This window comes from Streptomyces malachitofuscus, assembly GCF_055571035.1.
Window position 1 is genome coordinate 1 of record NZ_JBVIGA010000027.1, and the last position, 57,671, is coordinate 57,671.

The 57,671-nt window shown below is 70.9% G+C and carries 45 protein-coding genes (1 of these 45 running past the window's edge); 16 read left to right on the forward strand and 29 right to left on the reverse strand.

Annotation, left to right across the window (positions count from 1 at the left end):
- Positions 1–215: 215 nt before the first annotated feature.
- Positions 216–3,389, reverse strand: a complete 3,174-nt coding sequence (locus ACZ44S_RS31635; RefSeq protein WP_466935103.1) for a DNRLRE domain-containing protein — start codon at positions 3,387–3,389, stop codon at positions 216–218.
- A 593-nt stretch (positions 3,390–3,982) separates the two neighbouring features.
- On the opposite strand from ACZ44S_RS31635, the gene ACZ44S_RS31640 reads away from it, so the two are divergent.
- Both ACZ44S_RS31640 and ACZ44S_RS31645 read left to right on the forward strand, forming a co-directional pair.
- Positions 3,983–11,782 (forward strand): ricin-type beta-trefoil lectin domain protein, encoded by a 7,800-nt coding sequence (locus ACZ44S_RS31640; RefSeq protein WP_466935430.1) that lies wholly within the window; start codon positions 3,983–3,985, stop codon positions 11,780–11,782.
- Positions 11,783–11,861: 79 nt separating this feature from the next.
- Positions 11,862–12,500 (forward strand): DUF7919 family protein, encoded by a 639-nt coding sequence (locus ACZ44S_RS31645; protein WP_466935106.1) that lies wholly within the window; start codon positions 11,862–11,864, stop codon positions 12,498–12,500.
- A 323-nt stretch (positions 12,501–12,823) separates the two neighbouring features.
- Here the strand turns inward: ACZ44S_RS31645 and argS are convergent, their stop codons facing one another.
- Positions 12,824–14,581: an arginine--tRNA ligase gene (gene argS, locus ACZ44S_RS31650; RefSeq protein ID WP_466935108.1), complete on the reverse strand. Its 1,758-nt coding sequence runs from the start codon at positions 14,579–14,581 to the stop codon at positions 12,824–12,826.
- A 150-nt stretch (positions 14,582–14,731) separates the two neighbouring features.
- On the opposite strand from argS, the gene lysS reads away from it, so the two are divergent.
- Entirely contained in the window at positions 14,732–16,474 is a 1,743-nt protein-coding gene (lysS, locus tag ACZ44S_RS31655; protein WP_466935111.1) for a lysine--tRNA ligase, read from the forward strand.
- A gap of 70 nt (positions 16,475–16,544) precedes the next feature.
- On the opposite strand, the gene ACZ44S_RS31660 is transcribed toward lysS, so the two are convergent.
- From ACZ44S_RS31660 to ACZ44S_RS31670, 3 genes are all read right to left on the reverse strand, one after another.
- The gene (locus ACZ44S_RS31660) at positions 16,545–17,849 is read right to left on the reverse strand and encodes a DUF2637 domain-containing protein (protein ID WP_466935114.1); all 1,305 of its coding nucleotides are present in this window, start codon (positions 17,847–17,849) and stop codon (positions 16,545–16,547) included.
- Positions 17,850–17,937: 88 nt separating this feature from the next.
- Complete coding sequence (locus ACZ44S_RS31665; RefSeq protein WP_466935117.1) at positions 17,938–18,786, reverse strand: DUF3558 family protein; 849 nt, start codon at positions 18,784–18,786, stop codon at positions 17,938–17,940.
- 118 nt (positions 18,787–18,904) lie between these two features.
- The gene (locus tag ACZ44S_RS31670) at positions 18,905–19,708 is read right to left on the reverse strand and encodes a DUF3558 domain-containing protein (protein WP_466935119.1); all 804 of its coding nucleotides are present in this window, start codon (positions 19,706–19,708) and stop codon (positions 18,905–18,907) included.
- Between the two features lie 216 nt (positions 19,709–19,924).
- Here ACZ44S_RS31670 and ACZ44S_RS31675 point away from each other — a divergent pair, with 216 nt between their 5' ends.
- Complete coding sequence (locus ACZ44S_RS31675) at positions 19,925–21,118, forward strand: RtcB family protein (RefSeq protein WP_466935121.1); 1,194 nt, start codon at positions 19,925–19,927, stop codon at positions 21,116–21,118.
- Positions 21,119–21,164: 46 nt separating this feature from the next.
- Here ACZ44S_RS31675 and ACZ44S_RS31680 read toward each other — a convergent pair whose 3' ends face one another.
- The 3 genes from ACZ44S_RS31680 to ACZ44S_RS31690 form a co-directional block, all read right to left on the reverse strand.
- Entirely contained in the window at positions 21,165–21,308 is a 144-nt protein-coding gene (locus tag ACZ44S_RS31680; protein WP_466935124.1) for a hypothetical protein, read from the reverse strand.
- A complete protein-coding gene (locus ACZ44S_RS31685) occupies positions 21,308–22,084 on the reverse strand; it encodes an SDR family NAD(P)-dependent oxidoreductase (RefSeq protein WP_466935127.1) in 777 nt (258 codons plus the stop codon). The genes ACZ44S_RS31680 and ACZ44S_RS31685 overlap by 1 nt, the downstream gene beginning before the upstream one ends.
- 112 nt (positions 22,085–22,196) lie before the next feature.
- Positions 22,197–22,532: a YnfA family protein gene (locus tag ACZ44S_RS31690; RefSeq protein ID WP_466935130.1), complete on the reverse strand. Its 336-nt coding sequence runs from the start codon at positions 22,530–22,532 to the stop codon at positions 22,197–22,199.
- A gap of 113 nt (positions 22,533–22,645) precedes the next feature.
- Between ACZ44S_RS31690 and ACZ44S_RS31695 the strand changes: the two genes are divergently transcribed.
- The gene (locus tag ACZ44S_RS31695) at positions 22,646–23,119 is read left to right on the forward strand and encodes a MarR family winged helix-turn-helix transcriptional regulator (protein ID WP_466935133.1); all 474 of its coding nucleotides are present in this window, start codon (positions 22,646–22,648) and stop codon (positions 23,117–23,119) included.
- Here the strand turns inward: ACZ44S_RS31695 and ACZ44S_RS31700 are convergent.
- Positions 23,116–23,526: a winged helix-turn-helix transcriptional regulator gene (locus ACZ44S_RS31700; protein WP_466935136.1), complete on the reverse strand. Its 411-nt coding sequence runs from the start codon at positions 23,524–23,526 to the stop codon at positions 23,116–23,118. The two genes, ACZ44S_RS31695 and ACZ44S_RS31700, sit on opposite strands and share 4 nt — an antisense overlap.
- A gap of 125 nt (positions 23,527–23,651) precedes the next feature.
- On the opposite strand from ACZ44S_RS31700, the gene ACZ44S_RS31705 reads away from it, so the two are divergent.
- The 6 genes from ACZ44S_RS31705 to glgA all read left to right on the forward strand — a co-directional run bounded on the left by ACZ44S_RS31705 (position 23,652) and on the right by glgA (position 30,032).
- The gene (locus ACZ44S_RS31705) at positions 23,652–24,542 is read left to right on the forward strand and encodes an NADP-dependent oxidoreductase (RefSeq protein ID WP_466935139.1); all 891 of its coding nucleotides are present in this window, start codon (positions 23,652–23,654) and stop codon (positions 24,540–24,542) included.
- 99 nt (positions 24,543–24,641) lie between these two features.
- On the forward strand, positions 24,642–25,736 hold the full coding sequence (locus tag ACZ44S_RS31710; protein ID WP_466935142.1) for an LLM class flavin-dependent oxidoreductase: 1,095 nt from the start codon (positions 24,642–24,644) through the stop codon (positions 25,734–25,736).
- The gene (locus tag ACZ44S_RS31715) at positions 25,733–26,359 is read left to right on the forward strand and encodes an FMN reductase (protein ID WP_466935145.1); all 627 of its coding nucleotides are present in this window, start codon (positions 25,733–25,735) and stop codon (positions 26,357–26,359) included. The genes ACZ44S_RS31710 and ACZ44S_RS31715 overlap by 4 nt, the downstream gene beginning before the upstream one ends.
- A gap of 73 nt (positions 26,360–26,432) precedes the next feature.
- Positions 26,433–27,158 (forward strand): response regulator transcription factor, encoded by a 726-nt coding sequence (locus tag ACZ44S_RS31720; RefSeq protein ID WP_466935148.1) that lies wholly within the window; start codon positions 26,433–26,435, stop codon positions 27,156–27,158.
- Positions 27,159–28,586, forward strand: a complete 1,428-nt coding sequence (locus ACZ44S_RS31725; RefSeq protein ID WP_466935151.1) for a sensor histidine kinase — start codon at positions 27,159–27,161, stop codon at positions 28,584–28,586.
- Between the two features lie 252 nt (positions 28,587–28,838).
- Entirely contained in the window at positions 28,839–30,032 is a 1,194-nt protein-coding gene (glgA, locus tag ACZ44S_RS31730; protein ID WP_466935154.1) for a glycogen synthase, read from the forward strand.
- Between the two features lie 42 nt (positions 30,033–30,074).
- Here the strand turns inward: glgA and ACZ44S_RS31735 are convergent, their stop codons facing one another.
- On the reverse strand, positions 30,075–31,067 hold the full coding sequence (locus tag ACZ44S_RS31735; RefSeq protein WP_466935157.1) for an SMP-30/gluconolactonase/LRE family protein: 993 nt from the start codon (positions 31,065–31,067) through the stop codon (positions 30,075–30,077).
- Positions 31,068–31,425: 358 nt separating this feature from the next.
- On the opposite strand from ACZ44S_RS31735, the gene ACZ44S_RS31740 reads away from it, so the two are divergent.
- The 5 genes from ACZ44S_RS31740 (at position 31,426) to ACZ44S_RS31760 (ending at position 35,810) form a co-directional block, all read left to right on the forward strand.
- Positions 31,426–32,325: an alpha/beta hydrolase gene (locus tag ACZ44S_RS31740; protein WP_466935160.1), complete on the forward strand. Its 900-nt coding sequence runs from the start codon at positions 31,426–31,428 to the stop codon at positions 32,323–32,325.
- A gap of 174 nt (positions 32,326–32,499) precedes the next feature.
- Positions 32,500–33,618, forward strand: coding sequence for a low temperature requirement protein A (locus tag ACZ44S_RS31745; RefSeq protein WP_466935163.1), 1,119 nt, complete (start codon positions 32,500–32,502; stop codon positions 33,616–33,618).
- A 104-nt stretch (positions 33,619–33,722) separates the two neighbouring features.
- Positions 33,723–34,031 carry a muconolactone Delta-isomerase gene (locus ACZ44S_RS31750; RefSeq protein WP_466935166.1) on the forward strand — a complete coding sequence of 103 codons (309 nt, stop codon included), beginning with the start codon at positions 33,723–33,725 and terminating at the stop codon, positions 34,029–34,031.
- Positions 34,032–34,080: 49 nt separating this feature from the next.
- Positions 34,081–34,560 carry a nuclear transport factor 2 family protein gene (locus tag ACZ44S_RS31755; RefSeq protein WP_466935169.1) on the forward strand — a complete coding sequence of 160 codons (480 nt, stop codon included), beginning with the start codon at positions 34,081–34,083 and terminating at the stop codon, positions 34,558–34,560.
- Entirely contained in the window at positions 34,560–35,810 is a 1,251-nt protein-coding gene (locus tag ACZ44S_RS31760; protein ID WP_466935172.1) for an MFS transporter, read from the forward strand. Before ACZ44S_RS31755 ends, ACZ44S_RS31760 begins: the two co-directional genes overlap by 1 nt.
- A gap of 233 nt (positions 35,811–36,043) precedes the next feature.
- On the opposite strand, the gene ACZ44S_RS31765 is transcribed toward ACZ44S_RS31760, so the two are convergent.
- From ACZ44S_RS31765 to ACZ44S_RS31855, 19 genes are all read right to left on the reverse strand, one after another.
- Entirely contained in the window at positions 36,044–37,459 is a 1,416-nt protein-coding gene (locus ACZ44S_RS31765) for an MFS transporter (protein WP_466935175.1), read from the reverse strand.
- A 110-nt stretch (positions 37,460–37,569) separates the two neighbouring features.
- Positions 37,570–38,361, reverse strand: a complete 792-nt coding sequence (locus tag ACZ44S_RS31770; RefSeq protein ID WP_466935177.1) for an SDR family oxidoreductase — start codon at positions 38,359–38,361, stop codon at positions 37,570–37,572.
- A 101-nt stretch (positions 38,362–38,462) separates the two neighbouring features.
- Positions 38,463–39,917 carry an ankyrin repeat domain-containing protein gene (locus ACZ44S_RS31775; protein WP_466935180.1) on the reverse strand — a complete coding sequence of 485 codons (1,455 nt, stop codon included), beginning with the start codon at positions 39,915–39,917 and terminating at the stop codon, positions 38,463–38,465.
- 47 nt (positions 39,918–39,964) lie between these two features.
- On the reverse strand, positions 39,965–40,438 hold the full coding sequence (locus ACZ44S_RS31780) for a nuclear transport factor 2 family protein (RefSeq protein WP_466935183.1): 474 nt from the start codon (positions 40,436–40,438) through the stop codon (positions 39,965–39,967).
- The gene (locus tag ACZ44S_RS31785; RefSeq protein ID WP_466935186.1) at positions 40,435–41,658 is read right to left on the reverse strand and encodes a cation:proton antiporter; all 1,224 of its coding nucleotides are present in this window, start codon (positions 41,656–41,658) and stop codon (positions 40,435–40,437) included. Before ACZ44S_RS31785 ends, ACZ44S_RS31780 begins: the two co-directional genes overlap by 4 nt.
- Before the next feature lie 4 nt (positions 41,659–41,662).
- Complete coding sequence (locus ACZ44S_RS31790; RefSeq protein WP_466935189.1) at positions 41,663–42,148, reverse strand: cation:proton antiporter regulatory subunit; 486 nt, start codon at positions 42,146–42,148, stop codon at positions 41,663–41,665.
- A 43-nt stretch (positions 42,149–42,191) separates the two neighbouring features.
- Complete coding sequence (glgB, locus tag ACZ44S_RS31795) at positions 42,192–44,483, reverse strand: 1,4-alpha-glucan branching protein GlgB (RefSeq protein ID WP_466935192.1); 2,292 nt, start codon at positions 44,481–44,483, stop codon at positions 42,192–42,194.
- The gene (locus ACZ44S_RS31800) at positions 44,372–46,408 is read right to left on the reverse strand and encodes an alpha-1,4-glucan--maltose-1-phosphate maltosyltransferase (protein ID WP_466935195.1); all 2,037 of its coding nucleotides are present in this window, start codon (positions 46,406–46,408) and stop codon (positions 44,372–44,374) included. Before ACZ44S_RS31800 ends, glgB begins: the two co-directional genes overlap by 112 nt.
- Before the next feature lie 49 nt (positions 46,409–46,457).
- Entirely contained in the window at positions 46,458–47,225 is a 768-nt protein-coding gene (locus tag ACZ44S_RS31805; protein ID WP_466935198.1) for a MinD/ParA family ATP-binding protein, read from the reverse strand.
- Positions 47,226–47,273: 48 nt separating this feature from the next.
- Entirely contained in the window at positions 47,274–48,521 is a 1,248-nt protein-coding gene (locus ACZ44S_RS31810; RefSeq protein WP_466935201.1) for a PP2C family protein-serine/threonine phosphatase, read from the reverse strand.
- Positions 48,522–48,532: 11 nt separating this feature from the next.
- Positions 48,533–49,078, reverse strand: a complete 546-nt coding sequence (locus ACZ44S_RS31815) for an ATP-binding protein (RefSeq protein WP_466935204.1) — start codon at positions 49,076–49,078, stop codon at positions 48,533–48,535.
- Positions 49,079–49,093: 15 nt separating this feature from the next.
- The gene (locus ACZ44S_RS31820) at positions 49,094–49,405 is read right to left on the reverse strand and encodes an anti-sigma factor antagonist (RefSeq protein ID WP_466935207.1); all 312 of its coding nucleotides are present in this window, start codon (positions 49,403–49,405) and stop codon (positions 49,094–49,096) included.
- A gap of 32 nt (positions 49,406–49,437) precedes the next feature.
- Complete coding sequence (gene glgX / locus ACZ44S_RS31825) at positions 49,438–51,582, reverse strand: glycogen debranching protein GlgX (RefSeq protein ID WP_466935210.1); 2,145 nt, start codon at positions 51,580–51,582, stop codon at positions 49,438–49,440.
- A complete protein-coding gene (locus ACZ44S_RS31830) occupies positions 51,579–51,920 on the reverse strand; it encodes an STAS domain-containing protein (RefSeq protein ID WP_466935213.1) in 342 nt (113 codons plus the stop codon). Before ACZ44S_RS31830 ends, glgX begins: the two co-directional genes overlap by 4 nt.
- A complete protein-coding gene (locus ACZ44S_RS31835) occupies positions 51,917–53,764 on the reverse strand; it encodes an AGE family epimerase/isomerase (RefSeq protein ID WP_466935216.1) in 1,848 nt (615 codons plus the stop codon). Before ACZ44S_RS31835 ends, ACZ44S_RS31830 begins: the two co-directional genes overlap by 4 nt.
- Before the next feature lie 3 nt (positions 53,765–53,767).
- Complete coding sequence (locus tag ACZ44S_RS31840) at positions 53,768–54,367, reverse strand: DJ-1/PfpI family protein (protein WP_466935219.1); 600 nt, start codon at positions 54,365–54,367, stop codon at positions 53,768–53,770.
- Positions 54,368–54,370: 3 nt separating this feature from the next.
- Entirely contained in the window at positions 54,371–56,008 is a 1,638-nt protein-coding gene (locus tag ACZ44S_RS31845; RefSeq protein WP_466935221.1) for a thiamine pyrophosphate-binding protein, read from the reverse strand.
- 43 nt (positions 56,009–56,051) lie between these two features.
- Entirely contained in the window at positions 56,052–56,888 is an 837-nt protein-coding gene (locus ACZ44S_RS31850) for a type 1 glutamine amidotransferase domain-containing protein (protein ID WP_466935224.1), read from the reverse strand.
- An 86-nt stretch (positions 56,889–56,974) separates the two neighbouring features.
- Positions 56,975–57,671: the 3' portion of an EthD domain-containing protein gene (locus ACZ44S_RS31855; protein ID WP_466935227.1), read on the reverse strand. 8 nt of this gene lie beyond the right edge of the window; only the last 697 of its 705 coding nucleotides appear in the window; the start codon falls outside the window, past its right edge; the stop codon is at positions 56,975–56,977.

Below are 57,671 nucleotides of genomic sequence, written 5' to 3' on the forward strand. Positions count from 1 at the left end.
ACCAAGTCGGGCATCGAGTGCCATGTCGCCACCTCGCACTCGGAGAACACCCCGCAGAAGGGCAAAACCCCCCCCCCCCCCACCCCCCCCCCTCCCCCCTCCCCCCCCCCCCCCCCCCCCCCCCTCCCCCCCCCCCCCCCCCCCCCCCCCCCCGAGCCCCGGCCTCCCACGTGGGGTTGCCGGGGCTCGGTGCAGGGGGCGTCTGGGTGGACGCGTCAGCCGAGGGCCTTCAGGGTGCTCCAGTCCGTCGACAGCACGATCTTGACGGGTGAGCCCGTGTTGGTCCGGGACGGGTGGTAGATACGGGTCTGGCCGTCGCCGCCGAACCGGGCCCAGATGTCGGGGATGTCGTCACCGTTGACGTCCGGGATGCCGAGCGCCGTCGAGACGTTCGACTCCGTCCAGCTGGTGCCGTAGGAGACGTCCCCGTTCAGGGAGTTGGCGGCCAGCTTGATCGATACGAGGTCGACGCCGCCCTCGGTGCCGGGCTTGCCGTGGCGGACGTACATGTTGCCGTTGTCCAGGTTGCGCCACAGCAGGTCGGGTGTGCTGTCACCGTTGATGTCGGCGACGTTGACGATGTCGCGGCGCGCCCAGGCGTCGTCGTTCATCAGCGTGGCGGTCTCGAAGCTCGCGCCGGTGTAGCCGGACAGCGTCCAGAACGCGGCGCCGGCCCGCAGCACGAGGTCGGGGTGCTTGTCACCGGTGATGTCGCCGACGGCCTTGATCTGGGTCCAGGTCGAGGGGGCCGGGGCGTTCGAGGGCAGCCGGATGCTCAGCCGCTTGTCCACGTTGAAGCTGCCGTAGCCGTCACCGGGGTAGAGCCAGAACCCGCCGTCGGGGGAGACCGCGAACAGGTCGGTGGAGCCGTCGCCCGGGTAGGCGTCGTCGTAGTGCGTGATCAGGGCCGCCTTGTCCGTGGCGGGGTCGTACCAGTGGCCGGCCGGGTTCAGCCGCGTCTCGCCGGAGTCGTCCACCGTGTAGGAGGACTGCATGCACGAGAACAGCTCGCCGTCGGGGGCGCCGGGGCAGGTGTACAGGTAGCCGCTGGAGTTGACGATGAGGATGTCGGGGATGTCGTCGCCGCCGGTGTCGCCGGGCCCGTCGGCCTTGTCCCGCGGCGGGACGTACATGTTGTAGTCGGTGCGGACGCTCGGGTTGCCGTACTGGTCGAAGGCGTAGACGTTCAGGCGGGTGGGTCCGGCGTGCTCGGGCCTCAGGTCCGGGACGGTCGCGACGCCGTTGGAGTCGGCGGGGAGGTCCTTGTAGCCCAGGCCCTCGAAGGCGTACCGGAACTTCTTCGCGCCCGGGGAGGTGAAGGTGACCGAGCCGGTCGAGCCGAACTTGACCTTGGTCCAGGTCATGCCGTCGGAGGTCGCCTCGGGGAAGTCCGTGCTGTCGACCTGGGGCTGGGGTGGGCCGCTGCCGTCGACGGTGAGGATGCAGGGTGACGTGCCCGGCGGGAAGAAGGTGGAGACCAGACCGCCGGAGTCCTCGGCGCGCACGTCCCAGGCGTAGGCCGTCTTGTCGGTCAGGGGGAAGTCGACCGGGATGGGCTGGCTGGCGGTGCCGTTGCTGTTCGGGGTGACCAGGTACTCCTTGCGGGTGCTGGTGTCACCGTTCTTCCAGAAACGGAAGCGCAGCTTGCTGAGGTTGTCGTCGGCGTCGGTGGCGTTCGCCGACAGGGTGATGACGGTCTTGCCGACCGTCACGCCCGTGCCGCCGACGACGCAGTTGCCGCCCGGGGAGGACTTGCCGGCCGTGGGCTCGTTCGGCGGACGGTTGTAGTTGACCTCCAGCGTCGCCGAGGTGGCGCGGAACTTGCGCCAGGTCTGGGTGTCGGACTCGCTGCTGGCGCGCATGCCGAAGGTGATGCTCGACCAGCCGCCGTCCGCGCCCTTCTGCGCGGCGCTCGTCACCGTGAACGACTCGTAGGCGTCCGGGCAGGAGCTGGACCAGCCGTGCGCGAAAGACTTGCGCTGGATCTCGCTGGACCAGCTCGGCTGCTTGTTCCACGTCGTGCCGGTCGAGATGCCCCCGGTCAGCCAGAGTTGGAACTGGCGGTCGGTGCAGGACCAGGAGTGGTTGTTGAGCACCTTGAAGTAGGCGGAGGTGACCTTCGCACCCTTGATGGAGCTCTTGAACTGCATCCGCCAGAAGGAGCGGCCGGTGCCGCCCGTGTCGTCCTCGTGGCCGACGCGGGCGTCGGAGGTTCCGGAGCTGAAGTTGGTGCCGTTCCAGAAGCTGGTGTTCGGATACGGCTTGTAGGCCGTCGTCCACGCCGCCCAGCCGGTGGTGGCGGTCGGGTCCACGAACAGCGGGAACGTCACGTCCGCGTCGGTGAGCAGACCGGTCTCGGCGACGTCCAGTTCGAGCCGTGCGCTGCCGGTCTCGTCACCGGTCAGGCGCAGCGGCAGGGGGGCGCTGCGGGCGCCCGGTTCGATGCCGCTCAGGCCGGACAGCTTCAGCACGTCGGCGGAGGTGGCGACCGAGGTCCGCGGTTCGGCCCCCGGCTGGGGGAGTTCGGGGTCGCGGCCGGCGGAGTCCCATGCGAACGGGGTGGGGATCGAGCCGATCTCCTTGCCGTCCTTGCCGAGTACCAGGACCTGGCCGGCGCTCTTGTCGTGCCGGAAGACGGCCGTGTCGGAACGCAGCCCGTAGGAGACGGTGGCGAGGGCCTTGTTCCGCGCGGCCTCCTTGGTCTTCACGATGAGGAGCTGCGCGAAACCGCCCTCCTCGCGGGCGACCAGCAGCAGGTCGACGCCGGGCAGCACCTCGGGGTAGAGGGCGCGGGGGCCGTCGAGAACCGGCTCGGGCAGGGTGCCGGGCCAGGTGTAGGTGAGGGTGTGGCCGGCCACGTCCATCTCGGCCAGGACGCTTCCCTCCGCCCGGGCGTCCGTCAGCGGGGCGCGGGCGAAGGAGCGTTCGGCGCGGGACCCGCCGCGCGTGCCGTCGGCGAAGCGCACCGGGGCCGCCGGGTTGGCGGGGCGGATGCCGAGGCCGTCGGCGGCGTCGGTGCGGCGCAGCCGGGTGTCGATGTCGGCCCACTCGCCCTCGGCGTTCTTCGCCCGCCGGGGGGTCGCCGACATCTGCGTACGCATCTGGCCGTCGGGCCGGGCCCAGGTCAGCGAGGTGGGCGTGGTGGCGGTGTCGACGAGGACCTGCTTGCCGGTGCGCCGGGCCTCCGCCTGGGCGGCGGCCTCGTCGCGGGGGCCGGTGTCGGCCTCCCGTGCGCCGGTCGCCCGGTTCGCGCGGGACGCCGAGGGGTCGTCGGGCAGCCACCAGGGGAGCAGGGCTGCGGTCAGGGTGGCCACGAGGAGGCCGAGGCTGAGTGTCAGCCGGGTGCGCGTGCGCACGAACGGGCTGAGAAAACGAGGCGGCGCGGACACGGCTGCGGTTACTCCCGTGTGGACCAGGCGAATGCGGACAGCACAGACAGCCCCGGTCGGCTGGCCGCGGGGCATGAGCGCCGACACGATCACACGATCGGCGCGGGTCGTCCATATGTGAAGAATTTATAAGGCTGTGATGAAGGCCTGGCCGGCCCTTGGCCTCCGATCGGACATGTCTCGGTTGTTCGATTTGATTGCTGGCCATCAGTGCATAGACAGGGATTTTCGCGCCGTTTCGCATTGATGCGCACATCGGCTCCCTGACCCCCTATGACGGGTGACGCAGATCACAGGAGCCCGGATTCCGGCCCGTGCAGCGATCTTGAATTGCGCCCCGTGCATGACAGAGGGTTCGGGCACGCATGCGCCTGATCAGGCACGTGCCTCTGGATTCGCTTGCCTGGTGGGAGTCGACGACGCGTATGCGTGCTCAACGTCCGCTGTCATGGCTGGGGCGGGGACGCCTGGCCGTGACGGAGTCACAACGACGGCGCCGACGGCACAGCCGCCTGGCGACCGTCCTTCTGTTGTCCTCGACGCTGACGGTGACCAGCCTCGGCGCGGACGCGTGGGCGATCCCCGGTCCGGGCATGGACCGTGCGGGGGTCGACCTTCCCGACCTGCCCGAGGACGTCCCGATCGGCGGGGACGAGGAGGCCGAGAAGAACCTCACCACCGCGCCCGAGGTCCCCGTCACCCCCTACGAACCGGTCGCGGTCACGCCGTGGACGGACGGTACGGGCACGGCGACCCTCGACGCGACCACCGCGCCGGGCAGCACGGTGCCGCTGTCCAACGGCCTGCCGGTCGCCATCGGGGTCCCCGAGGGCACCGACCCGGCCGCCCTCGACGGTGAGTGGCAGGTCGACCTGGCGGCGCCCACGGCGTCCCAGGACGCGGGCGTCTCCGGCATGATCATGCAGGTCACCCCGCCGGCCGACGCCGATCCGGCGGCACAGGTCGCGCTCGCCGTCGACACCACCGGCTTCGCGGACCTCTACGGCCCCCAGGCCGCGGAGCGCTTCGGCCTGGTGCTGCTGCCGGACTGCGTGCTGACCTCCCCCGACAGCGGCGACTGCGCCGCCGAGGGCGGCACGACGACCATGTCGGTGAAGGCCGCCGCCGAGGACAAGGCGGAACGGCTGCCCAGCTCGGTCGAGGTGGTGCCCGCGAAGAAGGCACCCACCAAGACCAAGGCCGCGGCCAAGGCGCCGGCCCGCAAGATCCTCACCGGGTCGGTCCCGGTCGCGAACCTGCTGGGCGACACCGCCGCGGACTCGTCGACATCGGGTGCCTCGGTGCGGACCGCCTCGTTCGCGCGCGGCGACGCGCTCCAGGCCGTGGACGCCTCCGGCCCGCAGGTGATCGGCGCCATGGACACCGGCGCCTCGGCCGCCGGCGACTTCAGCGCCACCCCGCTGCTGTCCTCCGGCTCCTGGTCGGCCGGCGCCTCCTCGGGCGCCTTCACCTACAGCTACGCCGTCCAGGTGCCGGAGGCCGCCGGCGGGCTGATGCCGAAGGTGGCCCTCGGCTACTCCTCGCAGTCCGTGGACGGCCGCACCTCGGCGACGAACAACCAGGCCTCCTGGATCGGCGACGGCTGGGACTACAACCCCGGCTCGATCACCCGCACCTACGCCAACTGCCGCGAGGACTCCAAGAAGTCCGGGTCGAACAACGCCACGCACCGCACCGCCGACCTGTGCTGGGGCTCGAACAACGCCACCCTTTCCCTCGGCGGGACGACCACGGAACTGGTCTGGGACGACACCCAGAACGAGTGGTTCACCGCCAACGGCGACGGCTCCACGATCGAGCGGATCCGCGACAACACCTCGGGCAACGGGGCCAAGGACGGCGAGTACTGGGTGGTCACCACCCGGGACGGCACCCGCTACCACTTCGGCCGGCACAAGCTGCCCGGCTGGTCGACGGACGACCCCGTCACCGACTCCGTGCTGACCGTCCCCGTCTACGGCAACCACGCCGGAGAGGACTGCTACAAGGCCGGCGACTGGCCGGGCTCGTGGTGCACCCAGGCCTGGCGGTGGAACCTCGACTACGTCGAGGACGTCCACGGCAACGCCATGTCGCTGTGGTGGAAGAAGGAGAAGAACCACTACGCGCGGAACTTCAACTTCAAGGCGCCCGTGGTCTACGACCGCGGCGGCTACCTCTCCCACATCTACTACGGCCAGCGCAAGGACAGCCTCTTCACGGCGACCGCCCCGGCCCGCGTCGGCTTCACCGTCGCCGAGCGCTGCTTCACCGAATCCTCGCTGACCTGCACGGACGCGAACTTCACGGACAAGGACCCGGGCAAGTACCGCATCTGGTACGACACTCCGGCCGACCTCAACTGCGAGCCCGTCACCTCGACCCAGACCAGAAAGTGCTGGAACGCCGGGCCGACGTTCTGGACCCGCAAGCGCCTGACGGAGATCCAGACCTCCGCGCAGCGCCGCACGGACACCGACGCCCGCCAGGTGGTCGACCGGTACCAGCTCACCCAGAGCTTCCCGGTCCTGCGGACCGGCCCGAACACCGCCCTGTGGCTGGAGTCCGTCCAGCGCACCGGCTACGCCCGCAACGGCTCCACGGACGACAGCGTCACCCTGAACGCGGTCCGCTTCGAGCCCAACGCCGAGGACATGCCGAACCGGGTGATGCGCGGCTCCACCGACCCGCGTCCCGGCTTCTCCCGGCTGCGCATCGCGCGCGTCATCAACGAGTACGGCGGCGAGACCGTCGTCACCTACAAACCCGCCGCGGGTGACTGCGCCACCGGCACCGGCCTGCCCGGCAAGTCCGACACCGGCGCGCTGAAGTCCAACACGCGGCTGTGCTACCCGTCGTACTGGCACCCGGACCCCGAGGTCCAGGACATCGACTGGTTCCACAAGTACGTGGTGCAGTCGATCGAGGAACTGCCCAACGTCGACGGGGCGTTCGCGACGAAGACGTCCTACGCCTACAAGAACGCCGGCTGGCGGCTGGCCGAGGCCGAGTTCACCAAGAAGGCCACCCGCACCTACTCGACCTTCGCCGGCTTCGAGCAGACCACGGTGATCACGGGGCCCGACCAGGACGAACCGTCCGTCGGCGCCAAGCGGTCGAAGGCGGTCACCCGCTTCTTCCGCGGCATGGGCGACACCGTCCCGGTCACCGACATCACCGGCACCGAGATAGCCAAGGACCGCGAGGCGTTCGCCGGCCGCATCGCCGAGGAACTGACCTACACGAGCGCCGACGCCGCCGACACGGACTGGCTGTCCCGCAGCGTCACCGTCCCCGCCGTGACCGAACTCGCCAGACGCAACCGCGACGACGGGCTGTCCCCGCTGCGGGCCTGGCGGGTCACCGAGCCCGAGGAGATCGCGTACACCAAGTCCTCCGGCACCGGTGACGACACCCGCACCGAGCGGGTCGTCAGGACGAAGACGACGTACGAGGAGACCCACGGCCTGCCCGTCCAGGTCGAGTCGCTCGGCGACACCGGCAAGTCGGGCGACGAGTCCTGCACCAAGCTCGAGTACGTCCACCACACCGGCAAGAACCTCATCGGCCTGAGCAAGCAGGCCCTCGTCTCGCCGACGACGTGCGCCGCCGCCGACTTCACCGACCTGTCCACGCTGAGCGGCGCCACGCGCACCGCGTACGACGGACAGGCCTACGGCACCGCGCTCGGCTCCGGCACGCGCGGTCTGGCCACGGCGTCCTGGACGCTCAACGGCTCCGGCACCGGCTTCCAGAGCGACGGCACCACCGCGTTCGACGCCGTCGGCCGCGTCGTGAAGCAGACCGACCCCGACGGCAACTCCGGGTCGATCACCTACTCTCCGGCCACGGGCCAGGTCTTCGAGATCACCACGGCCAACGCGGTCGGGCACACCGAGAAGCAGGAGTTGGAGCCGGGCCGCGCCACCACGCTGCGGACCACCGACGCCAACGGCCACGTCAGCGAGGCCAAATACGACCCGCTGGGCCGCCTGTTGGAGGCCTGGGCACCGGGCCGCACCCCGTCGTCCTCCGCCGTGCCGGACTTCCGGGCCGTCTACACGGTCCCCGAGTACGACCCGGACGACCCGGCGAAGTCGGACCACAAGCCGCCGTACGTCACCACGTACACGCGGGGCTTCAAGGACCGCGTCGAGAAGTCCGTCACCCTCTACGACGGACTCGGCCGCGAGCGCCAGACGCAGGAGGAGGCCGACGGCGGACGCGGACACCTGATCACCGACACCCTCTACAACAGTGCCGGTGAGGTCTGGCAGACCAACAACGCCTACTACACCGACGAGGCGACCCCGGGCGTGCTGTTCCAGCCGCTCGCGGACACGGCCGTCCCCAACATCACCCGCTACACCTACGACGGCCTGGGCCGCGTGGTGCAGGAGACGCCGGTCCTGAAGGTCAAGGACCCGCTGACGGGCGAGTCGTCCTCCGAGCCGGTCCCGGAGCGGGCCACCCGGTACGAGTACGGCGAGGACTGGTCCAAGGTCATCCACCCGACCGGCGCCTCCTCGTACCGCGTCTACACCGACGCCCTCGGCCGGACCGTCCGCACCGACACCTTCAACCCCGAGGCGCCGGGCGGCTTCACCTCGACGCGGTACGCCTACGACGGCCGCGGGCACCTGGTGACGGCCACCAGCTCCGCCGACACGGACCACCCGTGGAAGTGGACCTACGACCACCGCGGCCGTCAGATCACCGCCACCGACCCGGACTCGGGCACGACGCGCACGTCGTACGACGACCGCGACCGCCCGCTGACCACCACCAACGCCCGCGGTGTCACGGTGTGGAACGGCTACGACGTCCTGTCGCGGCCGACCGAGCAGCGCCTGGACACCTCCACCGGGACACTGCTGTCGAAGTTCTTCTACGACAGCGCCCCCGGCGGAAAGGGCCTGCCGGCCACCGCCGTCCGCTACACCGACGGTGAGGCCTTCACCCAGCAGATCAACGGCTACACCAAGGACTACGACCCGACCTCCACCACCCTGACCCTGCCGCAGTCGCTGTCGACCGGCTGGGGCCTGCCGAAGTCGTACACGTACGGCTACGAGTACAACGACCAGGGCATGCTGAAGGCGGCCACCCTGCCGGCGGTCGGCAAGTTCGACGCCGAGAAGCTGGTCGTCCGCTACAACGAGGACGGCAAGCCGCTCTCCGTCTCCGGCAAGGACTGGTACGGCGCGGAAACCGTCTACGACGTCTACGGCCAGGTCCTGCGGTCCACCCTCGGCGCCCAGCCGTACCGGGTGTGGACCCAGGCCCTGTACGACGAGTCCAGCGGTGAGCTGAAGCAGCAGTCGGTCTACCGCGAGCAGGCCGGCGACACCTCCGTGGTCGGCGGCAACCTCGTCTCCAACCGCAGCTACACCTACGACCCGGCCGGCAACGTCACCTCGATCCGGGAGCACTCCACCGGGATCGCGGAACGCCAGTGCTTCACCTACGACCCGCTGGGTCAGCTGAAGAAGGCCTGGACCGCCGAGGACCAGACCTCCTGCACGGGACCGGTCAAGTCCGACGGCACCCTCAACGTGGCCGCCGGCACCGACAAGTCCGGCTACTGGCAGGAGTACGAGTACGACCTGCTGGGCAACCGCACCAAGCTGACCGAGAAGGACCTCACCGGCGCCTCCACCAAGGACGCCGTGAGCACCTACTCCTACGGCAAGGCCGACGGCAGCCAGCCGCACACGCTGACCAAGGTGTCCAAGACCTACGCCACCCCGGCCGGGGCGCAGGTCACCGCGGAGGCCGAGCGGCTGTACGAGCTGACCGGCGAGACCAAGTCGGTCACCTCGCTGGACAACGGCGACAAGCAGGAGCTGACCTGGACCTACGACGGCAAGATCGACCGGATCAAGGGTGCCGGCGCCGGCGGCAAGACCCCGTACGTGGGTCTGGCCGACAAGTGCCTGGACCTCTCGGGCGGTCTGGCGACCGCGGGCCGCAAGATCCAGCTGTACTCCTGCAACACCTCCCCCGCACAGAGCTGGCGGTTCTCCCCGTCACCGGGCGCGACGCAGACCGACCCCGACCGGGGCACGCTCAACGTCTACGACACCTGGTGCGTGCAGCCGGCCGCGAACACGGCGGGAGCGGCCGTCCAGCTCCAGAAGTGCGACGGTTCGGCCGGGCAGGAGCTGAAGCGCACTGCCTCCGGCCAGCTCACGCACGTGGCGTCGGGCCTGTGCCTGACGGTGCAGGGCGCCGACTCGGCGAACTCGACGCCGATCGTGCTGGCCACCTGTGACGCCGCCAAGGCCGAGCAGCAGTGGGCGGCACAGAACGACACCCGTCACATCTACGGGCCCGACGGCTCCCGCCTGCTGACGATCAAGGGCAAGCAGGCCACGCTGCACCTGAGCGAGTCCGAGGTCACCATCGGGCAGGGCGGTGTGCTGATCAACACGCAGCGCACCTACTCCGCCCCCGGCGGCGCGGTCATGCGGTACGCCTACGGCGAAGGGGCCGACCAACTGGTCGCCCTCGCCGGCGACCACCAGGGCAGCACCTTCGTGGAGGTCGGGCTCAGGGCCGACAACCCGGTCCGCATCCGCAAGCAGGACCCGTTCGGCAACCAGCGCGGCGCCGACACCGTCGGCGTCAACCTCCAGACCCACACCGGGTTCCTCGGAGCGCCCCGGGACGACGCCTCGGGCTTCGTACCGCTGGGAGCACGTCTGTACGACCCGGTGGTCGGACGCTTCCTGTCCGTCGACCCGGTGCTGGACCTGAACGACCCGCTCCAGTCGAACGGCTACGCCTACGCCCACAACAACCCGGTGACGATGTCGGACCCGTCGGGTCTGGCCATCTCGCTGACGGCTTCCGAGCGGGCGGCGGCTCTGGCGGGCGCGGGCCTGTCGGCGGCGCAGGTCGCCCAGGCGCACGCCACCATGAACAAGTCCCTGACCTCGGTGATCCTCGCCGTGGCCTGGGAGACGCTGAAGGACTTCATCGGCATCAACGACGCCATGGCCTGCTTCGGCGGTGACATGTGGTCGTGCGTGAGCATCGTCGTCGACGCGATTCCGTGGACCAAGCTCGCCAAGATCCCGAAGGTGATCAAGGCGGTCGAGCGGACGATCAGCGCGGTCAAGGCCTTCCAGAAGGCGAAGAAGCTCGCACAGGCCGTCCTGAAGAAGGCGAAGGCCGCGGAGGCGGCCGCGTTGGCGGCCAAGAAGGCGGCGATCGAGAAGGCCAAGAAGGCGGCCGCACAGAGAGCCAAGAAGAAGGCCGCCGAACGGGCGAAGAGAATCGCCGACCAAGCGGCCCAGAGAACCAAGAAAACCGGTAACCCCGTCCAGAAGCAGGCGCAGGCCAAGGCCGCCCCGAAGGTGTCCTCCACCGGCAAGGGCTCGGGCGGCGCCGGAAAGGGCGGCGGCTCCAAGCCGGGCGGCAGCTCCGGAGGCTCCTCCAAGAGCAGCGGCGGCTCGAGCGGCAGCGGCGGGTCCGGCAAGGCCGACGGCGGTGGTTCCTGCCCGATCAACAACAGCTTCGTACCCGGTACCAAGGTCCTGATGGCCGACGGCACCACGAAGCCGATCGAGCAGGTCAAGGCCGGCGACAAGGTCGTCGCGACCGATCCGAAGACGGGGAAGACCCGGATCGAGACGGTCACCGCCGAGATCAAGGGTGAGGGCCTGAAGCGCCTCGTCAAGGTCACGATCGACACGGACGGCGACAAGGGCACCAAGACCGCCCAGGTCACCGCGACCGACGGCCACCCCTTCTGGGTCCCCGAGCTCCGCGAGTGGATCGACGCGACGGCCCTCGAGCCCGGCCAGTGGCTGCAGACCAGCGCGGGCACGTATGTCCAGGTCTCCGCAGTGGAGCGCTGGACGACCACCGACGCCACGGTCCACAACCTCACCGTCGGCGACACGCACACGTACCATGTGTTGGCGGGGGCTGCCCCAGTCCTTGTGCACAACTGCGGAACCGGTGACTCCGACAGTTTGTCGGACAGTGGCGGGGGCACATCCGGTGGTGCAACACGCACGGACATGCCTTTCCGTGGCGACGGTGAAACTGTCTTCCATGGTCACGGGTCCTGGAGTCCTGAGAACGGAACCGTCATCGTCCCTGAAGGCACATCGGTTGCCTTCTACGGTGACCATGGGTTCACGATTTCCAGGCAGGAGGGGATGAGGATCTCTGGGCCTGGCGGCCCGCGGATGGCCCCGACGCAAGTTGCGGGTCCGGGTGATGAGATCCCCAATTACACCCTGGCACCCCTGGGCCCGGGATTCACATTCCGGAACGGATCTACCGTCGTTGAGGAGAGGACGCTCCTGAGTGACTTGCTTCAGCCGAACATGGGAACCTGCCATTGGGCGGCCTGCCGAGGGGGTAGGAACCCCCGATAGTATGAGCTGGGACTGAATCGACCGACATCCCACGGGGAGGCCTGATGCCTCCCCGTGGGATTCCCATTTTGGAAGTGCCATGGAATTTCTCGACCTTTCGCCTTACGAGTACAGGAAATTTCCGATCCCGATGCGTTCGGTTGGGTGGCTGGGCCGCAAATATGGCGTGCAAGGTGGCGGTGTGCAGAATGTGACGCTCTCGGACATCCGGCGAATCAGAGATGCTTCACGGCGTTTGGGAAGCGTTACGCTGGGCACGCACGAGTGTGATTTCTGCCCCCCTGATAAGTCATTTGAGGGCAATGGGGAGTATCGCTACTATGGTCGAAATGGGAATACCTACGCCGCACCTGCGATGATCGTGCACTATGTGGAAAATCACGGGTATCGCCCACCCGGGGAATTCATGGAAACCTTGAAAGAGGTGAACCGGTTGGACTGGGATTGGCGCGCAGAACGGCTACTGACTGTTCTGGTCGACGACTCGGAGGATTTCGACTCCCGGTGTGAGGCAATTATTGATCTCGTGAATTGGAGAGATCCCCGGGTGCTGGAGGCACTGTTGCATTCGATCCGGGACGAAGAGTTGGTCGATGGTGCGGGTGATGAAATTGGCCGGTCTCTTGGGTTTCTTGAGTTGTCCGGGTTCGCACGTGATATTCGCGTCGAATCCCTTCCCGATATTGTCAAGCTTGGTTTCGATCAAGTTGTTCGGTGAACTTCGGTATGTAATTCTTGCGTTCGAGGTGTCAAGCATGAAGATGCTGCCGCTCAGGCAGTTACTGGCAGGAATTGGGAATTGGACAACGTCCCTGGTCGGCCGGTCGTACCACCCTGTGAGAAGTGCCGTCCAGAGGGACCCGGGGGCAAGGAGCGGCGACTTGGGAGAGCCGTGGGGTGTGAGTTCACGTGCGGGGGCCGAAGTGGGTGTCTCGGTGGCCGTGCCCGGTGTCGTTACGGTTGAGCAGGCCGGAACAGCCGAACGGCCCCGGCCGGTCCTGTTCGGGGCCGGTGGGGCCGTTCCTGTGGGTGTGGGTGGGGTTAGAGCTTTTCGGGGGTGCGGATGCCCAGGAGGGACATGCCCTTGGTCAGGGTGCGGGCTGTCATGTCGCAGAGGAAGAGGCGGTTGGCTACCTGCTGCGGGGTGTCGGCCTTGAGGACCGGGCACTTGTCGTAGAAGGACGTGTACAGGGAGGCCAGCTGGTACAGGTACGCGGCCAGCTTGTGGGGGGCGTACTCCGACGCCGCCTCGGAGACCGTGTCGCCGAACGCGTCCAGGTGCAGGCCCAGCGCCCGCTCCGCCTCGTGCAGCTCCAGCTCCGGGTGGGCCGCGGGGCGGACCTCGCCGGCCTTGCGGAGGATGGACTGGATGCGGGCGTACGCGTACTGCAGGTACACCGACGTGTCGCCGTTGAGCGAGACCATCTGGTCCAGGTCGAACTTGTAGTCCCGGCTCGGCGACGTCGACAGGTCCGCGTACTTCACGGCCCCGATGCCGACCTGCGCGGCCCGCTCCCGGATCTCGTCCTCCGTGAGGTCCTTCGCCTTCTCCCGCACGACCTCCGCGGCCCGCTGGACGGCCTCGTCCAGCAGGTCCTCGAGGCGTACCGTCTCGCCCTCACGCGTCTTGAACGGCTTGCCGTCCGCGCCGAGCACCGTGCCGTAGCCCATGTTGTGCGCGGTGACGTCGTCGTTCAGCCAGCCGGCCCGGCGGGCCGTCTCGAAGACCATCTTGAAGTGGAGGGACTGGCGGACGTCCACGACGTACAGGAGCGTCGTCGCGTTCAGCTCACCGACCCGGTTGCGGATCGCCGTCAGGTCGGACGCCGCGTAGCCGAAGCCGCCGTCGGCCTTCTGCACGATCAGCGGGACCGGCTGGTCGTCCTTGCCCCGGATCTCGTCGAAGAACACCACCAGCGCGCCCTCGGAGCGCACCGCGACGCCCATCTCCTCCAGGAGGCGGGCCGTCTCCGGCATGCCCTCGTTGTAGGCGGACTCGCCGACGATCTCCTCGTCGCGGATCTCCATGTCGAGCTTCTCGAAGACGGAGTAGAAGTAGACCTTCGACTCGTCCACGAACTGCTGCCACAGGTCCAGCGTCTCCTTGTCACCGGACTGGAGGGCGACGACCCGCTTGCGGGCCCGCTCCTTGAAGTCGTCGTCGGAGTCGAAGTGCGCACGCGAGGCCTTGTACACCCGGTTCAGGTTCGACATGGCCTGCTCGCCGTCGACCTCCTCGGCCGGGGCCAGCTCGCCCGGGTGCTCGAACAGGTACTGGATGAGCATGCCGAACTGGGTGCCCCAGTCGCCGATGTGGTGCCGGCCGATCGTCTTCTCGCCCGTGAAGTCGAGCATGCCCCGCAAGGCGTCGCCGATGACCGCCGACCGCAGGTGACCGACGTGCATCTCCTTCGCCACGTTCGGCTGCGCGTAGTCGATGACCGTGACGCCCGCGTTCTCGTTCAGCGGCACACCGAGACGCTCGCCGTCCGCGTACCGCGCGGCGAGGTTCCGGGTGATCGCCCCGTCGGCGACCGTGATGTTGAGGAAGCCGGGGCCGGAGACCTCGACGTCCTTGATCAGATCGCCCGTGGTGATGCGGGCGACGACCTCGGCCGCCAGATCCCGCGGGTTCGCCTTCGCCTTCTTCGCCAGCGCGAGGATGCCGTTGGCCTGGAAGTCCGCCCGGTCGCTTCGGCGCAGCAGCGGATCGGCGCCGGCTGCCTCCGGCCGGGTGGCCGAGAGGGCGGACGCGAGCTGCTGCTGGACGGAGTCGGTGAGGGACGTGACCGAGGCCATGGAGGCTGCCGTTCTGCTCGGGTTCGTGGACTGCTACGACAGCCGAGTATCCCACGCGGTGAAAAGCGGTTTTCGCGGATGCGGGCCGGACTGGGAGAATGAAGCGGTCAGCCGTGCGACCGTACCGGCTGCCCGAGCAGAGAGAAGGACGTGCCGATCGTGGCTCAGAGCACCGAGACCACCGACTGGGTCTCCCGTTTCGCGGACGACGTCATCGAGGAGTCGGAGCGTCGGGCCCCGGGCAAACCTGTGGTCGTCGCGTCCGGTCTCTCCCCCTCGGGCCCGATCCACCTCGGAAACCTGCGCGAGGTCATGACCCCGCACCTCGTCGCCGACGAGATCCGCCGCCGCGGCCACCAGGTCCGGCACCTGATCTCCTGGGACGACTACGACCGGTACCGCAAGGTCCCGGCCGGCATCGCCGGCGTCGACGAGTCGTGGGCCGAGCACATCGGCAAGCCGCTCACCTCCGTCCCCGCCCCCAAGGGTTCGCCCCACCCCAACTGGGCCGAGCACTTCAAGGCCGCGATGACCGCGTCGCTGGCCGAGCTGGGCGTGGAGTTCGACGGGATCAGCCAGACCGAGCAGTACACCTCCGGCGTCTACCGCGAGCAGATCCTGCACGCCATGCGGCACCGCGCGGACATCGACGCCATCCTCGCCCAGTACCGCACCAAGAAGGCCCCGGCGAAGAAGCAGCAGCAGAAGCCGGTCGACGAGGCCGAGCTCGAGGCCGCCGAGGGGTCCGGCGCCGCCGCCGAGGACGACGGCAGCTCGGGCACGGCCGGGTACTTCCCGTACAAGCCCTACTGCGGCAACTGCGAGAAGGACCTGACGACGGTCACCGCCTACGACGACGACTCCACCGAGCTCACCTACGCCTGCACCGCGTGCGGCTTCTCGGAGACCGTCCGGCTGAGCGAGTTCAACCGCGGCAAGCTGGTCTGGAAGGTCGACTGGCCCATGCGCTGGGCGTACGAGGGGGTCGTCTTCGAGCCGAGCGGGGTCGACCACTCCTCGCCCGGGTCGTCGTTCCAGGTCGGCGGGCAGATCGTCGGGATCTTCGGCGGCAAGCAGCCCATCGGGCCGATGTACGCCTTCGTCGGCATCAGCGGCATGGCGAAGATGTCGTCCTCCCGGGGCGGCGTACCCACGCCCGCCGACGCGCTGAAGATCATGGAGCCGCAGCTGCTGCGCTGGCTGTACGCCCGCCGCCGGCCCAACCAGTCCTTCAAGATCGCCTTCGACCAGGAGATCCAGCGCCTCTACGACGAGTGGGACCGCCTCGACACCAAGGTCGCCGACGGCTCCGCCCTCCCCGCCGACGCCGCCGCACACTCCCGCGCGGTCCGCACGGCGAGCGGTGAACTGCCCAGGACCTCCCGTCCGCTGCCCTACCGCACGCTCGCCTCGGTGGCCGACATCACCGCCGGGCACGAGGACCAGGCGCTGCGCATCCTCAGCGACCTCGACCCGGCCAACCCGCTGGGCTCACTGGACGAGGCCCGGCCCCGGTACGACAAGGCCGAGGCGTGGATCAACACCCACGTCCCCGCCGACCAGCGCACCATCGTCCGCGCCGAACCCGACGCGGAGCTGCTGAAGTCGCTCGACGAGCAGGGACAGCAGTCCCTGCGCCTGCTCCTCGACGGGCTCGCCGACAACTGGTCCCTGGACGGGCTCACCCACCTCGTCTACGGCGTACCGAAGGTCCAGGCGGGCTTCTCGGCCGACGCCACGCCCAAGGAACTGCCGCCGGAGATCAAGACCGCCCAGCGGTCGTTCTTCGCCCTGCTCTACCACCTGCTGGTGGGACGGGACACAGGGCCGCGCCTGCCCACGCTGCTGCTCGCGGTGGGACAGGAGCGGGTGCGGGCCCTGCTCGGGGAGTAAGCGGCAGCACGGCAAGAGAGGGGGCGCCCGGCGATCACCGGGCGCCCCCTCTCTCGTCGTGCGCATAGCGCTACGCGATGTGGTCCTCTTCCATCTCCGCCATGTGGCGCGCCTGGAAGCGTTCGGCCAAGGCCTTCAACGCGCTCGGGCTCAGTGTCGAGCCGTAGGTCGCCTCGATGTTGTCGCCCAGGACGCGGGGCGTGGGGTAACTGCCGTCTATCGACTGACGGAACACCTGGTAGTACGCCTCCTCGTCCGGATCGGACGCGGGAGTGCCGCCGCCCTCGCCCAGCTCACGGGTGCGGCCGCCGGGAACCACCGGGATCGGGAAGCTGCCGGTCTCCTCCGGAGAGGGCTCCTGGAGGGGCGGCTCCTCCTGATACTGGTCCTGGTACTGCTCGGCGTGCTGCTGCTCCGCGTACCAGCGGGCGTACTCCTCGTCGGGGTCGTACGTGGGGTCGTAGCCCCCGTGGTACTCGACGGACTGCGGGTCACGGGCGTGGAGCCAGGGGTTGCTGGAGGTGTCGTCCTGGGGACCCGGGCTCTGATGGCCCTCGAGCTCCAGGCGCTGCTCGCCGGGAGGTGCTGCCGCGCCCACCCGTGCCGCCCCGGCGGCACGACCGCCCGCAGCCAGGTCGGCACGACTGCCCGCAGCCACCTCGGGGGCCGGCGGGATCAGGGCGGGCTCTATGCCTGCCGCCGCCAGGCCCGCCGGGGCCGTCTCCGCGAGGGGGACGCCGTACTTGGCGAGGCGGAGGGGCATCAGGGACTCGACCGGGGCCTTGCGGCGCCAGGCACGTCCGTAACGGGAGCGGAGCCGGGCCTGGTAGACGAGACGTTCCTGCTCCAGCTTGATCACCTGCTCGTAGGAGCGCAGCTCCCACAGCTTCATCCGCCGCCACAGCAGAAACGTCGGCCCCGGCGAGAGCAGCCAGCGGGTGAGGCGGACACCCTCCATGTGCTTGTCCGCGGTGATGTCGGCGATCCGCCCGATTGCATGCCGGGCCGCCTCCACGGAGACCACGAACAGCACCGGGATCACACCGTGCATGCCCACACCCAGCGGGTCGGGCCACGCGGCCGCACCGTTGAAGGCGATCGTCGCCGCCGTCAGCAGCCACGCGGTCTGCCGCAGCAGCGGGAACGGGATGCGGATCCAGGTCAGCAGCAGGTCCAGGGCGAGCAGGACACAGATGCCGGCGTCGATGCCGATCGGGAAGACATAGCTGAAGTTGCCGAAGCCCTTTTGCAGGGCGAGTTCACGGACAGCCGCGTACGAACCCGCGAAGCCGATACCGGCGATGATCACGGCCCCGAACACGACCACACCGATGAGAACCCGGTGCGTCCGTGTCAGCTGAAGTGGCGCGGCCACCCGTACTCCCCTCCCAGTGCGTGTTGTTGCGCGCAACAGAGTGGCACATGTGTACGGGGGACGGGTGGCCGGTTCTGATTCAGAGGGCTCAGCCCTTGTCGGAGGACTGCTTCGAGGCCGACGCCGACGGCTCGTCCGACGCCTTCCCCGACGCGGAGCCGGACGGCGAACTGCCCGCCGTTCCCGTGCCGTTGGCCTTCGTCACCGAGGCCACCGCCTCCTTGGCCGCCTTCGTCGCGTCCTTCAGCAGGTCGTCGGCGTCCGGCGTCTTGTCACCGGCCAGCCCCGCACCGTTGTAGTCGAGAGTGACGACCACGTTCTCGACGCGGGCCACGACCGTCTGCTGCTTGAAGGTGCCTTCCTTCTTCTTCAGGTCGTAACGCACCGCCGTCGCCTCGTCCCCGGTCCCGGTGACCGGCTCGGCCTTGGTGCCCTTGGCGCCCTCGGCCGCCTGCGCGTCCCGCACCTGCTTGTCGTAGTACTCCTGGGCCAGCTTGTCGCCCGAACCCCGGGTGGTGTCGGAGTCGAAGCGCAGCAGTGACACATTCAGCCAGCGGAACTGCGAGCCCTTCACACCGTTGTTGTCCAGACTGCTCCAGGAGCAGCTGGCACGCGTCGAGACGTCGTCCGAACTGCCCTCCTTGCCCGACTTCGCCTTCGGCGCCAAATCGTCCAGGGTCTTCTTCGACAGCACCGCGCACGCCTCGGGCAACTTCTTGTACGCCGCCGCCTGCACCGTCGGGGACGGGCTCGCGGACTTCGACGCGGAGGCGCCCGCACCCTTGTCCTTGCCGTCGTCGGAGCCGGAGTCCGAGGAGCAGCCGGCGGCGATCAGCATCACCGGGACGACGGCCGCGCCAACAAGAACGCGGGTAAGGCGCTTCGCTCGCTCGGGCTGCTCTCGCTGTGCTCGTCGCTGCATGGTTCCTTCACTCATGACGCTCGTGTTCCCTGCGGTCGGATCGGGTCCGAGGGGTCACGGTACGCGGTGAGCCACCCGCGCGGCCCTGCTTCCCGTGCTTCGGGCCACGGGGTGAAGGGGCCGCGAAACGGGCTCAGCCGTTCAGCGAATCGGCCAACTCGGAGGCCAGTTCCCGTGCCCTGTCCTGCATTTCCTTGCTGTCCGGCACGGCGCCGACGGTCATCGGCTGCTCCGCGTACTCGATGGTCACCATCACGTTGGACGTGCGGAACGCCACAGTCACCGTGCGCTGCTGAGCGGTCGAACCGGAGCTGTTCACCTCGTCGTCGAGGAACGCCTCGTCACCCAGATCCTCCAGAAGCCGGGGCTGAAGGTCGGAGGGGGCGGCGGACGGCGAGCCGGTGGGCGACCCGGACGAAGGAGACGAACTCGGCTTCCCGGAGGGGCCGCTCGAGGGGGTGCCGGACTCGTTGGTCGTCACCGTCGGCTCCGGCAGCTTCGCCGCGTCCCGCAGGGTCGCGAAGAGCTCCTGCGCCTTGGCGTCGTCGCTGACGGCGTTGTCGTAGGAGACGACCCGTTCGAAGTCGATCAGCAGGTGGTCGGTCGCCAGCGCCGACTCCACCTTCCAGCGGCAGCCCACCTTGCGGTCGGTGTCGTAGGTGAGGGTCGCCTCGCCCGCGTACGCCTTCTCGCGCCGCTCCTCGTCGGTCATCTCCTCGATGCCGGGCAGGAGTTCGTCGAGTGTCGCATCGTCGACCGCCCCGCAGGGCTCGGGGAGCGTGGCGTACTTGCCGGGCTGCGCGGCCTGGGTCGCCGTACTGGCGCTTCCGGGGTTGGAGTTGTCCGACTGGCCGCCGCTGTCCGAGCTGCCGGTGCAGCCGGCCAGGACGGCCGCCAGGAGCGCGGCGACGCCGGGTACGTACGCCTTCCGCTGCACGGTCGGGCTCCTCTCGACGGTGGGCGCGGGACGGTGCCCGCCGGGTCCTCCCAGTGTCCCCGCTGGTTAATCGCTTGCCGCAGGGGGGCGGTCTCCCCGGACAATGTGTACCGCACGCACTGCCGTGGACGCCGGTCCGTCATCCCTTTTCGTCGACCTTGGCGCCGGTTTTGCGGTTCAGGGCTTCTGTCAGGTTGTCGGGGGAATGGGGACGTCATGTCGTACGTGGAAATGCCGGGCGCGAAGGTACCGATCCGTATGTGGACGGACCCGGCGACGGTGGAGGAGGGCGCCCTCCAGCAGCTGCGGAACGTCGCCACCCTGCCGTGGATCAAGGGTCTGGCCGTGATGCCTGACGTGCACTACGGCAAGGGGGCGACGGTCGGGTCGGTGATCGCGATGCGCGGTGCCGTGTGCCCGGCCGCGGTGGGCGTCGACATCGGCTGCGGCATGTCCGCGGTGAAGACCTCCCTGACGGCGAACGATCTGCCGGGTGACCTGTCCCGCCTCCGGTCGAAGATCGAGGAGGCCATTCCGGTGGGCCGGGGCATGCACGACGACCCGGTCGACCCGGCCCGCTTCCATGCCTTCGCGACCGGCGGCTGGGACGACTTCTGGGGCCGCTTCGGTGGAGTGGCCGATGCGGTCAAGTTCCGTCAGGAGCGTGCCACGAAGCAGATGGGAACGCTCGGATCAGGAAACCATTTCGTTGAGGTATGCACGGATACGGTCGGTTCCGTCTGGCTCATGCTGCACTCCGGCTCCCGGAACATCGGCAAGGAACTGGCGGACCACCACATCGGCATCGCCCAGAAGCTCCCGCACAACCAGAACCTGGTCGACCGCGACCTCGCCGTCTTCATCGCGGACACCCCGCAGATGGCGGCGTACCGCAACGACCTGTTCTGGGCGCAGGAGTACGCGAAGTACAACCGCTCGATCATGATGGCGCTCCTCAAGGACGTGGTCCGCAAGGAGTTCAAGAAGGCGAAGCCCATCTTCGAGCCGGAGATCAGCGCGCACCACAACTACGTGGCCGAGGAGCGCTACGACGGCATGGACCTGCTCGTGACCCGCAAGGGCGCGATCCGCGCGGGTTCCGGCGAGTACGGGATCATCCCGGGCTCCATGGGCACGGGTTCGTACATCGTCAAGGGCCTCGGCAACGCCAAGTCCTTCAACTCGGCGTCGCACGGCGCCGGCCGGCGGATGAGCCGGAACGCGGCGAAGCGGCGCTTCTCGACGAAGGACCTGGAGGAGCAGACGCGGGGCGTGGAGTGCCGCAAGGACTCCGGCGTCGTGGACGAGATCCCGGGCGCGTACAAGCCGATCGAGCAGGTCATCGACCAGCAGCGGGACCTCGTGGAGGTCGTCGCGAAGCTGAAGCAGGTCGTCTGCGTGAAGGGCTGACCCGACACGGGCGTGACACGGAGAGCGGGCCCCTGCCGGAAGTCCGCTACTTCGCGTGGGTTACCGCGTAGATCATGACGAAGGCGACGATGTGGATGCCGAAGAGGAAGTAGCCGAGGTAGTACCAGACGTAGCGTTCGCGCTTCTTCTCCAGGGCCAGTCGGCGCTGTTCGGTGGTGTCGTCGCCCATCAGGGCTCCCGGTGAACCTTGGTGTTGGAGGCCTGGGCGCGCGGGCGGACCACCAACAGGTCGATGTTGACGTGCGGCGGGCGGGTCACCGCCCAGGTGATGGTGTCGGCGACGTCGTCGGCGGTGAGGGGCTCGGCGACGCCCTGGTAGACCTTGGCGGCCTTCTCGGTGTCGCCGCCGAACCGGGTGAGCGCGAACTCCTCCGTCCTGACCATGCCGGGCGCGACCTCGATGACGCGCACCGGGCGGCCGACGATCTCCAGGCGCAGGGTTTCGGCGAGGACGTGGGCGCCGTGCTTGGCGGCGACGTAGCCCGCGCCGCCCTCGTAGGTGGCGTGTCCGGCGGTGGAGGTGACGACCACGACCGTGCCGTCGCCGCTCGCGTCCAGCTTGGGGAGCAGGGCCTGGGTGAGGTGGAGGGTGCCGAGGACGTTGGTCTCGTACATGGTGCGCCACTGCTCGGGGTCGCCGGTGGCGACCGGGTCGGCGCCGAGTGCGCCGCCGGCGTTGTTGACGAGGACGCCGACGGTTTTGAAGGCGGTGGCGAACTCGTCGACGGCGGCGCGGTCGGTGACGTCGAGGGGGTACGCGGTGGCCTGGTGGCCGGCGGCGTTGATCTCCTCGGCGAGCGCCTCGATGCGGTCCTTGCGGCGGGCGGTGAGGACGACGCGGTACCCGGCCTCGGCGAGCCGGCGGGCCGTGGCGGCGCCGATTCCGCTGCTCGCGCCCGTGACGACGGCGATGCGGGACGCGGCGGGCGGTACGGCGGTGGCCATGGGGCTGCTCCTCGGCGATCGGGTGGACCGGGCACGCCGTGCGGTCCGGCCGTGCCCGGCCAGGATAAGCGGGGCCGGTCGGGTGACGGCGGGGGCGGTGGGCCGGCGGGCGTCAGCCGTTGCGCGGGGCGTACATGATCACGGCCATGCCGGCGAGGCAGACCAGTGCGCCGGTGACGTCCCAGCGGTCGGGGCGGTAGCCGTCGGCGACCACGCCCCACAGGATCGAGCCGGCGACGAAGATGCCGCCGTACGCGGCGAGGACGCGGCCGAAGTGCGCGTCGGGCTGGAAGGTGGCGACGAAGCCGTAGGCGCCGAGCGCGAGGACTCCGCCGGCCGCCCACATCCAGCCGCGGTGTTCGCGTACGCCCTGCCAGACCAGCCAGGCGCCGCCGATCTCCAGGAGCGCGGCGAGGACGAACAGGGCGGCGGAGCGGAGGATCAGCATGCCCGCAGCTTCGCACGCGGGTGCCGGCCGGCCGCTGTCACCTGTTGGAGGGCGCCTGCCGTGGCCCGCACCGGGGATACATGCGGTACGTCGAAGGGACTGGGAGGTGCGGCATGCCGGGGAACGCGCGGCCGCGGCTGATGGCGGAGCTGGCCGTGGTGTCCCGGCGCCACATGGCGTCGTACGCCCTGTTCAACCAGGCCCTCGCCGATCATCTGGGGCTGCATCCCACCGATCTGCAGTGTCTGAATCTGCTGACGCTGGAGGGCGGCCCGGTGACGACCGGACGGATCGCGGAGCTGACGGGGCTGACGACCGGCTCGGCGACGCGGCTGGTGGACCGTTTGGAGCGGGCGGGCTATGTGACGCGGGAGCGGGACGCGGGGGACCGGCGGCTGGTGCTGGTGGCGCCGGTGCCGGGGAAGGCGGCGGAGTTCAAGCAGGTGTGGGAGCGTGTCGGCGGTGGTTGGGTGACGCTCTTCGAGGATCTGGACGACGCCGAACTCGCTTTGTTCATCGATCACATGAGGCGCACGACGGACTTCGGAACCGAGCAGGCCGCCCGGCTGCGGTCGGGGGACGTCTAGCTGCTCTCGGCCGTCTCGGTGTCGTAGCGCTCGCGGGCCAGGTGCACTTCGTCGAAGTGGGTCTCCGCCCAGTCCTTCACGGCGCTCAGGAGCAGGCTGAGGCTGGCGCCGAGCGGGGTGAGTTCGTAGTCGACGCGGACGGGTACGGACGGGGTCACCGTGCGGGTGAGGATGCCGTCGCGTTCCAGTGAGCGCAGGGTCTGGGTGAGCATCTTGGGGCTGACGCCGGCGATCTTGCGGCCGAGGTCGCTGTAGCGCATGGGGCCGGCGGCGAGGGCGCTGACGACGAGGGAGACCCACTTGTCGCTGATGCGGTCCAGGAGCTGGTTGGTGGGGCAATTCCTGAGGAACGCGTCGTACTCGAAGCGCGCCTGTTCGCGCCGCTGGGCCGCCGTCGTGGTCGGCATGGCTCACCTCCGGGAGACATACGCACTTCCAGGTAACTACTTACTTATCGATAGTAGCTCTTCCTAGGGTTGTGGTCAGCCGCGGAGAAACCGCGGCGAAGGATCACAAACAGGGAGTTTCTGTCATGCGTGCTGCGGTGGTGACGTCGTTCGGCGGGCCCGAGGCCGTGCGGGTCGACGAGGTGGAGGTGCCGGAGCCGGGGGCCGGCCAGGTGCGGATCAAGGTCGCGGCGACGGCGCTGAACCCGGTGGACGTGGGGCTGCGGGAAGGTGTTTTCGGCGGCGAGGGGCAGACGGTCGGGCTCGGCTGGGATGTCGCGGGGACGGTCGACGCGGGCGGGGCGGCGGCCGGGTGGAGCGCCGGTGACGAGGTGGTCGCGCTGCACCACTGCATGGTGAAGCCGCTGGGGGCGCACGCCGAGTACGTCGTCGTGCCGGCGGACGCGGTGGCGCGGGCGCCGCGGACGGCCGACGCCGTGCACGCGGCGACGCTGCCGCTGAACGCGCTGACGGCCGCGCAGGCCCTGGATCTGCTGGCGCTGCCCGAGGGCGCGTCGCTGCTGGTGACGGGTGCCGCCGGTGCGGTCGGCGGATACGCCGTCCAGCTCGCCGCGCACCGGGGGATCACCGTCACCGCTCTGGCCCGGGAGGACGACGAGGAGCTCGTGCGTTCGCTCGGTGCCGCGCACTTCGCGGGCGGCCGGGTGGAGGCGGGGGGCTTCGACGCGGTGCTGGACGCGGCGGTGCTCGGCGGGCGGGCGCTGGCGTGGGTGCGGGACGGGGGTGCCTACGCGGGCGTGATACCGGGTGCGGAGCCGGCGCCGGAGCGCGGGGTGCGGGTGGCCGCGGTGGAGGTGGCCGCCGACGGGGCCCGGCTGGCGGAGCTGGTGCGGCTGGCGGACGAGGGGGTGCTGACGCTCCGGGTCGCGCAGACGTATCCGCTGGCCGACGTGGTGAAGGCGCATGCCCGCCTGGCGGAGGGCGGGGTGCGGGGGCGGCTGGTGCTGGTGCCGTAGGCGCCCGCCGGGCGGGTACCGGGGTGGGGGGAATAGGTGGGGTGGCGGAGTCGTTCCCGGGGTATAGTTGAACGGTCAACAACCGGAGGATGAGCGGCCATGCAGTTCGGGATCTTCAGCGTCGGGGACGTCACCCCCGACCCGACCACGGGGCGCACGCCGACCGAACGCGAGCGGATCAAGGCCATGGTTGCGATCGCGCTCAAGGCGGAAGAGGTGGGCCTGGACGTCTTCGCGACCGGCGAGCACCACAACCCGCCGTTCGTGCCGTCCTCCCCGACCACGATGCTCGGCTACATCGCGGCACGCACCGAGCGGCTGGTCCTCTCCACCTCGACCACCCTGATCACCACCAACGACCCGGTGAAGATCGCCGAGGACTTCGCGATGCTCCAGCACCTGGCCGACGGCCGGGTGGACCTGATGATGGGCCGCGGCAACACCGGACCGGTCTACCCCTGGTTCGGCCAGGACATCCGCCAGGGCATCAACCTCGCCGTCGAGAACTACGCCCTGCTCCACCGGCTGTGGCGCGAGGACGTCGTCGACTGGGAGGGGAAGTTCCGCACCCCGCTGCAGGGCTTCACCGCCACGCCCCGCCCCCTGGACGGCGTACCGCCGTTCGTCTGGCACGGCTCCATCCGCTCGCCGGAGATCGCCGAGCAGGCCGCCTACTACGGCGACGGCTTCTTCCACAACAACATCTTCTGGCCGGCCGACCACACCAAGCGCATGGTCGAGCTGTACCGGGCCCGCTACGCCCATTACGGGCACGGCACGCCCGAGCAGGCGATCGTCGGCCTGGGCGGTCAGGTGTTCATGCGGAAGAACTCGCAGGACGCGGTGCGCGAGTTCCGCCCCTACTTCGACGTCGCGCCGGTCTACGGGCACGGGCCCTCGCTGGAGGAGTTCACCGAGCAGACGCCGCTCACCGTGGGCTCCCCGCAGCAGGTCATCGAGAAGACGCTGTCGTTCCGCGACTACGCCGGCGACTACCAGCGCCAGCTGTTCCTGATGGACCACGCGGGCCTGCCGCTGAAGACCGTGCTGGAGCAGCTCGACCTGCTCGGCGAGGAGGTCGTGCCGGTGCTGCGCAAGGAGTTCGCCAGGAACCGCCCGGCCGACGTGCCGGACGCCCCCACCCACAGTTCGCTGCTGGCCGCCGCCAGGAAGCAGGAAGGAGCGCGGGCATGAGGCTCGTCGTCGTATCGGCCGGACTGAGCGTGCCGTCGTCCACGCGGCTGCTCGCCGACCGGCTGGCCGCGGTCGCCGCCCCGGCCGCGACCGCCCCGGAGCCCGCTCCCGCGGACGTCCGGGTGATCGAGCTGCGCGACCTCGCCGTCGAGATCGCGCACACCTTCACCAACGGCTTCCCGGGCCGGGCACTGTCCGAGGCGTTCGAGGCGGTGTCCGGGGCCGACGGGCTGATCGTCGTCACCCCGGTCTTCTCGGGGTCGTACAGCGGGCTGTTCAAGTCGTTCTTCGACGCGCTGAGCGTCACCGACCCCGACGCCCTCGCCGGGAAGCCGGTGCTGATCGCCGCGACCGGCGGAACGGCGCGGCACTCGCTGGTGCTGGACCACGCGCTGCGTCCGCTCTTCTCCCACCTCCGGGCCGTCGTCGTCCCGACCGGCGTCTACGCCGCCTCCGAGGACTGGGGCGCCGAAGGGCTGGACGGCCGCGTCGAGCGGGCGGGCCGGGAGCTGGCGGCGCTGATGGCGGGGCTGTCCGGCACGCGTCCGCTGCCCCGGCGGGACTCCTTCGAGGAGGTCACCCCGTTCGAGGAGCGGCTGGCTGCGCTGCGGCCCGCCGGGTGAGATACGGGTAAGAAGCGCGGCCCGGGACCCTCCGCCGGGTCCGGGGCACGCCGGCGGTTGGCACACTGGGCGCGTGCCGCACACCGTTCTGCTCGCCGAAGACGACCGCGCCATCCGCAACGCGCTGGAGCGCGCGCTGACCCTGGAGGGCTACCGGGTCACGGCCGTCGCCGACGGGGTGGAGGCCCTCGCGCAGGCCCACCGCAGCCGTCCCGACGTGCTGGTCCTCGACGTGATGATGCCCGGCATCGACGGCCTCCAGGTGTGCCGGGTGCTGCGCGCCGAGGGCGACCGCACACCGGTGCTGATGCTGACGGCGCTGGTGGAGACCGCCGACCGGATCGCGGGACTGGACGCGGGGGCCGACGACTACGTCGTCAAGCCCTTCGACGTCGAGGAGGTCTTCGCCCGGCTGCGGGCCCTGCTGCGCCGGGCGGCTCCCGTGACACCGGCCCCGGAGCCCGAGCCCGTGGAGGAACGGCGGCCGGAGCCCCCCGGGCGGTTCCTGGAGGCGGCCGGACTGCGCATGGACCCCCAGGCGCGCCGGGCCTGGCGCGGCGGCCGGGAGCTGGAGCTGACCCGCACCGAGTTCGAACTGCTGGAGCTGCTGATCCGCAACGCGGGCGTCGTCCTGGAGCACTCCACCATCTACGACCGCATCTGGGGCTACGACTTCGGCCCCGGTTCCAAGAACCTCGCCGTCTACGTCGGCTATCTGCGGCGCAAACTCGACGACCCCGGTGCACCGCAGCTGATCCACACGGTGCGCGGGGTGGGCTACGTGCTGCGGGAGGGCTGAGTGGCCGTGGGCGGGGTGCGGGGGCCGTCGGTCCCGCGCCGGCGGCTGCGGCTGCTGTCGCTGGGGACCACGTTCGCGGTGGCGTTCGCCGCGGTCACCGCCACGGTCACCGTGCTGGTCGGCATCCTGTCGTACAACGCGGCGGCCCGGCTGGTGCGGGTGGACCAGCAGTCCGTGTTCGACGAGGTCGTCCAGGACCTGCGCGGCGAGGTCCGGGAGAACCGGATGACGCCGCACGACTTCTCGTCCGCCGCGCCCGGCCACGACCTGGTCCGGCCCGCCCGGACCGACGTGCAGGTGCTCGGGCCGGACGGCAGCGTCTTCGACCCGGGAGATCCCGGGCTGCCGGTGGTCGGCTCCGACCGCCGCATCGCCGGTGCCGCGACGGCCGGGCGGGTGGTGGTGCACGCGGACGTCGACGTCGGCAACGACCTCTACCGGGTCGCGACCGTCTCGCTCGGCGGCAGCCGGGGCGCGGTGCAGGTCGCGCAGGAGTTCAGCAACACCGAGGACCTGCTGCGCGCCCTCCAGCGGCGCACGCTGATCCTGATGGCGGCGGTCGTGGTCGGGGCCGGGCTGTTCGGCTGGTGGCTGGCCCGCCGCATCACCCGCCGGCTGGTCGTCCTCACCCGCACCGCCGAGGCCGTCGCCCGCACCCGGCGGCTCGGCATCCCGGTGCCCGTCGCCGGCTACGACGAGGTGGGGCGCCTCGGCCGCGCCTTCGACCGCATGCTGGGCCGGCTCGCCCAGTCCGAGGAGGACCAGCGCCGGCTGGTCCAGGACGCCGGGCACGAGCTGCGTACACCGCTCACCTCGCTGCGCACCAACATCTCGCTGCTGCGCCGCATCGACGAACTGCCGCCCGGCACCCGTGAGGAACTCGTCGCCGACCTCACCCAGGAGGCCCGCGAACTGACCGATCTCGTCAACGAGCTGGTCGACCTCGCCGCCGGGCAGTACGACACGGAGCCACCGCAGCGGGTCGACCTCGCGGACATCGCCGAGGACGTGGCGGGGGTGGCGCGGCGGCGCACGGGGCGGGAGATCCTCGTCAGCGCGAGCGGCGACACCACGGCGGACGGGCGGCCGGGGATGCTGACACGGGCGGTGTCCAACCTGGTCGAGAACGCGGTGAAGTTCGACCGGGACGGGTGCGGGCCCGTGGAGATCGGCGTCGCGGGGCCGGCACGGCCGGGGGTGGTGCGGGTGGAGGTGCGGGACCGGGGGCCGGGGATCGCGGAGGACGATCTGACGCGGGTCTTCGACCGGTTCTACCGCGCTGCCGACGCGCGGTCCCTGCCGGGGTCGGGGCTCGGGCTGTCCATCGTGCGGGAGGTCGCGCTCGCGCACGGGGGCGCGCCGTACGCCTTCCGGCGGGAGGGCGGGGGGACGGTGACGGGGTTCACGGTGGGGGGTGCGGGGGCGTAGGCGGTGGGCGGAAGCGGCGCGGACGCTCGTCCTGACGGTGCTGCGGACGGTCGGGACGAAGTAGGCGCCGGTGGGTCTACGGTGCGGCCGAGGGGGCCCGTGGTGCGGGGTTCGCGTCCCGTGCGTGCCGCGGCCGCAGGCGCCCGGTAAGGCCAGTTCAGGCATGCCGTGACCCGGTCGGCACGCGTCGTGGGGTGCCGGGTGCGGCTGCCGTGCCGGCACCGCCCAGGACCGCCGACCTCAGGAAGTCAGATGAAGACACGCGTCGATCTGCTCACCAAGGAGTACCCGCCGGAGATCTACGGCGGCGCCGGAGTCCACGTCGCCGAACTCACCCGGGCCCTGCGGCCGCTGGTGGACCTGCGGGTGCACTGCCTCGGCGCCCCCCGGGACGAGGAGGGGGTGACCGCATACCGCGAGCCCGCGCTCGGCGACCACCCCGACACAGCGCTGCGCACCCTCGGCGCGAACGTGGAGATGGCGGCCGGCTGCGCGGGCGCCGACCTCGTGCACAGCCACACCTGGTACGCCAACGGCGCCGGCCATCTCGCCCGCACCCTGTACGGCGTCCCGCATGTCGTCACCACCCACAGCCTGGAACCCCTGCGTCCGTGGAAGGCCGAGCAACTGGGCGGCGGCTACGCGCTCTCCTCGATGGTGGAACGCACCGCGCTGCGGCACGCCGACGCGGTGATCGCGGTGTCGGACGCGATGCGCGAGGACGTGCTGCGCGTCCACCCCGACATCGACCCGGACCGGGTGCACGTGGTGCACAACGGCATCGACACCGTCGTGCACCGGCCCGACCACGACACCGCCGCGCTGCGGCGGTACGGCATCGACCCCGACCGGCCCCTGGTGCTGTTCGTCGGGCGGGTGACACGGCAGAAGGGGCTCCCCCAACTGCTGCGCGCCGCCTTCGAGATGGACCCGGCGGCCCAGCTGGTGCTGTGCTGCGGCCGGCCGGACACCCCGGGCATAGCCGCCGAGACGGCCGCGCTGGTCGACGCGCTGGGGCGCTCGCGCGGCGGCGTGATCCGCGTCGACGGCATGCTCGACCAGACCTCCCTGCGTCAACTCCTCACCCACGCCGATGTGTTCGTCTGCCCCTCCCTGTACGAGCCGATGGGCATCGTCAATCTGGAGGCGATGGCCTGCGGCACGGCGGTGGTGGCCACCGCCACCGGAGGGATTCCCGAGGTCGTCGTGGACGGCGAGACCGGGCTGCTGGTCCCCGTGGAGCAGGAGCAGGACGGCACCGGGACCCCGCTCGACGCCAAGCGGTTCGCCTCCGACCTGGCGGCGGCCGTGAACCGGCTGGTCGCCGACCCGGACCTGGCGTCGGCGATGGGCGTGGCGGGCCGGATCCGGGCCGAGAAGTTCTTCGGCTGGGACCGGGTCGCCGAGCGGGTGCACACGGTGTACCGGCGGGTACTCCAGGGGTGAGGCGGCGGGTGCCGGGGAGCTTGTGACGCTCCCCGGCGCGGTTCAGATGCCGGACAGCCTGCCCACGGTGAACGGCAGGTCCAGCGTGGCGAAGCCGTACTGCGAACGCACCACGTGCAGGGCGCCGTTCCTGCGCACCAGCGCGGTGGGGTGCTGGAGCGCCGGGTCGGCGAGCTGCGACTCGACCACGGCGCCGGTGAAGTCGGCGGACAGCGCCACGCGGCTGATCCGGTCGTTGGCGAAGTGCGCCACCCACAGCTTGTTCTTCTCCAGCAGCAGGCCGTCGCCGCCGGCCAGGCTCGCCCCGCTCACCCGTACCTTGCCGACCGTCCCGGAGGCCAGGGCGATGCGGAAGAGGTCGCCGGAGGCCGAGTCGATGATCAGCAGATGGGTGCCGGTGGGGTCCGCCTCGATGCCGTTGAGGGTGAGGGTGCCCTCCGGCTGCGGGGTGACGACAGCGGTGAGGTCGAAGCCGACGGGCAGGGTGCGGTCGGGGCCGCCCGCCGCTGTCGCGTCCGCGACCTGCTTCTCGGTGAGCCGGTAGACGACCTTGCCGGTGGAGTCCGTCAGATAGGCGGTGCCGTCGGGGGTGAAGTCCAGGTCGTTGAGGACGGAACTCTCGGGCGCGGGGGTCACGAAGCGGGCCAGCCGGGTCCCGGTCGCCTTCTCGTACAGCGTCACACCGGCCTTGTCGTTGACCCAGAGCCGGCCGCGACGGTCGATGTCGATGCCCATGGCGTGGTCCCGGCCCTCCGCGCCGGCGGGCAGATACACCTTGGCCTTCACCGCGCCGGGCGTGGCCCGGTAGACGGCGCCGGTGCCGAAGGACGTGACGTACAGGTCGCCCGTCGAGGGGTCCAGCACCATGCCCTCGGGATAGGCGTCGTCGTGGGGCAGCGCGACGGCGTCGGTGACCGTGAGGCCCGCCTCCGCCGCGGCGGCGGGAACGGTGGCCTGCACGCCGCACAGCGCGGCGAGGGCGAGACCGAGGGCGGCCAGACGGTGGCGGCCGCGGAAGGAACGTACGGAGGTCATGGGGTCCCCTTTCGGAAAGGACGTGACGGACACGTCTGTGGTGCTGCGGGACTGTATGGCCGAAGCGATGCGGTGCCGGCCGTCCGAAAAGGAGGGCTGAACGGGCCCGTTTTCGAGGAAAGGGCAGGTGGGAAGGGGGGAACAGAGGCCGGGGAGGTGGCCGACAACGGTCCGCGGGAAAGGGCCGACTTCCGTATGTGACGCAGCGGATTCCGCATGGTATAGCCGATTCCGTTTCATTCCGGGGCGTCGGCCGGGGACCACAGGAAGTCCGAGCGGTTTCGTTGACCGCGCCCGCGCGAGCCGCGAACGTCCACAGCGGATCCGCTCCGGCCCCCACCCATCGAAGGGACCTCTCATGACCCAGCGCGAACACGTCGACATCCCCGGCACCCGGGCGCGCCTCGTCGGCAATCTCTTCCTGCCCGCGGCCCCGCCCGGAAGTGCCCCCGCACCGCACCCCGCCGTCGTGGTCGCCGGCACCTGGACCAGCGTCAAGGAGCAGATGGCCGACCGCTACGCCGAACGCCTGGCCCGGCTCGGGTACGCGGCGCTCTCCTTCGACTTCACCGGGTTCGGCGAGTCGGGCGGGGAGCCCCGCGACACCGAGTCGCCCGAGGGGAAGACGGACGACATCCGGCAGGCGGTGACGTTCCTGGCCGGGCATCCGCGCGTCGATCCGGAGCGCATCGGCGCGCTCGGTATCTGCGCGGGCGCCATGTACGTCTCCGCGGCCGCCGCCGAGGACGACCGGGTACGCGCCCTGTCCCTGGTGGCGCCGTGGCTGCACGACGCGGAGATCTGCCGCGACGCCTACGGCGGTGACGCCGAGGTGGCGCGGCGCCTCGACGCCGGCCGTGCGGCGCGGTCGGTCTACGAGACGACCGGCGAGGTCGAGTACGTGCCCATGGTGAGCGGGCAGGACCCGCGCGCCGCACTGCCGTACGAGATCGACTTCTATCTCGACCCCGAGCGCGGCGGGGTCCCCGCCTGGCCCAACCGGTTCGCGGTGATGGCCTGGCCGCAGTGGCTCGGGTTCGACGCCGTCGCACTGGCCCCGCGCATCGACCGGCCGGTCCTGCTGGTGCACAGCCCGGACGCGGCGATCCCGGACGGCGCCCGCCGCTTCCACGAGGGTCTCGCCGGCAAGAAGCGGCTGCACTGGACGACGGGCACCCAGTTCGACTTCTACGACCAGGAGCCGCAGGTGACCGTGGCGCTGACGGAGACCGACCGGCACTTCGGCGAATTCCTCTGACCGGGACGGACGTTCCCGACCTCAGAATGTCCGGGAAACTCCTTTGCCGGGGCGCCGAGGGGCGCCGTTACCTTTGCGGCCATGTCTCATGTTCCGCCGAATGTGCGTGCAGTAGACGCTCCCGAAGACGTTCCGGCCACCGAGGTCCCGGTCCCGGACACCCATGACGGTCGGGTGACCACGCTCGAGCTGTTCTTCGATCTCGCCTTCGTCTTCAATTTCACGCAGCTCGCCCGGCTGTTCGCCCAGGACATGACCGCGCGGGGCGCGCTGCAGGTGTTCCTCATCTTCTGGCTGCTGTGGTGGATGTACGGCGGTTACGCCTGGCTCACCAACCATCTGCCGCCGCACCGCAAACGGCACCGGCTGCTCCTGCTGCTGGGCATGGCCGCGTTCCTCGTCCTCGGTCTGACCACGCCGAACGCGTTCGACGGTGACGGTGTCGCCTTCGGCGCGGGCTATCTGGTGATCGTCAGCGTGCACGCGCTGCTGTTCGCGTTCGGCGGTCCGATGGCCGCCCGGAACATGCTGCGCATCGCGCCCTTCCACATCGCGGCCGCCCTGCTGGTGATCGGCGCCGGAATGCTCGAGGGGCCCGCGGTGTACGTGTGCTGGAGCAGCGCGGTCGCCCTGGAGATCGCCGCCCCCTACATCAACGGCGTGTCCGGGTTCTCCCTGAAGTCCGGGCACTTCGTGGAGCGGCACGGGCTGCTCATGATCATCGCGTTGGGGGACTCGTTCCTGGCGCTCGGCGTGGGCACCGACGGCCGGCACGCGGGACTCTCCGTGGTCACCACCGCCGTACTGATCTTCGTCATCCCGGCCTGTCTGTGGTGGGTGTACTTCGACGAGTCGGAGAAGGCCCGGCGCGCCGAGTGGGCCCTTGACCGCAAGGACCCGGCCGAACGCTCGGCGCTGGCGCTCTCCGCCTTCTTCTACGCCCACATCCCGATGCTCCTCGGGCTCATCCTGATCGCGGCGGCCATCAAGAAGACGATCAGCGAGCCCTTCGGAGTGCTCCCGCTGACGCCCTCCCTCGCGCTGGCCGGGGGTGTCTCCCTCTATCTCGCCGGAATCGCCTGGTTCCACGGAATTCTCAAGATCGGTCCCCAGCGGTTCCATTATGTGGCCTCGTGCGTCGCCGTCCTGGCCGTTCCGGTGGGTCATTTTCTGGCGGCCGTCGTCGAGGTGGCCTTCCTCGGAATGGTCATCGTCACGGCCCTGTTCAGCGATCACCGCTGGACCGTACGGAGCGGCGACATCTGCCGGAGAATTCCCGAAGAGGTCAGATAGTAGAAATCCGTTCCTTGGCCGCCGCGCGCTTTCTCTCCCATCCTGCTACGGAAACCCGGTCCCGGTTCATGTTCCGGAACCGCCCTTCGGAAAAGGGAGTTGCCGTGCTCTTCTATGTCCAGATGAAGTGGAACCACGAAGGCCGTATATCCCTCGACGAGCTCTGGGAGCTCGAACAGGACGAGGCCGAACACGCCCAGGAGACCATCGACTCCGGTTTCTGCGTGGGCATCTGGAAGGTCGCCGCCCAGAAGCGCGTCATCGCCATCATCGACTCGCCGGACGCCGAGGAGCTCGACCGGACCGCGCTCGGCCGGCTGCCGATGCGCGAGTACCTGGAGTTCGAGAAGGTCTGGCCGCTCCGCGACTACCTGGGCTTCGCCGGCGACGTCAAGCAGCGCTACAAGGTCTGAGGCGCCGACGACATCCGTCCGCGTTTCTCCACATCTTTGGGAGAAGACAATGCGCCACCGCATCATCGCCCCACTCGCCCTGACGGCCGCGCTGCTGACGGCCTGCTCCGGCACCGACGACGACACCCCGGCAGGCGACGACACGACACGGGTGACCGCGTCCGCGTCCGCCGCCGGTTCCGGGAGCGCCGGGACGTCCGGCAAGCCCGCGAACAACCCCGTCGCCCAGCGCTATGTGGACGCCGTGGCCGCCGAGGACGTCGCCGCGCTCGCCGCCGCCTTCCACGAGGACGCCGTGCTCAACGAGCCCGGCCGCACCTTCCGCGGACGGGAGGCGATCCGCCAGTGGGCCGCCGACGAGGTCATCGGCGGCCGGCTCACCGTCCTCGACGACACCCCGAAGAGCGACGGCACCACCCTGCTGCTGCGGTTCGCGCACCGCGGGGAGAGCGGCGACGGTTTCCGGGCCACGTACGAGTTCACCGAGCGGGACGGCCTCATCGGGCAGCTCGACCTGGAGTACGCCTGATGGCGGCCGCCGCGAGCGCGCCCGTCCCGGCCGGCGGCGGACACGGCAACCGCCTGGCACTGGCCACGCTGGGGCTGGGCGCGTTCGTCATCGGGACCGCGGAGCTCGTCATCGTCGGTGTGCTGAGCCTCATCGCCGACGACCTGGGCATCTCCGAGGGCACCGCCGGACTCCTCGTCACCGCCTACGCGTTGGGCATCGCGCTGGGCGGTCCGCTGCTCACCGCGGCGACCATGCGGCTGCCCCGGCGCACCCTGCTGTGGCTCACCCTGGCGGTGTTCGCCGCGGGCAATGCGGCGGCCGTCGTCAGCGGCGTGTTCGGGCTGCTGTTCGTCGCCCGCCTGCTGTGCGGCGCCCTGCACGGGCTGTTCGTCGGCGCGGCGACGACCGTCGCCACCGGGCTGGTGGCCCCCGAACACCGGGGCCAGGCCGTCGGCCTGGTCTTCGGCGGCATCTCGGTGGCCACGGTGCTCGGTGTCCCCGTCGGTACCGTCGTCGGGCAGAACCTGGGCTGGCAGGCCACGTTCCTCGGCGTCGGCGTCCTCGGTCTGCTCGCCCTGCTCGCCGTGCTGCTCACCGTGCCCGCCGTCGGCGCGTCCGGTACCGGGGACCTCCGCGCCCAGGCGCGGCATGCGTTCGCGCCTCGTGTGCTGGCCATGCTGGGCACGTATCTGCTGCTGATGGGCTCGCAGTTCGTCGCCTTCACCTATCTGACGCCGTACGTGGAGGACGTCACCGGAATCCCGTCCGGTGCGGTCGGCGCGTTCCTGCTGCTCTTCGGTGTCGCGAGCGCGGTCGGCACGTTCGGCGGCGGACGGTTCGCCGACCGGGATCCGTCCAACACGCTGCTGGTCGGCAACATCGTGCTCATCGCCACGCTGGGTGCGCTGTACGTGTTCGGGACCAACGCCGTCCTGGCGGGGGTGCTGCTGGCGGTCTGGGGGCTGGTGGGTTTCGGTGTCACGCCGTCCCTCCAGCTGCGGGTGATCTCGCTGGCCGGTGAGGGCAGGGACCTCGCGGCGACGCTGGGTGCGTCGGCGGCGAACGCGGGGATCGCGCTGGGGGCGGCGCTGGGGGGTTGGGCGCTGTCCTCGTACGGTGCGCAGGAGGTGCCGCTGGTGGCGATGGTCGCGCTGGTGGTGGCGCTGCCCGCGGTGTGGGCGACGCGGTATCTGACGGTGCCGGGCGCCGTGCCTCTCCCCTCGGGGGATGTGGAGCCCACGGAGGTGCTGGCGCACAGCCGGGGCTGAATCGGTCCCCTCACCCGGTGCCCGGAGGTCCGCGCCTCCGGGCACCGGCGTGGGTGAGGGCCGGAGGGTGGTTGCGCAGCCCGGCGCTTACGGGGTGCCTCCCCCACTCTCGGCTTCGCTCGAGCGGGAGGTACCCCCACCGCCCACCCGTGCCGCCCCAGCGGCACGACTGCCCGCGGAGGGCGAAAGGGGGGACCGCCCGGTGGGCGGTCCCCCCTTTGGGTTGGTGGGGGTCAGGAGTTGTCGGAATCCGGGAAGGGGAGGGTCAGGATCAGCAGGGCGCTCAGGCAGGTGACGGCGGCCGCGGTCAGGTAGGCCGTGTGGTAGCCGGCGAGGCGGTCGGTGGTGCCCGAGGCCGTGGCTACCGCGACCAGGACGGCCACGCCGACGCTGCTCCCGACCTGCTGGGCGGTCACGTTCACCGCGCCGGCGACGCCGTGCCGGTGCGCGGGCAGGCCCTCCAGGGTGGCGGCGGTCATCGCACCGAAGCCGATGCCCTGGCCCACGCTCATCACCGCGATGCCGGGCAGCATGTGCGCCCAGTACGAGCCGTCCTGCGGGGTCAGCGCCCACAGGGCGACCCCGGCGCCGATCAGCAGCAGGCTCGCCGCCATCAGCGGCTTGTAGTGCGCGGGCGTGATCCGCCGGCCCGTGAGATGCGAGCTGACGACGACGATCAGACCCATGGGCACCACCGCCAGCGAGGACTCGAAGGCCGAGTAGCCGAGCATGTCCTGCATGTACAGCGGGGCGAAGAACAGCAGCCCGCTGACGCCCGTGTAGTACGCGGCACCGGTCACCGTGGCCGCCTTCACCGGGTTGCTGCGGAAGATCTGCAACGGCAGCAGCGGATCGGCCGCGCGCTGCTCGCGCACCACGAAACCGGCCAGGCCCGCGGCCGCCAGCACCAGCGCGAGCAGGGTGACGGGCTCGCCCCAGCCGTGGTCGCTGCCGTTGGTGACGCCGTACACCGTCAGTCCCAGACCCAGCGTGACGAGCAGCGCGCCCGGCAGGTCCAGGGAACTGCGCCGGGGGGTGTCCGCGGGCAGCAGCAGCCGTACGACGCTCAGCACCAGGGCGGCCGCCACCACGCTGACGACGAAGACCGAGCGCCAGCCGAACAGGTCGGTGAGCACCCCGCCCGCGACCAGCCCGGCGCTGAAGCTGCTCGCCCCGGTCGCCGCGTACACGGCGAGGGCACGGTTGCGTGCGGGGCCCTCCGGGAAGATCTGGCCGAGCAGCGCCAGGGACGCCGGACCGGACAGCGCCGCCCCGACGCCCTGCAGGGCCCGCGCGGCGATCAGCACCGGCAGGGCGGGCGCGAGGGCCGCGCCGAGCGACGCGACGGCGAACAGCGCGATGCCGACGGCGAAGACCCGCCGCCGTCCGAGGATGTCCGCGGCCCTGCCGCCCAGCAGCAGCACACCGGCGAAGGTGATGGCGTAGGCGGTCATGGTCCACTGGAGCGTGGTGCCCGAGGCGTCGAAGCGCTCGCCGATGGAGGGCAGCGCGGAGTTGATGACGGCCACGCCGCTCACGTCGAGCGCGAGGGCGGCGGCCAGCAGCACCAGCGCCCACCTGCGGCGGCGCTCGGATTCCTGGGGTACTTCGACGGGTGCGGTCGAGGGCACGGCTTCCTGGGATGCCATGCGGCCTCCTTTCGAGTACGTGGACATGCGGGATGCGTATGCGTATGCGTGCACGACGGAATCCCGGTGCCGTCGGCCGGCACCGGGAGCGGGACAGCGGCGGCCGGGAGCTACTGCGTCAGGGGCGTGACCACGAGGGAGGGCACCGTCAGATGGCCCGGCCGGCCCGTGACGTACGCGATGGCGTCGGCGATCTCGTCGGGGCTCAGTGCCCGGTGCTCCTGGTGGAAGCCGTCCAGCACGTCCTGCGGCAGATGCCGGCCGACCCCGGTGGCGGCCAGCCCCGGGCGCAGATCGGTGACGCGTATGCCGTCGGCCAGCAGCTCGGCCCGCAACGTGGTGGACAGCGCGCTCACCGCGGCCTTGGTGGCGTTGTAGACGGCGAACCCGGGAGCGAACATCGTGGTGCCGGCGATGGACGAGACGTTGACGATGTCCGCCCGTCTCCCGGACCGGGCGGCCGCCGTGAGCGCGGGCAGAAAGGCGGCCGTCGTGTACAGGACACCGAGGACGTTGGTGTCGACCATGGTCCGCCACTCCTCGGCGCGTCCTTCCGCGACGGGTGAGGAGTGCATCACTCCGGCATTGTTGACCAGCAGGTCGACCGGGCCCAGCCGCCGCGCCACATGTTCGGCGGCGCGGGCCAGGTCGGCGGGGGACGCGACGTCGCACACCACGGACACGGCGGTGCCGCCGTCGTCCGTGATGTCCCGCGCCACCTCCTCGACGGCGTCCGGCCTGCGGGCCAGCAGGGCGACAACGGCGCCGGACGCCGCGAGCCTGCGGGCGGTCGCGGCGCCGATGCCGCCGGAGGCGCCGGTGATCACCGCCGTGCGGGCGGCGTCCGTCGGCGCGCGGTCGCGCGGGGTGCGTAACGCGGTCTGCGGGGAACGTGCGGTCATGGGGACTCCCTCACGGGATCGGGGGTCGTCGTGCGAGCGGGACGCGGGCGGCCGGCCCGCCGGTGGCGGGCCGGCCGCCCGGAAGGGGCGACGGTGCTCCCTCAGGCCGCCGGGGCGAGCCGGCGGGACAGCGGGTGCTCCGCGCCGAACGTGGCGACGGCGATGTCGTACGGGGTCTTGCCGTCGTGCCCGGTCAGATCGGTGCGCGCCCCGGCCTCGATCAGGACGGTGGCGCACTCCTCGTAGCCGTGCCACAGCGCGTCGTGCAGCGGCGAGTAGCCGTTGGTGGCGCCCCGGAAGTCGAGGTCGATCCCGGGGGCCCCGACCAGCAGCCGGGTGATGCCGGCGTGCCCGTTGTAGACCGCCTTGTGCAGCGGCACCGCGCCGAAGGTCGGCTCGGTGGCGTTGACGTCGGCGCCGGCCGCGAGCAGGTCGCGGACGATGTCCTCGTGGCCGTCCCGGCACGCCACCAGCAGCGGGGTGTGCGCGTCGTTGAAGCCGTTGACGACGGGGAAGCGCCGGTCGACCTCGGCGCCCTCCTTCAGCAGCGCCCGCGCCGCCTCGGTGTCACCCGACGCGACGGCGGCCATCAGCCGCTGCTCGGCCCTCTCCCGCTCGTCGGCGGCCGTACGCTCCTTCAGCAGCCGTTCCGCCTCGAGGAGTTGCTCCTTGCCGCGGGTGTTGACGTTGAGCTCGTACTCGAAGTGCTGCCGCATGGAGAACCCGTAGTGGGTGGACAGTTCCACGCCCGCGTTCACCGACAGCAGGTATCCGGCGACGTCCGGCCACTTGTACCAGAGGGCGTCCATCAGCGGGGTGTGGCCGGTGGTGGCGGCCGGCGCGTCCACGAAGGCTCCCGCCTCCACCAGCGCCCTGACCGTGTCCAGGTCGCCGCCCTGGACGGCCTTGTGCAGGGCGGTGGCCCCGGCCCGGCTGTCCGCGGTGAACACGTCGGCGCCGGCCGCGATCAGCTCCCGTACGACGTCGGCCGCGCCCAGTCCGGCGGCGGCCTGCAGGATCGTCAGGCCCGTGCCGGGGTCACGCCGGTCGGGGTTGCCGCCGTAGCCGAGCAGCGAGCGGACCTCCGCCAGGTCGCGCCCCCGCACCGCGGCCAGCAGCCGCTCGTCCAGGTCGGCCTTGAACGCCGCGACCTCGCCGTCCGGGTCGAAGAACACCTTCCAGCGGATGATCTGCCCCCGGCCGTCGAGCTCCAGCCGGTGGCTGTCCTCGATCTCGAAGGGCACCCGGGTGCGGGTGTGGAACGCCTTGGTGTAGATCCGGGCGTAGGCCACCGCGCCCTCGGCGACGAGTTCCCTGAGCTCGTACTCGACGACCTCGGTCTCCTCCGCGCGGATGCGGAAGGCCTCCGCGACCGCGTCGCGGCCGACGTGCCGCCCGACGTAACCGATGATCGAGTTCCACTCGTCCTTCGGCAGGTCGAAGACGACGGACGGCGACAGTGTCGAGATGATCTTCTCGAGGTCGCCGCGGCCGATCGCGTCGAACCACTCCTCGAGGACCGCGCGGGTGCGCCCGGTGTCCGTGTGTGCTGCCATGCCTGGTGCCTCCTGATGGGTGAGGTGCGCCTCGGTGTGCCGGCGGGTCACACGAGCCGCTGCGATACCGGCGCCAGCCGGAAGGTGCGGTGGAAGAAGGCGTCCGCCGACGGCTGGTCCTGCGCGAAGTTGGTGGCCTCCACGACCCGGCCGTTCTCGATCCGCCAGACCAGGACCCACGTCATGTCGATGTCGCCGCCGTCGCCGACCTCGCTCCAGCCGCGGTGCACGTCGACCACGTGGTTCTCGTCGGCGCCGAAGTAGACGCGGTCGGCCCGGAACTTGGCCTGGCCGAGCCGGTCGAAGAAGGCGATGACCTCGTCGACGCCCTCGTGCGTGCCGGACAGCGGGTGCCGTCCGGGGATGTGCCAGCGCACGTCGGGAGAGAGGATCTCGTTGCGCATGGTGTCCAGGTCGTAGGCGGCGTAGGCCTGGAAGAACCGGTCGACCAGGGCCTTGTTCCGCTCGGCGGCCTCGGCCGCCCGGTCCGCCGCCTTCTGGGTGCTGGTGTCGTTGGTCATGGTGTGCTCTTCTCGCTTTCCTTGACATAGGTGGTGGTGGGAAGGGGGGACGGCCCGTCGGGCGACGGGGCGGCCCTGAGGCGCAGGGCCAGTGGCTCCGTGAAGCGCGCCGCGAGCGGCCCGATGACCACCAGCAGCAGTACGTACGCGGTGGCCAGCGGGCCCAGCGAGGGTTCGATGCCGGCGGAGACGGCGAGTCCGGCGATGACGATGGAGAACTCGCCCCGGGCGACCAGCGCTCCGCCCGCCCGCCACCGGGCGCGTTCGCCGAGCCCGGCGCGTCCGGCCGCCCAGTGGCCGGTGGCGATCTTGGTGGCGACGGTCACCACGACCAGCGCCAGCGCGGGCCCCAGCACCGGGGGGATCGTGGTGGGGTCGGTGCTCAGCCCGAAGAAGACGAAGAACACCGCGGCGAACAGGTCCCGCAGCGGCATCAGCAGATGGTGGGTGTGCTCGGCGACCTCCCCGGACAGCGCGATGCCGACCAGGAACGCCCCCACCGCCGCGGACACCTGGAGCCGCTGCGCCACGCCCGCGACCAGCAGCGTCAGACCGAGCACGACCAGCAGCAGCTTCTCCGGGTCGTCGCTGGAGATGAACCGGGAGATCACCCTGCCGTAGCGCACCGCGACCAGCAGCACCGTGCCGACCGCGGCGAGCGCGACGGCGAGGGTGAGTCCGCCCGCCGCCCAGCCGGCGCCGGCCAGCAGCGCGGTGAGGATGGGCAGATAGACCGCCATCGCCAGGTCCTCCAGCACGAGCACGCTGAGGATCACCGGGGTCTCCCGGTTGCCCACCCGGCCGAGGTCCCCGAGCACCTTGGCGATCACCCCGGACGACGACACCCAGGTGACCCCCGCGAGCACCACGGCCGCCACCGGTCCCCAGCCCAGCAGCAGCGCCGCCGCCGCGCCCGGCAGGGCGTTCAGCAGAAAGTCGACCGCGCCGGCCGGGGCGTGCACCTTCAGATGCCCGACCAGATCGCCCGCGGAGTACTCGAGACCCAGCAGGAGCAGCAGCAGGACGACGCCGATCTCGGCGCCGACCTCGATGAACTCCTCGCTGCCGCCCAGCGGGATCAGCCCGCCGTGCCCGAACGCGAGCCCGGCAAGCAGGTACAGCGGGATGGGCGACAGCCTCATCCGTACGGCGAAGCGGCCCAGCAGGCCGAGCGCCAGCACGACGGCGCCGAACTCCATCAAGAACACGGCCGAGTGCACGGCATCACGTCCGCTCGAGGATGTCGTGCGCCCCGTCGACGCCCTCCCGGGTGCCGATCACGATGACCGTGTCGCCGCCGCGCAGCCGGAACTCCGGCCCCGGGGAGGGGATGGCGTGCGCCCGGCGCATCACGGCGACGATCGACGCCCCGGTGCGGGTGCGCATCTGCGTCTCGCCCAGGGTGCGTCCGTTCCAGCGCGAGGTGCCGGTGATCGCCACGCGTTCCGCGAGCAGCCCGAAGTCGCTGGTGTGCAGCAGATTGGGGCTGTTGTGGTGGGGGAGCAGGGCGTCGGTGAGGGACAGCGCCTCGGCGCCGGTCAGCTTCATCGACAGGCCGCAGGAGTCGGGGTCGTCGTCGTGGTGGACGTTGAGGGTGCGGGTGCCGTCGCGGTGGGCGATGACGGACAGGGTGTCCTGCCTGCGGGTGGTGAGCTCGTACTGCACCCCGATCCCCGGCAGCGGGGTGGTCCTCAGACGCGGTGCGGGCACGGTCGTCTCCTTCGGTCGCTCGGCGGTTCGTCGCTCGCGGGGTTCACTCGGGCCGCAGCCACACCGCCCCCAGGGGCGGCAGGGTGATAGGGGCGCTCGCCGGGAGACCCCGCAGGGGCGTGTCCGTGGCCCGGACCGGCCCACGGTGGACCACTCCGCTGCCTCCGTAGGCGGTGTCGTCGGTGTTGAGCACCTCGGTCCAGTCACCGGCGTGCGGCAGCGCGATCCGGTGACCGTGCAGGGGGGCGGGCTGGAAGTTGAAGACGCAGACGAGGATGTCGCCCCCGGAGCCGTGGCGGACGAAGGAGTACACGTTGTCCTGTGCCGCGTCGGCGTCGATCCAGCGGAACCCCTCCGGGGAGGTGTCCCGGCTCCACAGCGCCGGGTCGCCGAGATAGACCCGGTTGAGGTCGCGGACCAGGTCGCGCACCCCCGCGTGCGCGCCGTGCCGCAGCAGCGACCAGTCCGGGCCCCGGTCGTGGGACCACTCGGTGTCCTGCGCGAACTCCTGCCCCATGAACAGCAGTTGCTTGCCGGGGAAGGCCCACATGAACGCCAGGTAGGCGCGCAGGTCGGCCAGTTGCCGCCAGCGGTCCCCGGGCATCTTCGTGAGCAGCGAGCCCTTGCCGTGGACCACCTCGTCGTGCGAGATCGGCAGCAGATGGTTCTCGGCGTACGCGTACACCGACGCGAAGGTCATGGCGTGGTGGTGGTACTGCCGGTGCACGGGGTCCTTGGCCATGTACGACAGGGAGTCGTGCATCCAGCCCATGTTCCACTTCAGATGGAAGCCGAGCCCGCCCTCGTCGGTGCGCCGGGTCACCCCGTCCCAGGCCGTGGACTCCTCGGCGATGGTCACCGCGCCGGGGCAGCGGCGGGCCACCGTGGCGTTGACCTCCTGGAGGAACTCCACGGCCTCCAGGTGCTCCCGGCCGCCGTAGGTGTTGGGCAGCCACTGGCCGTCGGGGCGCGAGTAGTCCAGGTAGAGCATCGAGGCGACGGCGTCCACCCGCAGCCCGTCGACGTGGAACTCCTCGCACCAGTACAGGGCGTTGGCGACCAGGAAGTTGCGCACCTCGTGGCGGCCGTAGTCGAAGACGAGGGTGCCCCAGTCGGGGTGCTCGCCCCGGCGCGGGTCGGGGTGCTCGTACAGCGGGGTGCCGTCGAAGCGGGCCAGCGCCCAGTCGTCCCGCGGGAAGTGGGCCGGCACCCAGTCGACGATGACGCCTATGCCCGCCCGGTGCAGCGCGTCCACCAGGTACCGGAAGTCGTCGGGGGAGCCCAGCCGGGAGGACGGCGCGTAGTAGGAGGTGACCTGGTAGCCCCAGGAGCCGCCGAAGGGGTGCTCGGCGACCGGCAGGAACTCCACGTGGGTGAAGCCCAGCGCCTTGACGTACGCGGGCAGTTCCTGCGCCAGCTGCCGGTAGCCGAGTCCCGGCCGCCAGGAGCCGAGGTGCAGTTCGTACACGCTCATCGGCTCCCGGTGCACGGCGGATGCGGCGCGCCTCGCCATCCAGTCCGCGTCGCCCCAGCGGTGGCGGGAGGCGTGCACCAGGGACGCGGTGCCGGGGGCCGGCTCGGCGTGCGCGGCCAGCGGGTCGGCCTTGAGGATCCAGCGCCCGTCCGGGGTGAGGATCTCGTACTTGTAGCGGCAGCCCTCGGCGACGCCCGGCACGAACAGCTCCCACACGCCGCTGACGCCCATCGAGCGCATGGGGTGCGCGCGGCCGTCCCACACGTTGAAGTCACCGGCCACCCGCACCGCGCGGGCGTTCGGCGCCCACACGGCGAACGAGGTGCCGCTCACCGGGCCCCAGCCGGCGTCGTGCGTGCGGACGCGGGCGCCGAGCACCCGCCACAGCTCCTCGTGCCGCCCCTCCCGGATCAGGTGCAGATCCAGTTCGCCGGGGGTGGGCGGGAAGCGGTAGGGGTCGTCGTAGGTGTGGACGTGCCCGCCGTAGTCGGCGGACACCCGGTGGTCGGGCACGGCGGGCAGCGGCAGCAGCCCGGAGAAGAGTCCCTCTCCCTCGTGCCGCAGCTCCAGCAGCGGGCCGCCCGACGGGTCGGTGATCGTCACGGCGCGGGCCAGCGGCCGCAGCACCCGGAACAGCACACCGCCCTCGACCGGGTGCGGGCCGAGCAGGGCGTGCGGGTCGCTGGTCTCGCCGGTGACGAGCCGTTTGCGGGCGGTGGCGGTCAGGGCCGGTGCGTGGGGTGCGGTGGTCACGACTGCGGGTTCCCGTCGGTGAGGATGTGGGCCACGTGCTGCTGCGGGTCCAGGCGTACGTAGTTGTCCCGGCCCCACTGCCAGGTCTCGCCGGACAGCGCGTCGCACACCGCGAAGGTGTCGGAGCGGTCCAGGCCGAGAGCGGGCAGGTCCAGGGAGACCGTCGCCTCGCGCACACCGTGCGGATCGAGGTTGAGGACGACCAGGACCCAGTCGGTGTCGTCGCGCTTGGAGAAGCAGACGACGGCGTCGTTGTCGGTGTGGTGGAAGCGCAGGTTGCGCAGCTGGTGCAGGGCGGGATGGGCGCGGCGCAGCCCGTTCAGGGTCCGCACCAGCGGGGCCAGGGAGTCCCCGGCGGCCTCGTGCGACTCCCAGTCGCGCGGCCGGTACCGGTACTTCTCCGAGTGCAGGTACTCCTCGCTGCCCGGGCCGGCCGGCACGTTCTCGTACAGCTCGTAGCCGGCGTACATGCCCCAGGCCGGCCCGGCCATGGCGGCCAGCACGGCCCGCACCGCGAACGCCGGACGGCCGCCGTACTGGAGGTAGGCGTGCAGTATGTCCGGGGTGTTCACGAAGAGGTTGGGGCGCAGATACGCCGCCGACTCCTCCCCGCCGAGCCCGGCCAGCTCCGACAGATAGGACTCCACCTCCACCTTGGAGTTGCGCCAGGTGAAGTACGTGTACGACTGGTGGAAGCCGATCCGGGCCAGGGTGTGCAGCATCGCCGGGCGGGTGAACGCCTCGGCGAGGAACAGCACGTCCGGGTCGGTGGCGTGCACGGCGTCGATCAGCCGCTCCCAGAAGCCGACGGGTTTGGTGTGCGGGTTGTCGACGCGGAAGATCCGCACCCCGTGCGCCATCCAGTGCCGCAGGATCCGCAGGCACTCCGTGTGCAGTCCGTCCGGGTCGGTGTCGAAGTCGACGGGGTGGATGTCCTGGTACTTCTTCGGCGGGTTCTCGGCGTACGCGAGGGAGCCGTCCGCGCGGCGCCGGAACCACTCGGGGTGTTCGGTCAGCCACGGGTGGTCCGGGGAGCACTGCAGGGCGAAGTCCAGGGCGACCTCCAAGCCCAGTTCCCCGGCCCGGCCGACGAAGTGGTCGAAGTCGTCGAGGGTGCCCAGGTCCGGGTGGATCGCGTCGTGCCCGCCGTCGGCCGAGCCGATCGCCCACGGCGAGCCGGGGTCGTACGGTCCCGCGACGAGCGTGTTGTCGGCGCCCTTGCGGTGGGTGGTGCCGATGGGGTGCACCGGAGGCAGGTACACCACGTCGAAGCCCATGTCGGCGATGGCCTCCAGCCGCTTGGCGGCGGTGCGCAGGGTGCCGGAGCGGGGCGGTTCGGCGGCCGTGCCGGTACCGGGGGCGGCGGGCACCAGGGCGCCCTCGGAGCGCGGGAACATCTCGTACCAGGCGCCGTACAGGGCCCGCTCCCGGTCCACCCGCAGCGGGAACTCCCGGGAACGGGTGAGAAGTTCGCGCAGCGGGCGGGCGTTGAGCAGCGCCGTGACCACCGGGCCGGACGCGGCGGCCAGCCGCTTCTCCGGGGACAGCCGGGTGTCCCGCAGGGTGCGCGCGGCCGTGGTCAGCGGGGCCCGTTCGCGTGCGGTGAAGGAGTCGGCGGCGCGCTCCAGCAGCAGCGCGCCCTCCTGGAGCATCAGTTCCACGTCGATGCCCGAGGGCACCTTGACGTCGGCCGCGTGCCGCCAGGTCGCGACCGGGTCGGACCAGGCCTCCACCCGGAACGTCCAGTCGCCCTCCCGATCGGCGCGCACCCCGGCCGCGTACCGGTCGGTGCCGGGGGCGAGCAGCCGCATCGGCGTCCACTCGCCCTCGGTGCCGTCGGGGGCGGTCAGCACGACGTTGGCGCCGACCGCGTCGTGGCCCTCCCGGAACACCGTCGCCGAGACCTCGAAGAGCTCGCCCGGCACGGCGCGCGCGGGCCGGCGTCCGCCGTCGACCTCGGGCCGCACGTCCACCACGGGAATGCGTCCCACGGACGGCGCGAAACGCCCAGCGGCGGGCTTCTCCTGCATCATGTGCCTCCTCGCACCCGGGTGCGGTCGTCGCTTCGCTTGCAGTGGGGGGTCAACGGCGGATCGCGGTGGTGCCGTTGCTGACGTCGGAGATGATCCGGCGGTAGCCCGCCACCAGCGGGTGGTGCGGGTAGGCGGTGCTGAACAGCCGCTCCCCGGCGAGCGAGACCATCTCCGGGGTGTACGGCAGGACGGCCGACACCTTCGTGGCGTAGGCCTCCTCCACCTCGCTGTGCAGCCGGTCGTGGACCGCCCCGCCGGGCGCCATGTTCACGGCCACGGTGAGCCGGGCGCCGCCCAGCCGGCCCGCCAGCGACACCGTCTCCCGGGCGCCGGCCAGGTCCAGGCGGTCGGCGCGGGTCACCACCACCAGGGCGTCGGAGCCGGCGATCGCCGTCACTGTCTCGTTGTTGAACCCGGCGTGGGTGTCCAGCAGCAGCACGTCCAGGGCGAGGGAGTCGATGAGCCGGTCGAAGCCCTCCCGCAGCAGCCCCACGTCGTACCCGCGGCCCAGGATCTCGGCCGCCGCCGCGGACCTGCTGCGGGCCGGCACCAGGAAGAAGCCGTCGTGTCCGGCGTCCGTGTCCGCCGGGTACACCGCGTCCTCGATCTCGCAGCGGCCGATCAGGTAGTCGCTCAGCGAACGGCGCACCTGTTGTCCCGCACCGCCCAGCATCACGTCCAGGGCCGGCGTGTGGATGTCGGTGTCCACCAGCGCCACCCGGTGGCCCGAGGCCGCCAGCAGCAGCCCGAGGTTGGCGGCCGTGCTCGACTTGCCGGTGCCTCCCCGATAGGAGTGCACGGTGATGATCTGCGACATGGTCTCCACCCGGTTGCTGATGGTCGGATCCGCCGGCGCGGCGGCTGGTCAGGCGGTGCGTGCTCCGGGCGGGTTCCAGTGGACGGCCATCATGGTGATGTCGTCCGACTGCTCGGCCCGTCCCACGAACGCGCTGAGCGCGCCGTCCATGTGATCGAGGAGCTCCTCGCCCCGTACCGCCGCCTCGCTCAGCTGCCGGACCATCTCCTCCTCGCCGAAGAACTCACCGCCGGGCGCGCGGGCCTCGGTGACCCCGTCGGTGTAGATGAAGAGCGTGTCGCCGGGGTCGATCCGGGCGTAGCCGAGGGCGAAGTCGACGTCCGGGATCACCCCGACGGCGGGCCCGGTGGGCGCCAGCAGCACCGGGTCCGCGCCGCTCGCGCTGAGCAGCACCGGCGGGTTGTGGCCGCCGTTGATGTAGACGAGGTTGCCGGTCGCCGGGTCCAGGACGGCGAAGAACATGGTGGCGAAGTAGCCCTGTCGGATGTGGTTGCGGGTCAGGTAGTTGTTGGTGCCCGCGACCGCGTTCAGCAGCGGGGTCGCCCCCACCACGGGGATGGCGCGACTGTGCTCCGCCCAGCCGGCCTCCTCGCCCATCAGCTCGGCGGCGATCAGGCTCTGCAGCCCGCTCTGCTCCGCGGTGTGCCGCAGCAGCGAACGGATCAGCGCCATGAACAGCGCGGCGCCCACGCCCTTGTCGCAGACGTCCGCCACGACCAGCGCGAGCCGGCGCCGGTTGACGATTTCGAACACGTCGTAGAAGTCACCGGCGACGGTCCGCGCGGGCCGGAACCGCACATGGATCTCCCAGTCCTTCGGGCTGGGCAGCGCGTCGGGCAGGAAGCCGAGCTGGATCTCCCGGCCGATCTCCAGCTCCCGCTCGTAGCTGAGCAGTTCCGCGTGCGCCGCGACGTCCTCCATCGTCCGGCTGAACTCGGCCCGCTCGTGGCAGTCCCGCAGCCGTGCCCGCACCAGGTCGGGGTGGAAGGGCGGGGCGAGGTAGTCGGAGCCCGCGAGCACATGCTGGTCGAGCAGGTGCAGGTCGTGCTCCGCGAACGCCACCACGGAGGGCTGCTGCCCCTCGTCGTCGAGCCTGCGGGCCACCGCCCGCACGGTGTGCGGGGCCAGCCCCGCGGACGCCAGCAGTACCGTCACCTCGGGCAGCCGCGCCGGTGCGGTGAGCACCTCGCCGGGGCTGCGTACGTGCACCTCGGCGGCCACGCGCTCCAGGGCGCCGCGCAGCTGTGGAGGCACCCGGTGATGCTCGTCCAGAACCAGCACCTTCGTCTGCGCCATCTCCGCCTCGTCTACTCGGTCGGCCCGTGGTCCGCGTCGGTGCCGCCCGGTGGGCGTGGCTCGGCACGGCGCAGCATCACGAGGGTGCTCACGTTGCGGCCCGCGACCAGGTCGTACGCGAAGACGTCCACCGCGGTGAACGCGAGATAGACGCCGAGGCCGCCGATCCGCCGCTCGGCGAGCGGCTGGTCCAGCGCGGGCGGTCGCATGCCCTGCCGGGGGTCGAAGGCCGGCGCGTCGTCCTGGAAGCGGATCCACACCTGGTCGGGGTCGATGCCGCCGTCCACCGTGATCTCGCCGGAGGTCCCCCGGTAGCCGTGCATGACGATGTTGGTCGCCAGCTCGTCCGCGGCCAGCCGCAGCCGGTAGAGGGCTTCGTGGGGCAGCGCGGCGCGTTCCCCGAGGTCGAGGACGAAGGCCGCCACCCGGTCCAGTTCACCCAGCGCCGCCGGGACCCTGATCACGGCCGCCCCGGGGCCGGCGGCGACGCCGAACCCGCCGGGAGGCGGCGCGCCGCGCGCGACCCCGGTGGAGGCCGGCCCGTAGTCGATCGCCATGACGGTGCCGCCCCCTCACGCGTCGACGAGGTGGATGCTGTGGTCGAAGCCGGCCAGCCGTATGGTCCTGGCGACCGGTTCGGGGGCGCCGACGACGGCGATGCGCACCTCGTCGCCCATCTTCTGGCGGGCGAAGACCAGCGAGCGCAGCCCGGCGCTGGACAGGTAGGAGAGCTGCTTGGCGTGGATCACCAGCTCGATCGCGCCCGCGGTGGCCGCCTGGTCGATGGTGTCGTGGAACCGGGGGGCGGTCGCGGCGTCGAGTTCGCCGGACAGGTCGATGACGGCGGTGCGTTCGTCGACCCTCAGCCTGACGTCGAAAGGCATGGCGGGGCTCCTTCTGTGGTCGTCGTCGGGGTTCAGCGGGGGCCGGCGTGGCGCCCCACGAGGATCACCGCGGAGTGCGGGCCCAGGTGGTAGCGCCCCGGGTGCTCCAGCGCAGGTTCGGCGCCGACCGGGTGAGCGGCGGCCTGGGAGGTGTCCGCGAACAGGTGCCAGCACTCGCCCTCGGACAGCCGGGGCAGTTCCAGGTCGTGCGCCTCCCAGTGCGCGTTGACCGCGAGGTAGATGTTGTCGTCGGGCTCGGTGCCGTCCTTGGCGTGCCGGCCGCAGCGCATCAGCGCCAGCACCCGGCAGTGGCTCGACCAGTCCGGGGCCTCGGCGCGCACGCCGTGCCAGCTGATGTCGGGGCGGCCGCTGCCCACCCGGTCCGAGCCGGTGGGGTGGCCGGCGCTGCGCAGCACCGGGTGGGCGTGCCGGAAGGCGATCAACGCCTTGGTGAACTCCAGCAGTTCGGTGTGGGCCGTCGGTCCCTCGGCGAGACCCCAGTCGAACCAGGACAGCTCGTTGTCCTGGCAGTAGGTGTTGTTGTTGCCGAGCTGGGTGCGGCCGACCTCGTCGCCGGCCAGCAGCATGGGCACGCCCTGGCTGGTGAGCAGGATCAGCAGCATGTTCTTCATCTGCCGCAGCCGCAGGGCGCGGATGTGGGGGTCGGCGCTCGGGCCCTCCTCGCCGCAGTTCCAGCTGTGGTTGTCGTCGGCGCCGTCGGCGCCGCCCTCGCCGTTGGCCTCGTTGTGCTTGTCGTTGTAGGAGACCAGGTCGCCCAGGGTGAAGCCGTCGTGCGCGGTGACGAAGTTGACGGACGCGGCGGAGGTGCGGTCCTGGTACAGGTCGGGGGAGCCCGCCATCCGGGTCGCCAGCTCGCCGACGAGACCGGCGTCGCCCTTGACGAACCGCCGCACGGTGTCACGGAACTTGCCGTTCCACTCGGACCAGCGGCCGTAGTTGGGGAAGTGGCCCACCTGGTACAGGCCGGCCGCGTCCCAGGCCTCGGCGATCAGCTTGGTGTGCCGCAGCACCGGGTCGTGGGCGAGCTGCTCCAGCAGCGGCGGGTTGGGCAGCGGGGTGCCGTCCGGCGCCCGGTCGAGGATCGCCGCGAGGTCGAAACGGAACCCGTCGACGTGGTACTCGGCGACCCAGTACCGCAGACAGGAGAGCACGAAGTCGCGCACCACCGGGTGGTTGCAGTTCACCGTGTTCCCGGTGCCGCTGAAGTTGTAGTACTCCCCGCGCGGCGTGAGCATGTAGTACGTCGCGTTGTCCAGGCCGCGGAACGAGATCGTCGGCCCCTGCTCGTTGCCCTCGGCGGTGTGGTTGAACACCACGTCGAGGACGACCTCGATCCCCGCCCGGTGCAGCTCCTTCACCAGCGACTTGAACTCGTCGGCCTGCATCCCGAAACGGCCCGTGGCGGCGTAGCCGGCCTTCGGGGCGAAGAAGGAGACGGTGTTGTACCCCCAGTAGTTGTACAGCCGCTCCCCGGTGCGCGGGTCGGTGCGCGGGTTGTCCAGCTCGTCGAACTCGAACACCGGCAGCAGCTCGACGCAGTTGACACCGAGCTCCCGCAGATACGGGATCTTCTCCCGCAGCCCCGCGTACGTGCCCGGCGCCGACACCCCCGAGGAGGGGTGCCGGGTGAAGCCGCGCACATGGGTCTCGTAGATGACCAGGTCCTCGGTGGGGATGCCCGGCGGGGTGTCGTCGCCCCAGTCGAAGTCGTCGTCCGGGATCCGCGCCCGGTAGGGGTAGACGTCGTCCCAGTCGGGCTCCGCCCCCCACACGTCACGGCCCGACACCAGCCGGGCGTACGGGTCGCTGAGCACCTTCGTCGCGTCGAACCGGTCGCCGGCCCCCAGGTCGAAGGGACCCTCGGCCCGGAAGCCGTACTCCAGGTTCTCGGCGTCCAGGCCGAACACCGTCATCGCGTACACGCTGCCCACCCGGAACTCGGGCGGGAACGGCAGCTCCGCGGCGGGCTGCTTCGCGCCCCGCTCGAAGAGCACCAGGCTCATCGAGGTGGCCCGGTCGGAGTACACGGAGAAGGTGATCCCGCCGGGCACCTGGTGCGCGCCGTACGGGAAGGGCCGTCCCGCGCGCACCCGGTAACCGTTGATCCGGCGCGTCGGATAGCCGTCGACGCGCTCCCGCAGGTCCTCGACGGTCATCGGCCCGCACGTTCCAGCGCGTCGTCGAGGTCGTCGGTGACCTCGAAGAAGTCCAGGAAGCCGGTCGCCGACATCACGAACCGCACCTCCTCGGACAGGCCGACCAGGGTCACCCGGGCCCGCACCTGCTGGGCCCGGCGGTGCACGATGAGCAGGGTGCGCAGACCGGCGCTGGAGATGTAGCTGACGCCGCTCAGATCGATCAGGACCCTTCCCTCCTGGCCGATGAACGGCAGCAGCTGCGCCTGGAGACCGCCGGAGGTGGTGGAGTTGACCTCCCCCTCCAGGGCGACCACACAGGCGGTGCCTTCCATACGGGACGTGAGCTTGACGGTCATCCCGTCACCTCCGGGCGGGAGTCGGGTACCAGGCGCACCTTGACCTTGACCCGGCCCGAGGTCTCGGGCAGGCGCACGGTCAGGGCCTCGGCTTGGAAGTCGGTGTGCGGCTCGCCGTCGATCTCCACGCTGTGGACGCGGACCGAGCCGGCCGGCAGCAGGTCGGGCGCGACGCGCAGCACACGGTCGGGCAGCACGGCCGGGTCGGGCTTGAACCAGAAGTCCATCGGCCGGCGGTTGACCAGCAGGTTGTTGTAGACGGCGGCGAGGTAGCACAGCTCGGCCGAGTGGTACATCGACATCGAGTGGCTGCCCTTGAGCCGCTCCACGCCCAGCAGGTACGGCAGCCCGTTGGCGAGGGTGTTGAAGTAGACGGCGCCCTCGTCGTGGTCGAGGAAGAAGGCGTTGTAGAAGGACTCGGCGTCCCGGGCCTCGGTGCGGAAGTCCTCACGGCGGGTGAGGCCGTGCAGGATCAGATAGGCCAGGATCGCCTGCTCCTGCTGCCACCACGCCTTGCGGTCGTGCCAGGTGAAGCGGAAGACGTCCTCCCCGTCCGCCTTCAGCCGCTCGACCACGTCGTACCAGCCGCCCCGGCGCCGGTCGCTGCCCACCGCGGGCATGGTCTCGCCGATGCCGGTGGCCAGCTCCAGGTAGCGGTCCTTGGGACGCAGCGAGTGCATCCGCATCAGGTTCCAGGCGATCTTCAGGTTGTGGCCGACGACCGCCCGGTTCTGCTGCCAGCCGTGGGTGGTGTCGTGCGACCAGTCCTTGTGGAAGCGCTCCTGGACGAACGGGCTGGTCCCGGGGTCCGGGAAGCGCTCGGCGATCGTGTCGAAGGTGTACTCCAGCATGTCGGCGTAGGACTTCTCGCCGGTCGCCAGGTACAGGTTGATCAGATACGCCGGGGCGTGGTCGCCGACCGAGTTCCAGTTCTTGCGGGACCGGTTGGGGCCCAGCGACTCGTGCTCGGGGCTGAGCAGGATCGGGTCGATGTGCGAGAAGTAGCCGCCGTGCTCCGGGTCGAGGTAGAAGCGGTCGAACAGCCGGATGGTGGCGTCCGCGTCCGCCCTGATCCGCGGGTCGCCGGTGATCCGGTACGTCTGCACCGGGCCGGCCAGCGCGTAGATCTGCTCGTACGCCGGCAGGGCGTCGTAGTCGTCGGAGAACTCCGAGGTGAACAGCTTGGTCTCGGTCTCCCCGTCGACCTTCAGCCCGTGGTACCAGTACACGACGTTCTCGTCGGTGTCGACGAAGCGCATGTGCTCGCGCAGGTACTCGGTGCCGCGCTCGGCGACCTCCAGGTACTCGTCCTCACCGGTGAGCAGGAACGCCGAGGCCATGCCGTACACCAGCCGGGAGATGGTGTCGGTCTCCTGGACGTGGCTCGCGGTCTTGTCGCCGCTGAGCCGTATCTCGGTGCGGTAGCCGGTGAAGTCGACGGGGCCCTCGCCGAACTGGGCCCGCCGGTAGAACGCGGCGATCTCCCGGATCTGCCGGATCCACCAGCCGCTCTCCTCGAAACGGTGGTCGTCGGCGTCCCGCCCCGTGAAGATCAGCCGCTTGGCCTCGAACCGCAGGCCGTCGCCGTGGGGGTAGAAGACGCCGTACGCGAGCAGGAAACGGCCCTCGGTCAGCAGGTCGTCGATGTGTCCCGAGGCGTCCTGGTAGGGCTCGCCCAGGTTGCGCAGCAGCTCCGCGCTCGGACCGCCGTCCAGGGCGATGGTGACGACGCCGCCGTCGGCGGTGGCGACGGTGACCTCGCGGGCGGCCGCGTCGAAGCCGGTGACCCGGCCGGCGACGGTGTCGGAGAAGGTGAAGGCGGGGGTGCCGGTGTTTCCGGTCATGACTCACGCACCTCGCAGCACGAGCTCGTCGATGAGGGTCCTGGCGAACAGATGGCAGTGGTCGCCGGTGCGCGCGGTCACCAGATCACCGTCGACGACGACGTCCTGGTCGACGTAGGTGGCGCCCATGTTGCGCACGTCGCCGATGAGGTTGTTGTGGCAGACGACCTTCCGGCCGCGGACCACGTACGGGATCGACGAGGCCAGCCACATGCCGTGGCAGATGATCCCCTTGACGATCCCGGAGCGGGCGAACGCCCGCCGCAGCAGATCGGTCGCGGGCGCCAGCCGCTCGATGTCCTCGGTGTAGCGCAGCCGGTCGGCGACCATGCCGGACGGCACGATCAGCGCGTCGTAGGCGCGCAGCCGGCGGTCGTCGAGGTCCTCCAGGCTGCCCGTGACGGTCAGCGGCGCCCGGTACTCGTGACCGGTGAAGGTGATCGCCTTGTTGCCCCACAGCCGGGTCAGGAAGTCGACCTGGGCGCCCTCCTCGGCGAACCGGCGCTGGTAGTAGGCGATCTCGGGCTCGTAGAAGTCGCTCTCGGCGAGCACCGCGATGCGGCGGCCGGTGAGCGCCCCGTCCCGGGACGGCGTTGCGGACATGGCTCAGGCCCCCTCGGTGGTGCGCAGGTCGATGAGGAACGGCTGGTCGTCGGCGAGCATCCGCTTGACCGCGTACGGCACCTGCTCCGGGTCGTCGACCCGAACCCCGTCCACGCCGAAACCGCGCGCGATGTCCGTGAACCCCAGGTCGGGCCGGGACAGGTCGAAGGGCGACGGGTGGGAGTGCAGCGGGATGCCGCGCTCGCGCCAGTACTGCTCGATGTTCAGGTCCAGCAGCTTGTAGCTGCGGTTGTTGCAGATCACGAACTTGGCGCCGACGTCGTGCCGGACGGCCGTGTACAGCGCCTGGATGGTGTACATCGACCCGCCGTCGCCGGTGAAGCCGACCACCGTCCTGTCCGGATGGGCCAGCTTGATGCCGATGGCGCCCGGGATGCCCACGCCGAGCGAGCCGCCTCGGGTGGAGAACCAGTGGCCGGGGAGCCGGCCGGGCAGATGGGCGTTGAGCGGCCCGGCCGCCGTCAGCGCCTCGTCGAACACCATCAGGTCCTCGGGGGCCCGGTCGGCGAGCTCCCGCAGGAACGCGGAGAGCAGCGTGCCGTCGTCGGCCGGCCGTTCCGGCTGCTCGCTCCGGCGCCGCTCGAGGTGGCGGGCGGCGCGCATCCGGTCCACGTCGCCGAGGGTGTCCTCCAGCCGCTCCGACAGCGCGGCCAGGGTGGCCTTCGGATCGGCGACCAGGCCCAGGGTGACGGGGTGGTTCTTGGCGATCTCGTAGCCGTCGAGGTCGATGTGCACGATCCGGGCGTCCTCCCGGAACGGCGAGCCCAGATCCGGGAACACCTCCGGGAACACATACGTGCCCACGATCAGCACCGCGTCGGCGTCCCGCACCCGCTCGGTGCTGACCTCGCCGAACATGTGGCCCAGCTGCCCGCGGTAGAGGGGGTGCCGGGCGTCCAGGTTGACCTCGGAGAAGTCCACGCCCCACACGTCGGCGCCCAACTGCTCGGCCACCCGCGCCAGTTCCTGCTGGCCGCCGGACGCCGAGACCCCGTCGCCCACCAGGACGAGCGGGTGCTCGGCGCCCGACAGCAGCCGCGCGGCCTGCTCCACGAGCGAGGGCACCGGCAGGGACTCGGTGCTCAGGAACGTGCTCGGCACCACCGGTTCGCTGTTGACCGCGTCCAGCACGTCCATCGGAAGGGCGACGAAGACGGGCCCGCGCGGCGGCGTCATTGCCGTCTTCATGGCGCGGCGCAGCACCCGCAGCACCGAGTCCGGATCGGTCACCCGGGTCGCGTACTTGGTCACGGGCCGGGCCATGGCGACCAGGTCGGCCGCCATCTGCGCGTCCATCGCCTCGTACCGCACGCCCGCCTCGCCGGCGACGACGACGAGCGGTGAGTGACCGCGCTTCGCCTGGTAGAGCATGCCGACGGCGTTGCCGAGGCCGACGCCGCTGTGCAGCTGGAGCAGGGCGGGACGGCCGGTCGCGCGGGCGTAGCCGTCCGCGATGCCGGCGGCGACCGTCTCCTGCAGCGTCAGGACGTACTGGAGTTCGTCGTAGTTCTCCAACGCGTCCAGAAATCCCTGCTCGACCGTTCCCGGATTTCCGAACATGTAAGGAATTCCATCGGCGATGAACTGCTCGATGATCGCCGCATTGCCCTGCCTGGCCATGTCTTCCTTCTCTCGCTGAGACTCCGGTGTCTGCTCCCGGCCGTTACCAGCCGTAGCGGCGGAGACCTTCCTCGAGAACCTCGACCATCTTTTCGCCGGTCAGATAGGAATCCGGTGTGGAACGGCCCGTGATGAACGGGTAGTCCACGATCACCGAGGTCTCCTTGCCGAAATTGCCGTGATAGCGGCCGTCGGGGCCGGTGGCGTCACGCAGGATGTACTCCAGCGGGTACGGCGGCGGGCCGATCACGAAATCGGTGCCCAGGAAGCCGGTGCCGTCCTTGTAGTCGTACTCCTTGCAGTGCCCGGTGACGTGCTTGCCCCAGAGGATCGACGTGCGGTCCTCCCAGTCCCGGGCGAACGCGAGCGGGGCGACGCCGTAGCACTCGGCCCCGATCGGCTTCCCGGCGCGCAGGAAGGCCAGGATCAGCTCGTGCACCCGCTCGTTGTTGGCGAGGTCCACGATCGGGCCCGAACCGCCCACCACCAGCAGGGCGTCGTACTCCTCCAGCTCCTCCGCCACCGTGTCGACCGCGCGGTGGTACGCCTCCAGCTTGCGCAGGTAGTCGTCGTCGGCGGTGTACGGGCGCTCCGGGAGCCAGCCCGAGAGGTCGATCGGGTCGTCCAGCCGGTCCGAGGCGTCGATCTCCCGGGTGAGCCGGGCGACCTCCTGGGAGGTGACCGAGCGGCCCAGCGGCGGGTCGACGTACTCGGGGTCCATCGACGGCGGCAGCGCGTGCGCGCGCTTGCCGGTCGGGGTGGCGAACACGACCTCGTAGCCGCGCTGGTCGAAGTGGTGCAGCGGCCCGACGAGCTCCTCGCCCCAGTAGCCGTGCTCCGACAGAATCACGAGGATCTTCCGGGCGTTCCTTCTGGCCACGCCTGCTCCTTGGGTAATCGGTACGGGGTCGGTGGCCGGGCGCCGCCGCGGAAGGGGCCGGCGCCGCAGCCACCCGAACAGGGGGATCAGCGGGCCTCGGGGCCGATGATCCAGTTCTCCTTCGCGGCGAGGGAGAACACGTACTTCGGGTCCGTGATCTCGTCCCGGGCCGCCTTGACCCGCTCGGTGAAGTACGGGGAGCGCAGCGCCTCCTGGAGCGCGTCGACGTCGTCGAACCAGAGCTGCTCGACGGAGTCGAAGGCGGCCTCGCCGAAGACGTAGGCGCCGTCGCGGGTGTGCGCGTGCAGATACCGGCGCAGGCCGGGGGTCCCCCGCACCTCGGCGGCGTAGCCGTCCAGGCTGCGCTTGCGGTAGTCGTCCAGGCCGAGTCCGGGGCGGCGCTTCATCAGCACGGTGAGCTTCACCCAGTCCCGGTCGCGGGACGGGGGCGGGCCGGGCACGATCTCGTGCGCGGTGGCGTCGACCACGAGGGTCAGCCAGAACGCGGCCCAGTTGGGCTCGTCGGGCCGGGCGCCGTTGAGGAACTCGTCGCTCTGCAGCGAGGCGAGCTGGTCCTCGTCGTTGGCCAGCCAGATCTCGGCGATGCCCTGGTGCGGGAGCGCCGGCGAGCCGAGATTTCCCTCGACGTCGACGACGGTGTTGACCATGTACTTCCGGATCTGCGGGATCTTCGCCGCGTACTGCACGGCGTGCACATTCACCCAGTAGTCCTGGAATTCCTGTGCGGTCATACCCGGCTTGGGTGCCGCCAGAATGAACTGG

What these genes read in the sequence shown, in the direction of transcription:
- ACZ44S_RS31640 (WP_466935430.1), top strand. Translation starts at nt 3,983, where the DNA reads ATGGACCGTGCGGGGGTCGACCTTCCCGACCTGCCCGAGGACGTCCCG.
- ACZ44S_RS31645 (WP_466935106.1), top strand. Translation starts at nt 11,862, where the DNA reads ATGGAATTTCTCGACCTTTCGCCTTACGAGTACAGGAAATTTCCGATC.
- argS (WP_466935108.1), bottom strand. Translation starts at nt 14,581, where the DNA reads ATGGCCTCGGTCACGTCCCTCACCGACTCCGTCCAGCAGCAGCTCGCG.
- ACZ44S_RS31665 (WP_466935117.1), bottom strand. Translation starts at nt 18,786, where the DNA reads ATGAGTGAAGGAACCATGCAGCGACGAGCACAGCGAGAGCAGCCCGAG.
- ACZ44S_RS31675 (WP_466935121.1), top strand. Translation starts at nt 19,925, where the DNA reads ATGTCGTACGTGGAAATGCCGGGCGCGAAGGTACCGATCCGTATGTGG.
- ACZ44S_RS31680 (WP_466935124.1), bottom strand. Translation starts at nt 21,308, where the DNA reads ATGGGCGACGACACCACCGAACAGCGCCGACTGGCCCTGGAGAAGAAG.
- ACZ44S_RS31685 (WP_466935127.1), bottom strand. Translation starts at nt 22,084, where the DNA reads ATGGCCACCGCCGTACCGCCCGCCGCGTCCCGCATCGCCGTCGTCACG.
- ACZ44S_RS31690 (WP_466935130.1), bottom strand. Translation starts at nt 22,532, where the DNA reads ATGCTGATCCTCCGCTCCGCCGCCCTGTTCGTCCTCGCCGCGCTCCTG.
- ACZ44S_RS31695 (WP_466935133.1), top strand. Translation starts at nt 22,646, where the DNA reads ATGCCGGGGAACGCGCGGCCGCGGCTGATGGCGGAGCTGGCCGTGGTG.
- ACZ44S_RS31700 (WP_466935136.1), bottom strand. Translation starts at nt 23,526, where the DNA reads ATGCCGACCACGACGGCGGCCCAGCGGCGCGAACAGGCGCGCTTCGAG.
- ACZ44S_RS31705 (WP_466935139.1), top strand. Translation starts at nt 23,652, where the DNA reads ATGCGTGCTGCGGTGGTGACGTCGTTCGGCGGGCCCGAGGCCGTGCGG.
- ACZ44S_RS31710 (WP_466935142.1), top strand. Translation starts at nt 24,642, where the DNA reads ATGCAGTTCGGGATCTTCAGCGTCGGGGACGTCACCCCCGACCCGACC.
- ACZ44S_RS31715 (WP_466935145.1), top strand. Translation starts at nt 25,733, where the DNA reads ATGAGGCTCGTCGTCGTATCGGCCGGACTGAGCGTGCCGTCGTCCACG.
- glgA (WP_466935154.1), top strand. Translation starts at nt 28,839, where the DNA reads ATGAAGACACGCGTCGATCTGCTCACCAAGGAGTACCCGCCGGAGATC.
- ACZ44S_RS31735 (WP_466935157.1), bottom strand. Translation starts at nt 31,067, where the DNA reads ATGACCTCCGTACGTTCCTTCCGCGGCCGCCACCGTCTGGCCGCCCTC.
- ACZ44S_RS31740 (WP_466935160.1), top strand. Translation starts at nt 31,426, where the DNA reads ATGACCCAGCGCGAACACGTCGACATCCCCGGCACCCGGGCGCGCCTC.
- ACZ44S_RS31755 (WP_466935169.1), top strand. Translation starts at nt 34,081, where the DNA reads ATGCGCCACCGCATCATCGCCCCACTCGCCCTGACGGCCGCGCTGCTG.
- ACZ44S_RS31760 (WP_466935172.1), top strand. Translation starts at nt 34,560, where the DNA reads ATGGCGGCCGCCGCGAGCGCGCCCGTCCCGGCCGGCGGCGGACACGGC.
- ACZ44S_RS31765 (WP_466935175.1), bottom strand. Translation starts at nt 37,459, where the DNA reads ATGGCATCCCAGGAAGCCGTGCCCTCGACCGCACCCGTCGAAGTACCC.
- ACZ44S_RS31770 (WP_466935177.1), bottom strand. Translation starts at nt 38,361, where the DNA reads ATGACCGCACGTTCCCCGCAGACCGCGTTACGCACCCCGCGCGACCGC.
- ACZ44S_RS31775 (WP_466935180.1), bottom strand. Translation starts at nt 39,917, where the DNA reads ATGGCAGCACACACGGACACCGGGCGCACCCGCGCGGTCCTCGAGGAG.
- ACZ44S_RS31780 (WP_466935183.1), bottom strand. Translation starts at nt 40,438, where the DNA reads ATGACCAACGACACCAGCACCCAGAAGGCGGCGGACCGGGCGGCCGAG.
- ACZ44S_RS31800 (WP_466935195.1), bottom strand. Translation starts at nt 46,408, where the DNA reads ATGATGCAGGAGAAGCCCGCCGCTGGGCGTTTCGCGCCGTCCGTGGGA.
- ACZ44S_RS31805 (WP_466935198.1), bottom strand. Translation starts at nt 47,225, where the DNA reads ATGTCGCAGATCATCACCGTGCACTCCTATCGGGGAGGCACCGGCAAG.
- ACZ44S_RS31810 (WP_466935201.1), bottom strand. Translation starts at nt 48,521, where the DNA reads ATGGCGCAGACGAAGGTGCTGGTTCTGGACGAGCATCACCGGGTGCCT.
- ACZ44S_RS31815 (WP_466935204.1), bottom strand. Translation starts at nt 49,078, where the DNA reads ATGGCGATCGACTACGGGCCGGCCTCCACCGGGGTCGCGCGCGGCGCG.
- ACZ44S_RS31820 (WP_466935207.1), bottom strand. Translation starts at nt 49,405, where the DNA reads ATGCCTTTCGACGTCAGGCTGAGGGTCGACGAACGCACCGCCGTCATC.
- glgX (WP_466935210.1), bottom strand. Translation starts at nt 51,582, where the DNA reads ATGACCGTCGAGGACCTGCGGGAGCGCGTCGACGGCTATCCGACGCGC.
- ACZ44S_RS31830 (WP_466935213.1), bottom strand. Translation starts at nt 51,920, where the DNA reads ATGACCGTCAAGCTCACGTCCCGTATGGAAGGCACCGCCTGTGTGGTC.
- ACZ44S_RS31835 (WP_466935216.1), bottom strand. Translation starts at nt 53,764, where the DNA reads ATGACCGGAAACACCGGCACCCCCGCCTTCACCTTCTCCGACACCGTC.
- ACZ44S_RS31840 (WP_466935219.1), bottom strand. Translation starts at nt 54,367, where the DNA reads ATGTCCGCAACGCCGTCCCGGGACGGGGCGCTCACCGGCCGCCGCATC.
- ACZ44S_RS31845 (WP_466935221.1), bottom strand. Translation starts at nt 56,008, where the DNA reads ATGGCCAGGCAGGGCAATGCGGCGATCATCGAGCAGTTCATCGCCGAT.